Raw genomic sequence first — 54,252 nt, 5'->3', positions numbered from 1 at the left:
GTGGGTCTCCAGGCCGGTGACCTCGCAGCGCCAGAGGTTGCGGGCGCTGGCGCCGGTGGGGCGGTCCCGGAAGAGGGTGACGGCGCCGGGTGGGAAGGCCACGAAGACCGGGCCCGTGAGGTCCTCGGTGGTGGTGATGGCGGGGCCGGCATCCAGGTGGACGGTGTGGCCCGCTGCTGTGCCCTTGTAGAGGTTCAGGCCGACGAGTTGGGCCACGTAGTCCGTGCGGGGGCGGCGGGCGATGTCGGCGGGCGTGCCCTCCTGGACGATCCGGCCGTGCTCGACGACCACGAGCCGGTCGGCCAGGACCATGGCGTCCAGCGGATCGTGCGTGACCAGTACCGCCACGGCCTCGAAGTCGGCGAGATGGCGCCGTAGTTGGGCACGCACCTCCAGGCGGGTGCGGGCGTCCAGGGCGGCGAGGGGCTCGTCGAGGAGCAGCAGCCGGGGGTGCGTGGCCAGGGCACGGGCGAGAGCGACGCGCTGGCCCTGGCCGCCGGACAGGCGACGGGGTTTGGCGCCGGCGTGGTCGGCGAGGCCCATGCGGTCCAGCCACGCGGCGGCCTGCGCGCGGGCCTCCGCCTTCGTCGCGCCGTGGCAGCGCGGTCCGAAGGCCACATTGTCCAGGGCCGTCAGATGGGGGAAGAGCAGATAGTCCTGGAAGACGACGCCGACCGGGCGGGATTCGGGCGGCGTACGGTCCAACTCGGTGCCGTCCAGCCGGAGATGGCCGGCCGTGAGCGGGGCGAGGCCGGCCAGGGCGCGCAGGGCGGTCGTCTTTCCGGCGCCGTTGGGGCCGAGCAGGGCGACGACGTCGCCGGGCGCTGCGGTGAGCGCGATGTCGAGGCGGAAGGGGCCGCGGTCGACGACGAGATGGGCGTCGAGCCCCTCGCCGTGCACGGCACCCGAGGTGAGGGCGGTGGAGTCGTAGAGGTGGGTCATGAGGCGGTCATCCAGCGGTCGCGCAGGCCGGCGAGGACGGCGATGGACACGGCGAGCAGGACCAGGCTGAGGGCGATCGCCGCGGCCGGGTCGTTCTGCAGGGCCAGGTACACCGCGAGCGGCATGGTCTGCGTACGGCCCGGGAAGTTGCCCGCGAAGGTGATCGTCGCCCCGAACTCGCCGAGTGCCCGGGCCCAGGCCAGCACCGCGCCGGCGGCGATGCCCGGGGCGATCAGCGGCAGGGTGACGCGGCGGAAGGCGGTGAAACGGGAGGCGCCCAGGGTCGTGGCCGCCTCCTCGTAGCGGGGGTCGGCCGCCCGCAGAGTGCCCTCCACGCTGATGACGAGGAACGGCATCGCCACGAACGTCTCCGCGAGGACCACGCCCGCGGTGGTGAACGGCAGGGTGATCCCGAACCAGGAGTCGAGCCACTGCCCGACGACGCCGTTGCGGCCGAGCGCCAGCAGCAGTGCCACACCGCCCACCACCGGCGGCAGCACGAGCGGCAGCGTCACCAGGGCGCGGACCAGTCGGCGGCCGGGGAAGTCCGTGCGGGCCAGCAGCCAGGCCAGCGGGACTCCGATCACCAGGCTCAGGGCGGTCGCCGCCGTGGCACAGAACAGGGACAGCCGGAGGGCCTCCCACACCTCGGGGCTGGTGAGCTGATCCGGCAGGGTGCGCCAGGGAGTGCGTACGAGCAGGGCGATCAACGGCAGCACCAGGAACGCCAGGCCTGCCAGCGCCGGAACGAGCAGGGGCAGCGGCACCCCGCGGGTGCTTTTGCGGAGCCGGCCCCGCCGGGGGCCGCTCTTGAGGGTTTCCGTCACGGCGCGAGGAACCCGGCCCCGGTCAGCACCTTCTGCCCCTCGGCGGACTTCACCAGGCCGATGAAGGCCTTGGCCGCCTCGGCGTTGGGCGCGTCCCTGAGCAGGGCGATCGGGTAGTCGTTGATGGCATCGGCCGACTCGGGGAAGTCCACGCCTTCCACCTTGTCACCCGCCGCCTTCACGTCGGTCTTGTAGACGAGCGCCGCGTCGGCCTCCTTCAGCTCCACCTTCGTCAGGGCGCTCTTGACGTCCTGCTCGTAGGACACGGGGGTGAGCTTCAGCCTGCTCGCGTCCAGCGCCTTCTGCGCGGCGGTGCCGCACGGCACCGACTCGTCGCACAGCACGACCTTCAGGCCGGACGCGGTGAGGTCCTCGAGGGAGGAGATCCTGTCGGGGTTGCCCGGCAGGGTGGCGATCTCCAGCTGGTTGCGGACGAAGGTGGCCGGGGTGCCGGAGGCGTCGCCGGCGTCGGTGACGATCGCCATGGTCCTGGGGCTGGCGGCGGCGAAGACGTCCGCCGGGGCGCCGCCGGTGATGCTCGCCGCGAGGGAGTCGCTGCCGCCGAAGCTGAAGGTGACCTTCGTGCCCGGGTGCTGCTTCTCGAACTCCTTGCCCAGCGTCGTGAAGCTCTCCTCGAGCGAAGCGGCCGCGAAGACGGTCACCTCGCCGGTGAGCCGATCCGACGCGTCGGACCCGGCGGCCGAGGAGCCGGAATCGGGCGAGGAGGAGCAGGCGCTCAGCGCCAGCAGCGCGGCGGCTCCGGCACCGGCCGCCCGCAGGTACCGGCGTTGGGGACGGGTCATCACGGGTCCACTCCCTCTGTCCGCTGGGGAAGAGCCCGCCGGACTCTTCCGATGCGTCGATCATACTGGCGCAGATGCAATGCATAAGTCATCTGTCGCATCGCACAATCGAGGCTGATGCGCGATGAGTGATCGCATGTGCGGCTCGGAGTGCGTCAGGACCGGTCGATATGGACGTTCGTCGACTTCACGCGGGCTGTCGCCTCCATGCCGACCTCCAGGCCGAGTTCCTCGACGGCCTCGCGGGTGAGGAGGGAGACCAGCCGGTGGGGCCCGGCCTGGATCTCGACCTGGGCCGCGACATCGCCGAGCTTGATAGCGGTCACGATGCCGGGGAAGGCGTTGCGGGCCGAGGTGTACGGGGCCTCCTCCTCGCCGCTGCCGGACTTGGCGAGCTCGACCGAGAACGCGGCCAGGTCCCGCCCGTCGATGAGCCGGCGTCCGCTGTCGTCCCGATGGGTCGCCACCCGGCCGGCGTCGGCCCAGCGGCGTGCGGTGTCGGGGCTGACGCCGAGCAGGCGTGCGGCCTGGCCGATCGTGTAGGAGTGCATGCCGGTCACGATAGAGCGGCAGGCGCGCACGGTGGACGCGGGGTTGGCCACTGGGTATAACGCGATATAGCGTTAGCTCGTGATGGGTGATCGGGGTGAGGGTATGTCAGCCGAGCTCTTGGGTTCGGGTACGTCGTCCGAAGTGCGGGCCTCGCATGCCGACCGGGACCGCGTCGTGGAGGTGCTGACCGCTGCCGCGGGGGACGGCCGGCTGACCGCCGAGGAACTCGACGAACGGGTCGGGGCCGCGCTGTCTGCCCGGACCCTGGGGGAGTTGGCCGCGTTGACCGGCGATCTGCCCGTCGTGGCCGAGGCGAAGGATGTCGTCCGTATCGAGCAGGAGGGCAGCTCGGTCCGGCGGGACGGTGCCTGGGCGGTGCCGCGGCGGCTGGCGATCGAGTCGGCCTGGGGCGACGTGACGCTCGACTTCACCGAGGCCGTCATCACGTACGACACCCTGCGCATCGAACTCGACATGCAGGGCGGCACGCTGCGGCTGGTGACGCGGCCGGGCGTCGTGGTGGACACCGACGCCCTGGTCACGGACTACTCCACGATCAGGACGCGCGGGTCCAGAGGTGCGGACGGGCCCGTGGTGCTGCGCGTGGAGGTGTGCGGTCGCCTCAGCTACGGCCGGGTCGTGACACGCGCTCCTCGGCGAGGCTTCCGGCGCTGACCGCTCAGCCCGTGTGCACGCGTGGCCGGCGTGCGGGGTCCGGTTCCGCCTCGCGCAGCACCTCCCGGGTGACCGGGGCGATCTCGCCCTGACCGAAGAGGAAGAAGCGCAGGAGGTTGGCGAAGGGGTCGCCCTCGGTCCACTCGAAGTAGATGTGCGGGATGCGGCCGGTGGTGTCGCGGACGTGCAGAAGCAGCGCGGCCAGGGAGTTGGAGATGGAGGAGGACTCCAGCGTCAGGACCCGGTAGCGGTTGTGCAGGACCTCGCCGCGCACCGTCAGACCGGACTCGAACTCGGACGGGTCGGTGACCGTCACCTCGACGAAGACGAAGTCCTCCTGGCCGGGGACGTCGTTGTCCTGGCGGATCTGCTCGATCTTGCCGCGATACTCGGCGATGTCGCGCCGGTCGGGCTCGTTGGCGATGAACCGGATCTTGCGGCTGGCGATGTCCCGGACGAATCGTTCCGCCATGTCGTCGAGCGTCACGCTGGTCACGCGCAGCTCGAAGGCGCGGGCCAGCCGGGAGAGCAGCGAGAGGATCATGATCCCGGCGATGAAGCAGGCGCCGATCTTCACGCCGTCGGGGCGCTCGATGATGTTCAGGGCCGTCGTGTAGAGGAACACCGCCGAGATCACCGCGAAGGCGATCGTCCAGTTGCGCTGGCCGGCCTTGCGCGCGGCGATGGTCACCGCGATCGCGGCCGAGGTGATCAGCACCAGGACGCCGGTGGCGTACGCGCCGCCCTGGGCGTCCACGTCGGCGTCGAAGATCCAGGTGACCAGGAAGCCGATCAGGGTGAAGACGATGACCATCGGGCGCACGGCGCGGGCCCAGTGCGGAGCCATGCCGTAGCGGGGCAGATAGCGGGGCATCAGGTTGAGCAGTCCGGCCATCGCGGACGCGCCGGCGAACCACAGGATGGCGATCGTCGAGACGTCGTAGACCGTGCCGAACGCGTTGCCCAGGTAGTCGTGCGCCAGATAGGCGAGGGCGCGGCCGTTGGCCTTGCCGCCTTCCTCGAACTCCTGCTCCGGGATCAGGAGGGTGGTGATGAAACTGGTCGTGATCAGGAAGCCGCTCATGATCAGGGCGGCCGTGGTGAGCAGCTTCTTGGTGCCCCGGATCCGGCCCTCGGGGTTCTCTTCGGTGTCCCCCGCCTCGCCCTTGACGTGCGGCATCACGGCGACGCCGGTCTCGAAGCCGGACAGGCCCAGGGCGAGCTTCGGGAAGACGATCAGGGCCATGCCGATCATGACGAAGACGTTGCCGTGCTCGGCGGTCAGGGCGTTCGACCAGTCGGTGACGACATGCCCCTCGGTGATGACGTGCCACAGGCCGACGATCACGACGACGGCGTTCAGCGCCAGGTAGGCCCCCACCAGAGCCACCGCGACGCCGATCGCCTCCAGAAAGCCCTTGAGGAACACCGCGCCGAGCAGCGCGATGAGCACGAGGGTGATCAGCATCTGCTTGTCGTGCAGAGCATCGTGCAGCTGGGGGTTCTCCACCAGGTGGGTCGAGGCGTCCGCGGCCGAGAGGGTGATGGTGATCAGGAAGTCGGTGGCGGCGAAGCCGAGCAGGGTCAGGACGAACAGCTTGCCCTTCCAGAAGGTGAGCAGCCGCTCCAGCATCGCGATCGAGCCCTGTCCGTGCGGGCTCTCCTCGGCCACCCTCCGGTACACCGGCAACGCGCCCGCCAGGGTGACGATCACAAGCACGATGGTCGCGACGGGCGACAGCAGACCGGCCGCGAGCGCGGCAATACCGGGCTGATAGCCGAGGGTCGAGAAGTAGTCCACACCGGTCAGGCACATCACCCGGTACCAGGGCTGGCCCTCGTGCGGGGGCGCCGGCTGGGCGTGGGGTCCCTGGGGGCCGCCGCCCTTGCCGATGTCGGACAGCCCCTCCAGCATCCAGGCGCGCAGGCGACTGGGCGGCGGATGCTCGGTGGTGGCCATCGGCGTGCTCCTGCATGTACGTGCGCTTCCGGCCATCACGCGGACGGCGCCCTCAGCGTATGCGGAGAGTGACGCCTGGGCCCGCGCACGAGGGGTCCATCGGCGTCAAGCTTCCGCTAAGAACGGTCTGTGGGCGGGGTCATTCGAGCCCCGACACCTTGAAGACCCTCCGCGCCGTCTCGCGGTCGATCCGCCCCGATACGCGGTGCAGCGCGGTAGCGCCGCACCGCGGCGAACCACGCGCCTCCGACGTGTGGGCGTCCTCGTCGAGGCGGTACCAGAGGCCGGGGTTGGCGACGAGGACCTGCGAGTGGATCTCGATGCGCCTGCCGAACGCGTCGCGCAGCACCAGCCGCTGGGCGACGCCGTCCAGGCAGCGGACCGACACCAGCAGGTCCGTGCGGACGGTCCGGGTGCGCAGCAGCGCACGCGACCGCAGCCAGCCCGCGCCCGCCGAGACGCGGGGCGGACACAGCACCACGAAGAGCAGCGCCGTGAGGGTGCACCACAGCGCGGTGCGCCATGGGGTGAGGGTGCCGGCGCCCAGTCGATGAGGAGCAGCAGGGTCAGGAGTACGGCCGTGCTGTGCACGTCCCGGGTCCAGCCGTGGTCGAACGCCTCGGTGTCGATTCTTGACGCCGTCCCAGCGGGCGCAGAGCCGCCCGTGCGGTCACCGTCTGCCACCCCGGCCCCGAGGACCGGGCCCACCTGCACGCCCTCGAGCACGCCTGGTCCGAGTGGGACCCCGGCGTGCCGCTGGCCGGGCTGCGCCGGGAGGCCGACGCGGTGATCTGCCGCTTGCGGTTCCGGCTGACCTGACCGTGACAGGTGCCGTAAGAGACCCGTCAAAGCCGCGCAGTGCCCCGTAAGGGAGCCGTCAATGGCGGTCGAATCCGGCCACGGACGCGGTTTCCTCGAATCTGTCCTAGTCCAACCGAACGTCCAACCGCACGTTCCACCGAACCTCGACTCCAGGAGCTCACGATGGCCGATCTGGCCTTCGTCGTCACCACGGTCGCGCTCTTCGCGCTGGTGGCCCTCGTCGCCAAGGGGGTGACGAAGCTGTGACCGCCGAGAACATCGTCGGCCTGATCGTGGCCGTCGCCCTGCTGGGCTATCTCGTCCTCGCCCTGATCTTCCCGGAGAGGTTCTGAGCACCGACATGGGTCCCGTCCTTGCCGGCGTCCTCCAGCTGCTCGCTCTCATAGGCGCGCTGGCGATCATCCACGTCCCCCTCGGCAACTACATGGCCAAGGTCTACTCCTCCGACCGGCACTGGCGCGTCGAGAAGTGGATCTACAAGGGCATTGGCGCCAACCCCGACACCGAGATGCGCTGGACCGCGTACCTGCGCGGTGTCCTCGCCTTCTCGGCGGCTGGTGTCCTCTTCCTCTATCTGCTGCAGCGGCTCCAGGGCGTCCTGCCCGGCTCGCTCGGCTTCTCCTCGATCGACCCGGACCAGGCGTTCAACACCGCCGTGTCCTTCGTCACCAACACCAACTGGCAGCCGTACTACGGCGAACAGGCCATGGGCCATGTCGTGCAGACCGGCGGGCTGGCGGTGCAGAACTTCGTCTCCGCGGCCGTCGGCATGGCCGTCGCCGTGGCTCTCGTACGGGGCTTCGCGCGGTCGCGCTCCGGTGAACTCGGGAACTTCTGGGCGGACATGGTGCGCGGTGTCACGCGCATCCTGCTGCCGCTGGCGTTCGTCGCCGCGATCGTGCTGGTCGCCTGCGGCGTCATCCAGAACTTCTCCGGCATCCACGAGGTCGGTCAGTTCATGGGCGGCTCGCAGGAGTGGAACGGCGGCGCGGTCGCCTCGCAGGAGGCCATCAAGGAGCTGGGCACCAACGGCGGCGGCTACTTCAATGCCAACAGCGCCCACCCCTTCGAGAACCCGACCCCGTTCACGAACCTCTTCGAGATCTTCCTGCTGCTCGCCGTCCCGTTCTCGCTGCCACGCACCTTCGGCGTGCTGGTCGGCTCGGTCAAGCAGGGCTACGCGATCCTCGCGACCATGGCCACCATCTGGATCGCCTTCATCGGTCTGATGTGGTGGACCGAGTTCGCGCACCGCGCCCCGGCGTTCGAGATCGCCGGCGCCTCGATGGAGGGCAAGGAGGTCCGCTTCGGCATCGGCGCCTCGTCGATCTTCGCGGTGTCGACCACACTCACCTCCACCGGAGCCGTGGACTCCTTCCACTCCTCGTACACCGGCCTCGGCGGCGGCATCACCCTGCTCGGCATGATGCTGGGCGAGATCGCGCCCGGCGGTGTCGGCTCCGGCCTCTACGGCATTCTGGTCATGGCGATCATCGCGGTGTTCATCGCCGGTCTGATGGTCGGCCGGACGCCCGAGTACCTGGGCAAGAAGATCGGCACCCGCGAGATCAAACTGGCGGCCTGCTACATCCTGGTCACCCCGGCGCTGGTGCTCATCCTGACCGCCTTCGCGATGGCGCTGCCGACCCCGGCGCACTCCATGACCAACAGCGGGGCGCACGGATTCTCCGAGATCCTCTACGCCTATACGTCCGCCTCGAACAACAACGGCTCGGCCTTCGCCAGTCTGAACGCGGACACGCAGTGGTTCAACAGCACCCTCGGCATCGCCATGCTGCTCGGCCGGTTCGTGCCGATGGTGTTCGTGCTGGCGCTCGCCGGATCGCTCGGCGAGCAGCGGCCGGTGCCCGTCACCGCGGGCACCCTGCGCACCGAGAAGCCGCTGTTCACGGGCCTGTTGGTGGGCGCGATCCTGATCATCACCGGTCTGACGTACTTCCCGGCCCTCGCGCTCGGGCCGCTGGCCGAGGGGCTGGCGTGATGACCACTCGTACAGCGAATCAAGAGGACACCATGTCCACAGCGTCCCCCACCACTCCGACCCGGGCGCCGCACAGCGACGTACCCACCGGGCGCAAGTCCCCCGAGGGCCGTGTCGGCGCGGGCCTCTTCGACCCCCAGCAGCTCGTGAGGTCGCTGCCGGACGCCTTCCGCAAGCTCGACCCACGGGTGATGGTCAAGTCGCCCGTGATGTTCGTGGTGTGGATCGGCTCCGTCCTGACCACCGTCTTCTCCTTCACGGACCCGGGCGACTGGTTCGGCTGGACGATCAGCGTCTGGCTGTGGCTGACGGTGATCTTCGCCAACCTGGCCGAGGCGGTCGCCGAGGGCCGCGGCAAGGCACAGGCCGACACCCTGCGCAAGGCCAAGACGGACACCGTCGCCCGGCGGCTCGCCGAGGGCCGTGAGGAGCGGGTGCCGGGCACCGGGCTGAGGATCGGTGACCTGGTCGTCTGCGAGGCCGGCGACATCATCCCCGGCGACGGTGATGTCGTCGAGGGTGTGGCAAGCGTCGACGAGTCGGCGATCACCGGTGAGTCGGCGCCGGTCATCCGTGAGTCCGGCGGCGACCGCAGTGCGGTCACCGGCGGTACGAAGGTGCTCTCCGACCGGATCGTCATCAAGATCACGACGAAGCCGGGCGAGACCTTCATCGACCGGATGATCGGCCTGGTCGAGGGCGCCGCGCGGCAGAAGACACCCAACGAGATCGCGCTGAACATCCTGCTGGCGTCCCTCACGATCGTCTTCCTCCTCGCGGTGGCGACCCTGCCGCCGTTCGCCGACTACGCGGGCACCCATCTGACGATGGTCGTGCTGGTCGCCCTGCTGGTCTGCCTCATCCCGACGACGATCGGCGCGCTGTTGTCCGCGATCGGCATCGCCGGTATGGACCGCCTGGTGCAGCGCAACGTGCTGGCCATGTCGGGCCGTGCGGTCGAGGCCGCCGGTGATGTCTCCACGCTGCTGCTCGACAAGACCGGCACCATCACGCTCGGCAACCGCCGGGCGGCCGAGTTCGTGCCGGTGCGTGGCACGACCGAGGCCCAGGTCGCGGACGCCGCCCAGTTGTCGTCGCTGGCCGACGAGACGCCCGAGGGCCGCTCCGTCGTCGTACTGGCGAAGGAGAAGTACGGCCTGCGCGAGCGCCACCAGGGCGAACTGGCCGGTGCCGAGTGGATCGAGTTCACCGCCCAGACCCGGATGTCGGGTGTGGACGTCGACGGCCGGAGGATCCGCAAGGGTGCGGCCGGTTCGGTGATCACCTGGGTCGAGGAGCGCGGCGGCGCGGTCGCGAAGGACGCGGACACGCTCGCCGACACGATCTCCGAGGCGGGCGGTACGCCGCTCCTGGTGGCCGTCGAGGACAGCGCCGGGGCCCGGGTCCTGGGCGTCATCCACCTCAAGGACGTCGTCAAGGACGGCATGCGCGAGCGGTTCGAGGAACTGCGCCGCATGGGCATCAAAACCGTCATGATCACGGGTGACAACCCGCTGACCGCCAAGGCGATCGCCGAGGAGGCGGGCGTCGACGACTTCCTCGCGGAGGCCACTCCCGAGGACAAGATGGCGCTGATCAAGCGGGAGCAGGCCGGCGGCAAGCTGGTCGCGATGACCGGCGACGGCACCAACGACGCGCCCGCGCTGGCCCAGGCGGATGTCGGCGTGGCGATGAACACCGGTACGTCGGCCGCCAAGGAGGCCGGCAACATGGTCGACCTCGACTCCAACCCGACCAAGCTCATCGAGATCGTCGAGATCGGCAAGCAACTCCTCATCACCCGGGGCGCGTTGACGACGTTCTCCATCGCCAACGACGTCGCGAAGTACTTCGCGATCATCCCGGCGCTGTTCGCGGCCGTCTACCCGGGCCTGGACAAGCTCAACATCATGCAGCTGTCCTCGCCGGACTCCGCGATCCTGTCGGCCGTCGTCTTCAACGCGCTGATCATCATCGCGCTGGTGCCGCTCGCCCTGAAGGGCGTGCAGTACCGGCCGGTCAGCGCCGACCGGATGCTCCGCCGCAACCTCGCGATCTACGGTCTCGGCGGACTGATGGCGCCGTTCATCGGCATCAAGATCATCGACCTGCTCATCTCCCTCATTCCCGGAATCGGCTGACCGCCATGAACAACTCGGTTACCAACACCGCCCGGTTGAGCGGGGCGGGCCTGCGCGCCCTCCTCGTCCTGACCCTGGTGACGGGCGTCATCTATCCGTTGGCCGTCACCGGCATCGCCCAGGGTCTGTTCAACAACAAGGCGAACGGCTCGGAGATCAGGGCGGACGGCAGGGTCGTCGGCTCGTCCCTGATCGGGCAGGCGTACCACCTGCCGCTGAAGAAGGGCCAGGAGACCCCGGAGCCGGACCTGAAGTGGTTCCAGGGCCGCCCGCAGAACGGCCTCGGCACCAACAGCGTCAACACCCAGTACAAGCTCATCCTGTCCGGCGCGACCAACCGGTCCGGCGACAACCCGGAACTCGTCCAGTGGGTGAAGGACGCCAAGGCCGCGGTCATCAAGGACAACTCGGTCCCCGGCCACACGGTCAAGCCGTCCGAGGTGCCCGCCGACGCCGTGACGTCCTCCGGGTCCGGCCTGGACCCGAACATCTCCCCGCAGTACGCCGACCTCCAGGTGCACCGGGTCGCCGAGCAGAACGGTCTGCTCGTCGCCGAGGTCCAGAAGGTCGTCGACGAGCACACCGAGGGCCGCACCCTCGGCTTCATCGGCGAACCCCGGGTGAACGTCCTCGAACTCAACATCGCTCTCAAGGCACTTGTGGCGAAGAGCTGATGGCGTTACCCGAGTGGAAGCCGACGGCCCGGAGCACATCCCGGTTCCGTCGGCTCCTGCCGTCATGAAGTCCACGGCCCCCGGTACGACTGGAAAGGCGCACACCCATGACCCGTGTGCTGGTGGTGGAGGACGATCCGCAGCTCGTACGGGCCCTCATGATCAACATGCAGGCACGCCGGTACGGAGTGGATGCCGCGCCCGACGGCGCCACCGCCCTGCGACTGGCCGCCGCACGCCGACCCGATGTCGTGATGCTCGACCTCGGACTGCCCGACATGGACGGCGTCGACGTGATCGAGGCACTGCGGGGCTGGACCCGCGTGCCCATCCTGGTGCTGTCGGCGCGTCAGGCGTCGGACGAGAAGGTCGCGGCGCTGGACGCGGGGGCCGACGACTACGTCACCAAGCCGTTCAGCATGGACGAGCTCATGGCCCGGCTGCGGGCCGCCGTCCGCCGTACCGAGGACACCCCGCTCGCCCCGGAGACGACGGTGGTGGAGACGGACGGGTTCACCATCGACCTGCTCGCCAAGAAGGTGGTCCGGGACGGACACGACGTACGGCTCACCCCGACCGAGTGGCATCTGCTGGAGATCCTGGTCACCCACCCCGGCCGGCTCGTCACGCAGAAGCGCCTGCTCCAGGAGGTCTGGGGTGTCTGCCGGAGCAACAAGACCAACTACCTTCGGGTCTACATGGCCCAACTGCGCCGCAAGTTGGAAGCGGACCCCTCGCACCCCCGTCACCTTGTCACCGAACCCGGCATGGGGTACCGCTTCGAAGGATGAACATGGCACGCGGCAAGCTTCGGATCTACCTGAGTGCGGCACCGGGGTGGGCAAGACGGACGCGATGTCGTCCGAGGCGCACCGGCGGGTGGAGCGGGGCACGGAGTGCGTAGTGGTGAGGTGCCGTCGGCCCTGCCGGACTTCGCCCGCGGTGTGACCGGTCGGCTGGCTGCCGGTGTGCGCGATGGTGCGATCACGGGGAGTGACCGCCCCCGGACATGCGTCGGGGCCGGCGCGCGGAGCAGATCCGCGGTCGGCCCCGGTTGTGTCCGGGCGTGCTTGCGCTGTCGCCCGTCGGTGTCAGGCTGCCGTCATCACCGGGCTGCCGTGCAGCAGTCGGTGCGGGGCGATGGCCTGGCCGTCCGGCAGAAGCTCACCGGTGTCCTCGAAGAGCACAACTCCGTTGCACAGCAGGCTCCAGCCCTGCTCCGGGTGGTGCGCCACGAGACGGGCGGATTCCCGGTCGGCGGATTCTGCGGTGGGGCACGGTGGCTGGTGCTGGCACATGGAAGGGATCTTTCGCTCTGTCGTGATGGGTGAGTGTGCTGTCGTGTCTGTCCCGCGGCGTGAAGCGTCGTTCATGGCCGCCCCCCGTTAAGTCGGTCCGAATCCAGTGTTCCCCTACGGGCGTGAATCCGCAGGGATTTCGCTGCACCGCTCCTTCATAGGTTGATGACGCATCACTCGGGCGGGCGGTTCATCTCAACTGCACTGTCCCTTCGGGTGGTTCGCAGTGGTCGGATGGGGCTAGCCCGGCCGGGGTGAAAGCCTTTCAATAGCTCGTACGAGTAATCAGCCGCTCGTACGAGCAATATTCCTGGCGGGATCAGGGCGGGGACCAGTGCGGTGAACGGCGCAGAACGGTGCAGAACGGCGCGTACCCCGCCGCCGGGAAATTCGGCGGCGGGGTACGGGTGCGGCTCTGTGGAACAGGTCAGGCCGGTGAGCCGAGCAGGGGCACGGGGGTCACCCGATGGGTCAGCACCGGCAGCAGCTCGGCGACCCGGTGCGGACGGTGGGCCGCGATACCGGGCGGCGCGGGGGCCAGTGGTACCAGCAGGTCCGTCGCGGCCGGGTGGCCGGCCGCGCCGTCGGCGGCGCAGTCGCCGTGCAGCCAGAGCGTGAGCATGTAGAGGCCCGGCACGGACAGCAGGCGCGGTTGGTACGACTGGGCGAGTGTCTCGGTCTGGCGCAGTGCACGCTCGGTGGAGGCGATGTACGGCCCCTCGAAGAAGTGCGAGAACGCCCAGCCGTCGGGCGTGAGCATGGTCTCCGCCGCGGCTACCGCCTGGTCGCCGCACCGGATCAGGAAGCGCCAGCCGGCCAGCCGGGTGACGGGTGTGCCCTTGGCGGTGATCCGGTCCAGAACATGGACGGGCAACGGGAGTTCGGGTGTGGCGGGCCCCTGGGCGCCGCGCAGGGAGGGGGTTCGGGCCTCACGGACGGCGGTGGGGGAACCGAGTGCTGTGAGGACGGAACGAAGCGCGGGCGCGGGAGCCGGGGGGACATACAGCGGCATGGTGGGTCGCCTCTCATTCGACAGGCAAGTAGGCGCGAGGTGGCGGGGGCGGACGGCGCTGTCAGCTCACGGGGACAGAGAGGCGAGGGCCGGGGTCTGTGCGAGAAGGGCGTGGGTGTGAGGCCTGCCGTACGCCATCTCGACGGCAGGTTCCTCCGACCGCGGGCGCCAACCTTCTGTCTTCCGCGGAGTTTATACGACATTTGTTCAGCCAGTGTTTCGTCTAAACGCTTCCGGGCACTCGCACAAGGGTTCATTCGGTCGGCGATACGTGGAAAACATCCCGATTCCGAACCGGTCGCACGGCGATGACCTCGGGAAATGCTCCCCGGGCGGTCGGCCAATTCGCGTCGGCGTTTTTCACGAGTTCCCCGCACCGGAAAGTGTGCGGTGCACCTGCCCGGTGAATGTGCCGCCGGTCATCTCTGGCCCGAGTGACCAGAGTAGCGGGTGCGGGCATGCGCCGCGGGCGTTACGGATCGCCCGGGCTGGGCATCATCCCCCCTGACCCGGACACCGGCGGCCGGATCTCAGGCCTGCCCACCGAGGAGGGACGCTTCGATGGGGGAGAAGGTCGTGGCGGGCGCGTTCGACCTGTCCGATCGCCAGCGCTACCGCACCAAGCTCCGGCAGTGTCTGCGGGGCCTGGAGCGGCTGCTGGAAGAGAAGCGGTTCGATCGCCCGAAGAACCTCATGGGGCTGGAGATCGAACTGAATCTGGCCGGGGCCGACGGCATGCCGAGAATGCTCAATGCGCAGGTTCTGGAAAAGATCGCAAGCCGAGATTTCCAAACAGAACTCGCCATGTTCAACCTGGAAGTCAACATAGCCCCACACAGGTTGGGCGGCCGGGTATTCGATCGGCTCGCGGAAGAAGTCCGTACGTCCCTGGCATATGCCCACCGGAAAGCGGGTGAGGTCGACGCGGGAATCGTGATGATCGGCATTCTGCCCACACTCGACCGCGACGATCTGGTCTCCTCGAACCTCTCCGACGTCGACCGCTACACCCTCCTCAACGATCAGATCGTGGCCGCCCGCGGCGAGGACTTCACCCTCGACATCGACGGCGTCGAGCATCTGACCTGCACGTCGAAGTCGATCGCGCCCGAAGCCGCCTGCACCTCCGTGCAACTGCACCTCCAGGTCACCCCGGCCCGTTTCGCCGACGTGTGGAACGCCGCACAGGCGGCCTGCGCGGCACAGATCGCCGTCGGCGCCAACTCGCCCTTCCTGTTCGGCCGCGAGCTGTGGCGCGAGTCCCGGCCGCCGCTGTTCCAGCAGTCCACCGACACCCGCCCGCCCGAACTGCAGGCCCAGGGGGTCCGGCCGCGCACCTGGTTCGGGGAGCGGTGGATCAGCTCGGCGTACGACCTGTTCGAGGAGAACCTGCGCTACTACCCCGCGCTGCTGCCGATCTGCGACGAGGAGGACCCGCTGGCGGTGCTCGACGCCGGGGGCGTTCCGAAACTCGCCGAGCTCGTCCTGCACAACGGCACGGTGTACCGCTGGAACCGTCCCGTGTACGGGATCGCCGACGGCGTCCCGCATCTGCGCGTCGAGAACCGCGTCCTGCCCGCCGGGCCCACCGTCACCGACGTCATCGCCAACGCGGCCTTCTACTACGGCATCGTCCGCGCGCTCGCCGAGGACTCCCGGCCGGTGTGGACCCGCCTGCCCTTCGAGGCGGCCGCGGCCAACTTCGACGCCGCGTGCCGGTACGGCATCGACGCACGCTTCACCTGGCCGCGGCGCGGGCGGTACGGCGGGACGACCCAGGTCGAAGCGGTCAGTCTCGTACGGGACGAACTGCTGCCGCTCGCCGAGGCAGGGCTGGATGCGTGGGGCGTCGAACCGGCCGACCGGGACCTCTACCTGGGCGTGATCGAAGAGCGCTGCAGGCGCCGGGTCAACGGGGCGTCCTGGCAGGTCGCGACCTTCCACCGGGCGCTGGAGGGCGGGCTGCCGCGCGCGGCGGCGCTGGCTGCCACGACGCGGCGCTACGCCGAGCTGAGCCACCTCGGGGAACCGGTGCACACCTGGCCGGTGGGGTTGCCGGAGCCGGCGCGGACGGGGTGACGGCTTCCTCGGGCGGGGGAGCCGCGGGCGGGGGAAAGTGCGTCTGCAAGGCTGTCGTGTGGTCGGAGTGTGCGATCTTCGTAATCTCGTCGGGATGCCGACGGGCGAAGATGAGCGCGGAGCAGGACTACTCGACGGGAGGCAGGCGTGCAGGCGGAGACGGGCCGGGTGGCCGAATCCGAGCCGCAGGAGCGGCCGCCGCGACGGATTCTCCGTGATGAGACGCTGCTCGTGCTCGGGCTGTCGCTCGGTGCCAGCGGTGTGTCCGCACTGATCAGCTTCATCGGATCCGTCACCAGGCCCGGTGGCCTGAAGGACCAGGCCGCCACCCTCAACGCCTCGGCCGCTCCCGGCCGCCCCTGGCTCGACCTGGCGTGGCAGCTCTTCGGCATCGCCACCGCACTCGTTCCCGTCGCCCTCGTCGCGCACTTCCTGCTGCGCGAGGGGCGCAGCCTGAAGACCCTCGGCTTCGACCGCACCCGGCCCTGGCCGGACCTGGGCCGCGGCGCCGCGATCGCCGCGGTGATCGGCAGCAGCGGCATCGCCTTCTACCTGGCCGCGCGCGGCCTCGGCTTCAACCTCACCGTCGTCCCCGAGGCCCTGCCCGACGTGTGGTGGAAGTACCCGGTACTGATCCTCTCCGCCCTGCAGAACTCCATCCTCGAAGAAGTGATCGTCGTCGGCTACCTGCTGCGCCGGCTCGACCAGTTGGGCTGGTCGCCGGGCTCCGCGCTGGTGGCCAGCTCCGTACTGCGTGGCTCGTACCACCTGTACCAGGGCATCGGCGGCTTCATCGGCAACATGGTGATGGGCGTGGTCTTCGTCTACCTGTACCGGCGCTGGGGCCGCGTCGGTCCGCTGGTGGTCGCGCACTCGCTGCTCGACATCGGCGCGTTCGTGGGCTACGCGCTGCTCGCGGGCAGGGTGGGCTGGCTGCCGACCGCGTGACTACGCCAGCAGCTCCCCCTCGATGACGGTGACCGCGCGGCCGCTCAGCAGGGTGCGGTCGCCGCGCAGTTCCGTGCGGACGCGGCCGGGGCGGGGTGAGGCCTGCAGGCCGGTGAGGCCGGGGCGGCCCAGGCGCTCCGACCAGTAGGGGGCGAGAGCCGTGTGGGCGCTGCCCGTGACCGGGTCCTCGTCGATGCCGACGTTCGGGAAGAAACAGCGCGAGACGTAGTCGTAGCCCCTGGACGGGTCCTCGGCCCGGGCGGTGGCGATGATGCCGCGTGCCGAGTGGGCGCCGAGGGCCTTGTGGTCGGGGCGCAGGGCACGGACCGTCTCCTCGTCGGCGAGTTCCAGGAGCAGGTCGCCGACGTCCGGACCGGTGTCGAAGGCCGCGCCCGGCTCTGCGCCCAGGGCGTCGGCGATGCCCTCGGTGATGTCGGCCGGCGTGAGCGGGGCGGTGGGGAAGTCCAGGGTGATCGAGCCGTCCTCGTGGGGCTCCGCGACGAGCACACCGCTGCGGGTGGCGAACCGTACCCGGCCCTCGTGGGTGCCCGTGCTGTGCAGGACATGGGCCGTGGCGAGGGTGGCGTGACCGCACATCGCGACCTCGGCCGCGGGGGTGAACCAGCGCAGCGCCCAGTCGGCCTCGCCGCCTTCGGGGAGCGGGTGGGCGAACGCGGTCTCCGCGTGGTTGACCTCCATGGCCACGTTCTGCAGCCGGTCGTCGTCCGGGAAGGCGTCGAGGAGCAGGACCCCGGCCGGGTTGCCGGCGAAGGGGCGGTCGGTGAAGGCGTCGACGATTCGAATCCGCATGGCCATGACGCTAAGGGCTCCACAAAGCCGCAGGCCAAGGCCAATTCGCGAGTGCCGGCCCGGTTGCCGGGGCCCTCGTTCTCGGTTCGAGGTTGTCGAGCGAGCTATTCCGATATATCGTTGAAGCATCGCGACAGATCAACGATGGAATGGAGTGATGGCGATGCGCAGCCATGGATACGAGCGTGGACACGGTGACCCCCGGCGTGGCCGAGGTGACTTCGACGGCCGGCGTGAGGCCTTCGGGCCGTTCGGCCCCGGCGGGCACCACGGATTCGGGCCCGGCTTCGGTCCCGGACCCTGGGGTGGTGGCGGACGAGGGCGAGGAGGTCCGAGGGGGAGGGCACGGCGCGGTGACGTACGGGCCTCGATCCTGGCCCTGCTGAAGGACCGGCCGATGCACGGCTACGAGATGATCCAGGAGATCGCCGAGCGCAGCGACGGGGTGTGGAAGCCCAGCCCCGGCTCGGTCTACCCCACCCTCCAGCTGCTGGAGGACGAGGGCCTGATCGTCAGCGCGACCGAGGGCGGCAAGAAGCTGTTCTCGCTCACGGAGTCGGGCCGCGCGGCGGCCGAGGAAGGTCCCGAGGCGCCCTGGGAGGCGGCCTCGCGCGGGATCGACTGGGAGGCTCTCGGTGAGATCCGCCAGGCCGGCTTCGGACTGATGGAGGCCTTCGGTCAGGTCTGGAAGACCGGCAGTGCGGAGCAGCGGGAGAAGGCGGTCGGCGTCATCAACGAGGCCCGTAAGAAGCTGTACCTGATCCTCGCCGACGAGGACTGACAGCCTCCCCGCCGTGCGGCCGCAAGAAGCCGTACGGCCTTGAGGAGAGGCGCCCCGCGGAACGACGATCCGCGGGGCGCCTCCGCATGCCTGATACCTGCCGAAAGCTCGGACCGTGGGAAGTTCAGGCCACCAGCCCGCCCAGTTTCCGCAGCGACTCGCCCAGCGCGGCGGTCGCCGAGTCCTTGAGCTTGCCCGCCATCAGTGAGACCGCCGCGCCGGTGAACTCCCCGTCGATACGGACCGTCGTGGCGTCGCCGTCGGGTGTGAGGGTGTAGCGCGTGGCGACGGTGACGGCCATCGGGCCCTTGCCGCGAATGGCCAGCACCCGGGCCGGTTCCAGTTCCTCCACGGCCCACTCGACCTCGGCCGGGAAGCCCATGAGCTTCATGTTCTCCTGGAACGTCGCGCCGACTTCCAGGGTCGAGGGGCCGCCCTTGGGGAAACTCGTGTGGGTCGCGTTCCACTCCCCGTACGCGGACCAGTCCGTGAGTCGCGCCCAGACCTTCTCGGCCGGTGCCTCGATGCGTGCCTCCGCGCTGACTTCGGCCATGCGACCACCTCTTCGTGTCGGGCTTGGGTGTCGCGGAACGTAGCCGCAGGGGCCGGAACATTCAATACTGATGAACCGTCAGGAAATGTGGAGGCCGCTGGAGTGCGGTGGTGTGCGCACCCGGCGCACGGCAAGACGGCGCGCGCCCCCGCAGTCGATTCGGCGTGATCTCATCCGTAAGGAGGAGATTCCGGCCGGGGACATCCGCTCTGTGTGGGACGCAAAAATGCTTCTGTCCGGGGATGACCGGAGCCGCAGGGACTGATGGGGTGAGAGTGTGCAACCCCATACCCCCCAGCAGCCGGCCCACGACCAGGGCACCCACGGCGCGGACCACGATGCCGGGCTCAGCGCGGAGCTGGCAGCGGTGGTCGCCGGTGCCCGCAGGCGGGCCCTGAGGGACGGGGACCGGCAGATCGACACCGCCCATCTGCTGCACTCACTGCTGGAGTACGACCCCGACGTGCGCGCCGTCTTCGACGGTGGACCCCAGCTCGCCCGGCTGCTCGGCTATCTCGTGCAGCGCAGCATCGGTTACGGCCTGCGCTGGCAGAGCACCGTGGAGGACTCCGGCGCGATTCCCGTCGTACCCGAGGCCGAGGGGTACTCGCCGCTGGCCGCGGGAGCGATGTCGTACGCCGGTGAGCGGGCCGGGCGGCGCGGTGACGACCTGGCCCGCGGGGTCGATCTGCTCGCCGCGATCGTCGTGGACCCGCAGGCGCGAGCCGTCGAGGTGCTCGACCGCGCCGGTGTCGACGCGGGGGAGCTGTTCACCCGGATCGAGCAACGCTTCGAGGAATACGTCGGGGGCGGCGAGACCGGCTGCTGACGCGACGCTCGGCGTCCAGTCGATGAGACAGGTGTCATAGGGGGTGACGCTCATGTCATCGCCTGTCATCATGTGCCGGTGCGTACGTCAGTCAGCAGTCAGGGCAGCCGCGGCAAGGGCGTCGGGCTCTCGCTCGCGCTCGGGTCGGCGGTCGCCTTCGGAGGTTCCGGAGTCGCGGCCAAACCACTGATCGAGGCGGGCCTCGACCCGCTGCACGTGGTGTGGCTGCGGGTGGCGGGCGCGGCCCTGGTGATGCTGCCGCTCGCCGTGCGCCACCGGGCGCTGCTGCGCCGCCGCCCCGCGCTGCTCGCCGGGTTCGGACTGCTCGCCGTCGCCGGTGTGCAGGCCTGCTACTTCGCTGCCATCTCCCGTATCCCGGTCGGGGTCGCGCTGCTCGTCGAGTACCTCGCGCCCGCTCTCGTCCTCGGCTGGGTGCGGTTCGTGCAGCGGCGGCCGGTGACGCGTGCCGCGGCGCTGGGCGTGGTCCTTGCGGTCGGCGGCCTCGCCTGTGTCGTCGAGGTGTGGTCCGGGCTCGGCTTCGACGCCCTCGGGCTGCTCCTCGCGCTCGGCGCAGCCTGCTGCCAGGTCGGCTACTTCGTCCTGTCCGACCAGGGCAGCGACTCCGGCGCCGACGCCCCGGACCCGCTCGGCGTCATCGCCTACGGCCTGCTGATCGGCGCCGGTGTGCTCACCGTCGTCGCCCGCCCCTGGTCCATGGACTGGTCGGTGCTCGGGAACGCCGCCCACATGGACGGCACCGCGGTCCCGGCTGTGCTGCTGCTGGCCTGGATCGTGCTCGTCGCGACCGTCGTCGCGTACGTCACCGGCGTGCTCTCCGTGCGCCGGCTCTCGCCGCAGGTGGCCGGCGTGGTGGCCTGCCTGGAGGCGGTCATCGCGACCGTGCTGGCCTGGGTCCTGCTCGGCGAGCACCTGTCGGCGCCGCAGATCGTCGGCGGCGCGGTGGTCCTGGTGGGGGCGTTCATCGCGCAGTCGTCGACGCCCGCGAAGGGCTCCGCCGAGCCGGTCGCCGGCGGCGGGCCCGAACGCGAGTTGTCGGCCCGCGGAACAGCGGCATAAGGTGCTGACCATGCATTCGGACGCACTCGTTCTTCCGCCTCCGGCCGCCTGAGGCGGGCCTCCGACCCACACGCCCCGCGGCATCTCGCCGGGCGGAACGGTGCTGCCCGCGGAAGACGTCCGCGACCCCGCTGAGCGGCGGTCCCCGAACTTCCGCGCAATTCTGCGCATTTGCGGAGAGAACACGTGTTCACTGCGTCCCCTGCTGTCTCCGGCCTGCCCGTCGGGCGAGGCCTTTTGTATCTGATCGTCGCCGGTGCCGCCTGGGGCACCGCGGGCGCGGCCGCCTCGCTGGTCTACCGGACCAGCGACATGGGCTCCGTCGCCCTGTCCTTCTGGCGCTGTGCGGCCGGACTGGTCCTGCTGCTCGCCGCCCGCCCGCTGCACCCGCGTACCCGGACGACCCCCGTCCCTGAGCCCCTCGCCCGCAAGGCGCTGCGGATCGGTGCCACCGGCCTCGGTCTCGCGGTGTTCCAGACGGCCTACTTCGCCGCCGTGTCCGCCACCGGTCTCGCCGTCGCGACCGTGGTCACCCTCGGTGCCGGTCCCGTGCTCATCGCGCTCGGCGCACGGCTGACCATGGGGGAGCGGCTCGGCCGCGCCGGCCTCATGGCCGTGGCCGGGGCGCTCACCGGGCTCGGGGTGCTCGTGCTCGGCGGTGGTGACACGGCCGTACGGCCCTGGGGCGTCGCGCTCGCGCTGCTGTCCGCCGCCGGCTACTCGGCGATGACCCTGCTCACCCGCTACTGGGGCCGTGACGGCGGGGCGGACGCCTCCCGTACGACCGTGTGGGCGTTCGCGGTCACCACCCTGTGCCTGCTGCCGTTCGCGCTCGCCGAGGGGCTCGTGCCGCACACTGCCGAACCGGTCCGGCTGCTCTGGCTCGTGGCGTACATCGCTGCGGTTCCCACGGCGCTCGCGTACGCCCTGTACTTCGCGGGCGCGGCCGTCGTACGGTCGGCCACCGTGTCCGTGATCATGCTGCTGGAGCCGGTCAGTGCAGCGGTCCTCGCCGTCGTCCTGCTCGGCGAACACCTGACGGTACCGACCCTCGCCGGCACCCTGCTGATGCTCGGGTCGGTCGCGGGTCTCGCGGTGGCCGAGGCGCGCGGGGCGAGGCGGGAGCGGGAACCGCTGCCGGCGTGACGCCGGGGCCCTGCACCCGTGGGTGCAGAACCCACGGGTGCAGGGCCCCTCGCTCAGGTCCGCCGTCGGCGCAGCAGGTGCTCGCGCGCCGCCGTGTCACGCGGACCGGCCCGCCCCGCCAGCTTCTCCGCGATCCGGTCCTGGACCTCGTCCGGCCGCTTGCCCGCGAACTTGAACTTCGCGCGTACGCCGGTCACTTCGAGCCGCACCCCGCGGATCCCGGACAGCATGCGCCCGTACGGGGCCTCGCCCGCCGCAACCCGCGCCGAACCGCCCTCCGGCTGGAAGTGGCCGACCTGACGGTTGAGCAGCTCGGCCTTCTCGGCCGGGTCGTCCACGACATGGGCCCGGCACCGGAGTTGGACCGCCGCGTAGAAGCTGGTCGGTACGCCGTGCTCGGGCGGGTCCTCCGGTGCCGCCTGCCAGGGGCCGGGCACGTACACGTAGTCGTCGACCACGCTCAGGACGACGTCGGGGTTCGCCAGCAGGGCCGGCCACATCGGATGGGGGCGGGCCAGATGCGTGACTGCCTCACCGCGCTCGGCGTCGTACGCGAAGTGCAGTGGCTGGACATGCGGCGGTTCGCCCTCCAGGCCGTTGACGGCGAGCTGCCCGAAGTCATGGGCCACCAGCCAGCTCTGCCACTCGGTGTCGTCGCGGGGAGTGTCCCAGGGGTGGATCAGCATCAGAGCACCGCCAGATAGTCGGGAAGTCCGGTGCCGGGGGCCAGGTCCGGGTCGCCGACGGGGGTTTCGTAGCCCTTGCGCAGCGGGACGACGCCGGCCCAGTGCGGGAGGGCGAGGTCCTCGGGCTCGTCGTTGACTCCGCCCGTGCGGATCTTGGCGGAGACCTCGTCGAGGTCGAGGCGGAGCACGGCGGTGGCGGCGAACTCCTTGGCGTTGGCGGGCCGCGAGTCCTGCGACCGGCCCGGCACCACGTGGTCGACGAGCGCGTCCAGGGCCTGGCGCTTCTCGTCGGGGTCGGTGACGTCGTGGGCGATGCCGTGCACCACCACGGAGCGGTAGTTGACCGAGTGGTGGAAGGCCGAGCGGGCCAGGATCAGCGCGTCGACATGCGTGACCGTCAGGCACACCGCAAGGCCCGGACCGGCCTGACCCGCCATCCGCAGCGGGCGCGAGCCGGTCGAGCCGTGCACATAGAGCCGCTCGCCGACCCTGCCGTACAGGGTGGGCAGCACGACCGGAGCCCCGTCCCGGACGAAGCCGAGGTGGCAGACGTAGCCCTCGTCGAGTATCGCGTGCACCACGTCCTTGTCGTACGAGGCCTTGTGCGCGGCGCGGGTGGGAACCGTGCGGTCGGTGGCGGTGTACGAGGCCTGCGACGGCGTGTCCTGGGTTCCCCGCATGACATTCTCCATTGCACTAGTGCATACTTGGTTTTGTGCTAGGAGACTATCCGATCGAGGGTCGGGGTGCAGCAGAGATTTCCGCGAGCGTCGAGCGCGCGGTGGGTGCCGGCGCCCTGGTCCCGGGGCAACTGCTTCCGCCCATGCGGGAGTTGGCGTCCCGGCTCGGCGTGAACCCCAACACCGTCGCCGCCGCCTACCGGATCCTGCGCGAGCGCGGGGTCATCGAGACCGCCGGGCGCCGGGGCAGCCGGGTGCGGCCCAAGCCGGCCACCACCGGGCGCGACGACATCCGCGTGGACGTACCGGAGGGCGTGCGCGACCTGTCCGCCGGCAATCCGGACCCGGCGCTGCTGCCCTCGCTGGCGGCGGCGTTCGCCGCGGCGGCCGCTCAGGCGGACCGGGAGCCGGTGCTCTACGGCGACGCACCGGTGGAACCCGAGCTGGCCCGCATCGCCCGGGCCGACCTGGACGCCGCGGGAGTGCCGGACGGGCCCGTCGTCGTCACCTCCGGCTCGCTGGACGCCATCGAGCGGGTCGTCGCCGTGCACCTCAAGCCCGGGGACACCGTCGCCGTCGAGGACCCCGGCTGGGGCAGCCTGCTCGACCTCGTCCCCGCGCTCGGCCTGCGCACGGTGCCGGTCCGCCTCGACGACGACGGACCGCTCCCCGAAGACGTGGAGCGCGCCCTGTCGGCGGGAGCGCGGGCCCTGATCGTCACGGACCGCGCCCAGAACCCCACCGGAGCCGTCGTGAGCCCTGCACGCGCGCGTGCCCTGCGCTCCGTACTCCGCCGGCACCCGGCGATCCTGCTGATCGAAGACGACCACGGGCACGGGATCGTCGACCTGCCACTGCACCCCCTGGCAGGCGTCACCGCCCACTGGGCCTTCGTCCGCTCGGCGGCCAAGGCGTACGGCCCCGACCTGAGGCTCGCCGTGCTCACCGGGGACGAGATGACGCTGGACCGGGTCCGCGGGCGGCAGCGGCTGGGGCCCGGCTGGGTCAGCCGGATCACCCAGCGGGCGGTGGCACGGCTGTGGGCCGACGGCGCGGTGGACGCGCCGGCGGTCGCGGCGGCGTACGGGCGGCGCAGGGACGCCCTGATCGGCGAGCTCGCACGGCGTGGCATCGCGGCGTACGGGCGCAGCGGCCTGAACGTGTGGATTCCGGTGCCCGACGAGACGGGAGCCGTCGCCCGGCTGCTGCACGCCGGCTGGGCGGTCGCCCCCGGCGCCCGCTTCCGGATGAGCGCCCCGCCCGGCATCCGGGTCACCGTCGCCACACTGACCGCGGACGAGGCCGGTCCACTGGCCGACGCGATCGGCTCAGCGGTGGGACCGGCGCCGGTGCGCAGGTACGTCTGACGCATCTCGGCGTTGTCAGTGGCGTCTGGAACCATGGCGCCATGAACGAGGAAGTCATCCCGATCCTGCGTGTGGCCGACGCCGCAGCAGCGGTCCGCTGGTACGAGCGCCTGGGCTTCGGCCAGCAGTGGGAGCACCGCTTCGAGCCGGGACTGCCGGCGTTCGTCGAGGTCGCGCGCGGCCCGATGCGGCTGTTCCTGTCCGAGCACACCGGGGACGCCCGGCCGGACACGCTGGTGTACCTGAGAGTCGCTGATGTCGACGCGGTCGCCGCCGAGTTCGGGGTGCAGGCGGCCGACGCTCCCTGGGCGCGCGAGATCGAGCTGCGCGATCCGGACGGCAACCGCCTGCGGATCGGCACGCCGGCCGAGTGACCGTCGGGGAGCGGTTCAGGCCCGCCGGACCTGGGTCAGCGCAGCTCCCGCCAGCACGATCGCCGCGCCGACCGGGGTCGACCAGGTCAGCGACTCGCCGAGGATCGCGACGCCCGCGGCCGTGGCGACGACGGGGATGAAGTAGGTGACCATCTGCGCCGTGGTCGGGCCGACCTCGGCGACGAGGCTGAACTGGACGAGCATGGCGAGACCGGTGCCGAGCGCGCCCAGGGCGGCGACGGCGAGCAGCGGCACGACGGGGAACCGGGTCGGCAGGCTGGTGAACAGGGGGGTGACGACCGCCAGTTGGAGTGTGGCGAGCAGCAACTGGGCCCCGGTGAGGGACAGATGCGACTCGCGCGACCCCGCCAGAGTGCGGCGGACGTAGATCCAGCCGATCGGATAGCTCAGTGAGGCCAGCAGGGCCAGCGCCGTGCCGGTGGCGTCCACGCCGGTGAAGCCCTGCCAGGCGCCGAGCACCGTCAGCACTCCGAGGAAACCGAGGCCCAGGCCGGCGACCCGGATCCGGGTCGGCCGGTCCTCGGAGAGGGCGACCAGGGACAGGGCCATGCCCCACAGCGGTGACGTGGCGTTGCAGATGCCGGCGAGCGTGGACGGAATCGTCAGCTCGGCGTAGGCGAAGAGGGAGAAGGGCAGCGCGTTGAGCAGGAAGGCGGCCACCGTGAGATGCCCCCAGGTGCGCGCCGCGCGCGGGAGCCGCTCCCGCTGCACGATCATCGCCGCCGCGAGCACCGCCGTGCCGAACACCAGCCGGCCGAGCGTGACCTGGAAGGGGGCGTAGCCCTCGGTGCCCACCTTGATGAGCAGGAAGCTGAAGCCCCAGATCAGCGAGAGGGCGGCGAAGCGGAGCCGCCAGTCGAGGGTGCGGCGGGGGCGGACGGTGGCGCGGCCGGCCGTGCGGGTGGTGGTGGCGGTGGTCATGGAACCAACGATGGGCGAGCGAACCTCGTAGCACAATCGAGATTTCGCACGCTGTATCTCGTAGCATTGCTTACATGTTGAGTCTGGACCGCCTGCGCACCCTCGACGCCCTCGCCCGGCACGGATCGGTGAGCGGAGCGGCCGAGGGCCTGCACGTCACCACCTCGGCCGTCTCGCAGCAACTGGCCAAGCTGGAGCGGGAAGTGGGCCAGCGGCTGCTCACCAAGCACGGGCGGGGCGTGCGGCTCACGGACGCGGGGCGGCTGCTCGCCGAGCACGCGGCGCGCATCCTGTCGCAGGTCGAACTGGCCCAGTCCGACCTGGAGGCGCAGCGCGGACAGGTCGCGGGCGAACTGCGGCTGTCGGCGTTCCCGACCGCCGCGCGCGGACTGTTCCCCACGGCGCTCGCCGCGCTGCGCGCCGCGCACCCCGCGCTGCGGCTGCGCTCCTGCGAGCTGGAACCGGAGTACGGGATCAGGGGCGTGGTGCGCGGCGACCTCGACCTGGCGGTCGTCCTCGACTGGTACAACAAGCCGATGCCGCTGCCCGACGGTCTCGTCAAGGCGCCGATCCTGGACGATCCCGCCGATGTGGCGATGCCGGCCGGCCATCCGCTCGCGGGCCGTGACGAGGTGGACCTCGGGGAGTTCGCCGAGGACGAGTGGATCACCTGGGGCGAGGGCGAGTTCTGCCACGAGTGGCTGATGTTCACCCTGCGGTCGCGGGGCATCGAGCCGATCGTCGGCCACCGCGCGGCCGAGACGCACACCCAGCTCGGGCTGGTCGCCGCCGGTCTCGGCGTGTGCATCGCCCCGCTGCTGGGCCGCCATCCCATGCCGGCCGGGGTCGTCACCGTGCCGCTGAGGCAGCGGGTGCGCCGGCATGTGTACGTCGTCTGGCGGGCGGACGCCGACCGCCGCCCGTCGATCCGGGCGGCGGTGCAGGCACTGCGGGCCGCGGGGGAGAGCGTCGGTGCGAGCTGAGCGGGTGCCCTATGACGACCCCAGTTTGCGGAAGTCCCAGGAGACGATCTTCTCCGGTGTCAGCCGCACCCACGCGTGCCGCCCGTCGTGCGGCATCTCCTCCAGGCCGAAGTTCTTGCGGGCGAACAGCGTCTCCGGAACGTCGAGTTCGGCGCGCAGCTCGCCGGTGCGCGGAATCTCGCCCACGAACTCGACGGTCCCGGACAGCTCGACACCGCGCAGTTCGTCGTACTCCTCGCCCGTGTCGACCACGACGGCCACCCGCGGATCACGCCGCAGATCGGCCCACCGCTTGCTGCGCACCACGGAGTACAGCCACATCGAGGTGCCGTCCCAGGCGAACCACAACGTGCTCACATGGGGGGCGCCGTCGGCCGACACCGTGGCGACCCGGCACGTGCGCTGGCTGGTCAGGAACTCGTCCAGCTCACCGGGCGTCATCATGATCTTGCGGCCCCGGCGCTGAGTGACTGTCATGCGATTCCCCTCGGCAGAACAACACCTGACGGTATGTCAGAAAAGAATGGAACTTCTTCCGTCGCCGTGCAATGGTGGCTGACCTCACCGGCTCCCACACCGAGGGGGAACCATGCCGTCGTACGAGCACCTCAGCGAACTTCTCGACCCCGCCGTCACCGTGCTCCTCACCGTCGAGTGCCAGCAGGGCGTCGTCGGCCCGGACAGCGCGCTGCCGGAACTCGCCCGTCAGGCCCGCTCCTCGGGCGTCCTCGCCAACATCGCACGGCTGGTGGCCGCCGCCCACGAGAGCGGCATCCAGGTGATCCACGCCCTCGCCGAACGCCGCCCCGACGGCCGGGGCGCCAGCCGCAACGCCCGGCTGTTCCACGCCGCCGAACGGCTCCCCGTCCAGCAGCTGTCCGGCACCACGGCGGTGCGCGTCGCACCCCCGATCGAGGTCGCCGAGGAGGACTTCGTCGTACGCCGGCTGCACGGACTGTCGCCCATCCAGGGCACCGACGTCGACGCGCTGCTGCGCAACCTCGGCTGCCGCACCCTGATCGTCAGCGGCGTCTCCGCCAACGTCGCGATCCCCAACGCCGTCTTCGACGCCGTGAACCGCGGTTACACGGCCGTCGTGCCGACCGACGCCATCGCGGGGGTGCCCGCCGACTACACCCCCGCGATGATCCGGCACACCCTCGCCCTGGTCGCCACCCTCGCGACCACCGACGAGGTGCTGGGCTGCTGCAAAGGACTCCGCCGGCGCTGACCGTCACGCCATCCTGATCTCGTCCCCCTCCACGGTGATCTCCTCTGCGGGCAGCGGCTGGGTCGCCGGACCTTTCTGCACACTGCCGTCGGTCGCGGAGAACCGGCTGTCGTGACAGGGGCAGATGATGGCCCCGTCCTTGACGTCCTTCACCGCACAGCCCTGATGGGTGCACTTGGAGGAGAACGCCTTGAATTCGCCCGCCGTCGGCTGGGTGACCACCACGCCGCCGAAGACCTTCCCGCCGCCCTCGGGGATGTCGGAGGTCTTGCCGAGGACGGTGCCGGAACCGGACGAGTCGTCGCCCGACCCGCACGCGGTCAGCGCGACGGCGAGCCCCGCCGCGCCGGCCGCCGCGATCACGGTACGGCGGGCCGGTCCCGACACGGGGTGAAGCGATTCGCTGGCCATGCTGGGGTCCCTTCTGCGGTCGTCATGTGATGTCCAGCAGTACGGGCCGCGACCGGCGCCGGTTCAGCCGCCACGCGGTTCGTCACCCGATCGTGGCCCCGAGCCGACGGGCGGCGCCCCAACCGTCCCGAACGCCCCAGTAACCTGGGGCGATGCTCAAGGAAGTCATCGCGACCCGCTACATCACGCCCCTGCGTGAGGGCGGCTCGCTGCCGGGGCTCGTCGAGGCCGACGATCTCGGGATGTACGTCATGAAGTTCACCGGTGCCGGCCAGGGCCGCAAGACGCTCGTGGCGGAGGTCGTCTGCGGCGAACTCGCCCGCCGGCTGGGCTTCAGGGTGCCGGGCCTGGTGACGGTCGAGCTCGACCCGCTGCTGGGGCTGGGCGAACCCGACCAGGAGGTGCAGGAGCTGCTGAAGTCCAGCGGCGGCACCAACCTCGGCATGGACTTCCTGTCCGGCGCGCTCGGCTTCGACCCCCTCGCCTTCGCGGTGAGCCCCGAGGAAGCGGGGCGGATCGTCTGGTTCGACGCGCTGGTGAACAACGTCGACCGCTCCTGGCGCAACCCCAACCTGCTGATGTGGCACGGCGAACCGTGGCTCATCGACCACGGCGCGACCATGATCTGGCACCACAACTGGCCCGGCGCCGAAGCTTCCGCGCTGCGGCCCTACGACGCCTCCGACCACGCCCTGCGCTCCTTCGCCCCGGACATCACCGCGGCCGCCGCCGCTCTAGCGCCCCTGGTCACCGAGGACCTGCTGGCCGAGGTCACCGCCGAGATTCCCGACGCGTGGCTGACCGGCGAGCCCGGCTTCGACACGCCCGACGACCTGCGCCGAGCCTATGCGCGACCACTGCTCGCGCGCGCCGCCGTCATCCACGAACGCGTTCAGGGGGTCAAGTGAGCGAGCGCCACATCACCAGGGCCGGCCAGGGCGGCGGCCGGGACGTCTTCGAGTACGCCCTCCTGCGGGTCGTGCCGCGCGTCGAGCGCGGCGAGTGCATCAACGCCGGGGTGCTCGTGTACTGCCGTGCCAAGGGGTACGTCGGCGCCCGCACGCACCTCGACGAGGCGCGGCTGCTGGCCCTCGACCCGGCGGCCGACGTGGCCGGCGTACGCGCCGCGCTGCGTGCCGTCGAGAGTGTGTGCGGCGGCGGGGAGGCGGCCGGGCAGGCGGCCGGCGACGACGCGGGCCGGCGTTTCCGCTGGCTGATCGCGCCCCGCTCGACGGTCGTGCAGCCCGGCCCGGTGCACACCGGGCTGACCGCCGATCCGGCGGCCGAGACGGAGCGTTTGCTCGACCTGCTGGTGAGGTGATGGATCACATGCACCCGATGGGCCGTTGACACCGGGTGCCAGGGCTTCTAGCGTCACGTCTGCTGAAGGTACTAAGCGGTCGCTCACCGAAGAGCGTGCCGCTGAGCCGCATCCAAGGGCGAGGAGTAGCAGCAATGTCCACTACTGAGCAGCGGGTCGCAGTCGTCACCGGTGCCGCGCGCGGCATCGGCGCCGCCGCCGCCGTACGACTGGCGGCCGAGGGCCGCGCGGTCGCCGTGCTCGACCTCGACGAGGCCGCCTGCAAGGACACCGTGGAAAAGATCACCGCGGCGGGCGGCCGGGCCATTGCGGTCGGCTGCGACGTTTCCGACGAGGCGCAGGTCGAGGCGGCCGTCGCGCGCATCGCCGAGGAGCTCGGCGCGCCGTCGATCCTTGTCAACAACGCGGGTGTGCTCCGCGACAACCTGCTGTTCAAGATGAGCGTCGCCGAGTGGGACACCGTCATGAACGTGCACCTGCGCGGCGCCTTCCTGATGTCCCGGGCCTGCCAGAAGCACATGGTCGACGCCGGCTTCGGCCGGATCGTCAACCTCTCCTCGTCCTCCGCTCTCGGCAACCGCGGCCAGGTCAACTACTCCGCCGCCAAGGCCGGTCTGCAGGGCTTCACCAAGACCCTCGCCAAGGAGCTCGGCAAGTTCGGCATCACCGCCAACGCCGTCGCTCCCGGCTTCATCGCCACCGACATGACCGCCGCCACCGCAGAACGTGTCGGCATGGGCTTCGAGGACTTCAAGGCCGCGGCCGCCTCCATGATCCCGGTACAGCGTGTCGGTGAGCCGGAGGACATCGCCAACGCCATCGCCTTCTTCACGGGCGACGCGGCCGGCTTCGTTTCCGGCCAGGTGCTGTACGTGGCCGGCGGACCGCTCGACTGAAGGGGATCACTTCCATGGAACTCCCGGAGCTTTCGGGCAAGGTCGCGCTCGTCACGGGCGCCAGCCGCGGCATCGGCTACGGCGTCGCCGAGGCGCTCGTGGCACGCGGTGACCGGGTGTGCATCACCGGCCGCAACGAGGACGCCCTCAAGGAGGCCGTCGAGCAGCTCGGCGCCGACCGGGTCATCGGCGTGGCCGGCAAGGCCCACGACGTCGACCACCAGGCCGCCGCCGTCGAGCGCACGATGGACGCCTTCGGCCGGGTCGACTACCTGGTCAACAACGCCGGCACGAACCCGGTGTTCGGGCCGATCGCCGACCTCGACCTCGATGTCGCGCGCAAGGTGTTCGAGACCAATGTCGTCTCGGCGCTCGGGTTCGCCCAGCGCACCTGGCACGCCTGGCAGAAGGACAACGGCGGCGCGATCGTCAACATCGCGTCCGTGGCCGGTGTCTCCGCCTCGCCCTTCATCGGCGCGTACGGCATCAGCAAGGCCGCGATGATCAACCTGACCCTTCAGCTGGCGCACGAGTTCGCGCCCAAGGTGCGGGTCAACGCGATCGCCCCGGCCGTCGTGAAGACCAAGTTCGCGCAGGCCCTCTACGAGGGCCGCGAGGCGGAGGCCGCCGCGGCCTACCCGCTGGGCCGGCTCGGCGTGCCCTCCGACATCGGTGGCGCCGCCGCGTTCCTCACCTCGGCGCAGGCCGACTGGATCACCGGCCAGACGCTCGTCGTGGACGGCGGCATCTTCCTCAACGCCGGCGTGAGCTGACCGGGCCGGGGACATACAGGGGCGTCGGCTCCGTCGGCGTGACGCGGATCCGTTGACGGAAACGGCGCCCCTGTCCACGTACAGGTACTGCGCAGGGCGATGACAACGTCGTCATCGAGATGCTGATCAAGTACCTCGCGCAACTGCGGTTCAGCCGGGCCGAGCACTGCGATAAGGTCTGCCGACCCTTGGTATGGCAGATCGAGGAGCGTGCGCGTGTTCAACCGGAACCGAGGCCTGCGGCAGTTGGCCGCGATCGCATCCATATCCCTGGTGGCCGGATGCAGCCTGTTCTCGGACGGCGAGACCGGTGACGACGGGCCGATCGTGGTGGGGACCACCAGCGCTCCCAGCACACTGGACCCGGCCGCTTCCTGGGACGGCTCCTGGGAGCTGTTCCGCAACGTCTACCAGACGCTGCTGAGCTACCCCAACGGCACCACCACGCCCCAGCCCGACGCCGCCGAGAGCTGTGCGTTCACCGACAGCACCAACCGGGCGTACCGCTGCAAGCTGCGGGAGGGCCTGACCTTCTCCGACGGCAGTGTGATCGACGCGCAGGCCGTCAAGCACTCGATCGACCGGATCACCGCCATCAACGCGCCGGGCGGGCCCGCCGGGCTGCTGGGCAGCCTGGACCGGGTGCAGGCGCTGGGCGACCGCGAGGTGGTCTTCCACCTGAAGACCGCCGACGCCACCTTCCCGTTCGTGCTCGCCACCCCCGCCATGTCCCTCGTCGACCCCGAGGACTACCCGGCCGACTCCCTGCGCGAGGACGGCGGAGTAACCGGGTCCGGGCCGTACACGCTCGACGCGTACGACGAGGGCAGTCAGGCCGAACTCGTCCGGAACGAGAGCTACAAGGGCTTCGCCGAGCGCAGAAACGACGCGGTGACCATCCGCTACTTCCAGGACTCCGCCGCCATGGTCAAGGCCCTGCGGGAGCAGCGCATCGACGTGACCTACCGCGGCCTCGCCGCCGACGAGATCGTCGCCCTGGAGGGCGAGGACTCCGACACGCTGCAGCTGGTCGAGGGCGCGGGCACCGACATCAGCTACCTGGTGTTCAACCCGAAGAACGAGTGGGCCGGCAACGCTGCGGTACGCAAGGCCATCGCCCAGGTCGTCGACCGGCCGACCATCGCCCACACGATCTACAAGGACACCGTCGACCCCCTGTACTCGATGGTCCCCAAGGGCCTGACCGGCCACACCACGGGCTTCTTCGACAACTACGGCGACCCCGACCAGGACAAGGCCCGCACGATCCTCACCGAGGCCGGCATCACCGAGCCCGTCCCGCTCACCTTCTGGTACACCACCGACCGCTACGGCTCCGAGACCGCCGTTCTGTTCAAGGAGCTGAAGCGCCAGCTGGAGGCCTCGGGCCTGTTCGAGATCACCCTCAAGAGCCGGCCCTGGAAGACGTACGTCGAGGGCTACCAGAAGGGCGAGTACCCGGTGTTCGGCCGCGGCTGGTTCCCCGACTTCCCCGATGCCGACAACTACATCGCGCCCTTCGTCGGCGAGGAGAACGCCCTCGGAACGCCGTACCCCGCGCCCGAGATCACCAACGAGCTGCTGCCCCGCTCCCGTGAGGAGAGCGACCGCGCCCAGGTGGAGCGGGAATTCGAGGAGGCCCAGGAGATCCTCGTCGACGACGCGCGCCTGCTGCCGTTGTGGCAGGGTAAGCAGTATGTCGCCGCGAGCGAGGAGATCTCCGGCGGGGAGCGCGCGTTGGACCCGTCGACGATCATGATGGTGTGGGAGCTGTACCGCAAGACCAGCTGGTGAGGCCGTCCGCTGCGTCGATTGTCAGTGGTCGCCGGTAGGTTCTGTGCTCTGGAAGCGACCGCACACCGTAAGGAAGTTGACGTGACCGACATCGCCATGCTGCCCGAGTCCTGGCGCGGGGTCCTGGGCGACGAACTGCACAAGCCCTACTTCAAGGAGCTGACGGAGTTCGTCGAGGAGGAGCGGGCGAAGGGTCCCGTCTACCCTCCGCGCGAGGAGGTCTTCGCCGCGCTCGACGCCACGCCGTACGAGCAGGTGAAGGTCCTGATCCTCGGCCAGGATCCGTACCACGGCGAGGGCCAGGGCCACGGCCTGTGCTTCTCGGTGCGTCCCGGGGTGAAGACCCCGCCCTCGCTGCGCAACATCTACAAGGAGATGCACGAAGAGCTCGGCCTGCCGGTCCCGGACAACGGCTATCTGATGCCCTGGGCCCGGCAGGGTGTGCTGCTGCTCAACGCGGTGCTCACGGTCCGCGCCGGCGAGGCCAACTCGCACAAGGGCAAGGGCTGGGAGAAGTTCACCGACGCGGTGATCCGCGCGGTGGCCGAGCGGCCCGACCCGGCGGTCTTCGTGCTCTGGGGGAACTACGCGCAGAAGAAGCTCCCGCTGATCGACGAGAGCCGGCACGTGGTGGTGAAGGGTGCGCACCCCTCGCCGCTGTCGGCCAAGAAGTTCTTCGGCTCCCGCCCGTTCACGCAGATCAACGAGGCGATCGCCGCGCAGGGGCACGAGCCGGTCGACTGGCGTGTTCCGAATCTGGGCTGACCTGGGAGGTCCGGGTGGGGCCGATCCTGCGGGTCGGCCCTGCCTCGCCGTGATTGCCGGTGGCTGCCGTTAGCGTCGGGAGGAATCGGACGTCGGTGAGTGCTGGGAGAGTGCGGTGGCTGAGCGACAGGAGCAGGCGGCGCCGGATGCCGTGATGACGCGGATCGGGCAGGTCGTCATGCTGCATCACGCGGGCGACCGCGAGGAGGCCCGGCACCGCTTCCTGCACCTGTGGGCGGAGATCGGCGAGGACGGCGACCCGCTGCACCGGTGCACGCTGGCGCACTACATGGCCGACACCCAGGACGACCCCTCGGACGAACTGGCCTGGGACCTACGGGCGTTGACGGCCGCCGAGGAGCTCACGGACGAGCGGCTCGCCGCTCACGAGGGCGCCCTCGCCGTCCGTGCCCTCTACCCCTCCCTGCACCTCAATCTCGCCGCCGACTACGTCAAGCTCGGCCGCTCCGAGGCCGCCCGCACCCATCTGCACCGGGCCCGCGGCGCGGCCGACGCCCTCGGCGACGACAGCTACGGGGAGGGAGTGCGCGCGGCGATCGGGCGGTTGGCACTACGACTGGGCGAGGACGGGGCAGCCGGCGGGGCGACGTGGGGGCCGCCCAGGCAGCGGCCTTAGCGCCGGGCCGCCCAGGCAGTGGCCTTGCGCTTCTGCCGGTGCGGCAGCGGCCCTGTCGGCGCCCTGCCCGGCGGGGACGACCGCGCAGCTGCGGGGTGCCCTGTCAACGGCCGTACGTCCGCTCGCAGATCACCGCCTCGGCGCTGTCCGGCCGCCAGCCGCCGTAGTTCCTGCCGAGGGCGCACACATCCGTGGTGTCCCGGAGCGTGTCCGACACGTCCGGGAGCCGGATGACCGGAGACGGCGACTGCCAGGGCTCCGAACGCTCCGGCCGGGACCGTCGGCTGGATTGCGGGCGGGGCGTCGGCGGCTGGTGGACCGGCGGCGGGGCAGAGGCGGCCGTACGGCTCGGCGTCGCGGGTGCCGCGGGCTGCGGCCGGCGGGACGGGCCGATGAGCTCCAGTGCCTCACGGGCCGGCGCCTGCACGATCTGCGGCGCGGTCCGGCCGTCCGGGCCGGCCGGCGACGGCGCCGTCGCCGGCCCGGCCACAGGCGGGCCCTGGACCGTCGTACAGCCGGCCAGGGCCGAGACAGCCACGGTGACCAGGAGCGTTGCGGTGGTCGTCGTTCGATGCACCCGCGCAACTCTGCTGCTTTTGGGCACCTCGGGCCCAGCGGACGAGCGCAGGTTGCTCCGGACGGGTGATCCCCGCCTTCGTACGAAGGGCGCGGGCCCGGCGAGGGTGACGTCAGTCGCCGGTGGCGCCGTCGATGCGTTCGCGGATCAGATCGGCGTGGCCGTTGTGGCGCGCGTACTCCTCGATCATGTGCGTGTAGATCCAGCGCAGGCTGAAGGGTTCGTCGGTGAACCTGCTGCGGCCCTTGGACAGGTCGTCCAGGGCGAAGCCGGCCGCATTGCGCCGGGCGATCCCGATCTCGGCCTGCCAGGTGGCGTACGCCTCCTCCCAGGTGTCCGCCTCGGTGAGGTGGAACTCGCCGTCGCGGTCCTCCTCGGTGTAGTAGATCGGCCCCGGGTCGTCGCCCACCAGCACCTTGCGGAACCAGCCGCGCTCGCACTCCGCCAGGTGCCGCACCAGCCCCATCAGGGACAGCTCGGACGGCTCCACGGACGCGGTCCTGAGCTGGGCATCGCTCAGCCCCTCGCACTTCAGGGCGAGGGTCTGCCGGTGGTACTCCAGCCATCCCTCCAGCATGGTGCGTTCGTCGGCGTTCTGGGCAGGCTCACGGCGCTCGGTCGTCATATGCGCATCCTGTCCCAACTCCGCCGGTTCCTCGAGGAATTTCACGAGCAGCCCCGTACGCAATGCCGCTGTGGCCGCCCTGCCGAAGGCGGGACCGGTGCTCTTCCTGCGCAGCTCCGGCGACATCGCCGGCCGGCGGCCGCCGCAGCAGCCGTATGCTTCCGTCGGAACAGGCGCAGGCAGGCGGTGGAGGAGAACCAGTGAAGGTCGGCTGCATCGGACTCGGCGACATCGCGCAGAAGGCATATCTGCCGGTACTCGCCGTCCAGCCCGGAGTCGACCTGCACCTGCAGACCCGCACCCCGGCGACCCTCGCCCGAGTCGCCGACAGCCTCCACCTGCCGCAGGCCCGGCGGCACACCACCCTCGACGACCTCCTCGCCCAGGGCCTCGACGCCGCCTTCGTGCACGCGCCGACCGAGGCGCACCCCGAGATCGTCACCCAGCTGCTCCAGGCGGGCGTACCGACGTACGTCGACAAGCCGCTGGCGTACCAACTCGCCGACTCCCAACGGCTCGTGGCGCTCGCCGAGGAACGGAGTGCGAGCCTCGCCGTCGGCTTCAACCGGCGGCACGCGCCGGCGTACGCGCAGTGTGCCGAGCATCCGCGCGAGCTCATCCTGATGCAGAAGAACCGGATCGGGCTCCCGGAGGAGCCGCGCACGATGATCCTCGACGACTTCATCCACGTCGTCGACACACTGCGCTTCCTGGTGCCGGGCCAGATCGACGACGTGACGGTGCGGGCCCGGACCGAGCACGGGCTGGTCCACCACGTGGTGCTGCAACTGGCCGGCGACGGCTTCACCGCGCTGGGTGTCATGAACCGGCTCAGCGGCTCCGCCGAGGAGATCCTGGAGGTCTCCGGGCAGGACACCAAGCGGCAGGTGCTCAACCTCGCCGAGGTGATCGACCACAAGGGGCAGCCGACGGTGCGACGGCGCGGGGACTGGGTGCCGGTGGCCCGCCAGCGCGGGATCGAGCAGGCGGTGCTGGCCTTCCTGGACGCTGTGCGCGCGGGCCGGCTGCTCAGCGCCCGGGACGCGCTGGCGACTCACGAGCTGTGCGAGCAGGTGGTACACGCGATCCTGGAGCGCGCGGGCGCGGCCGCCGGGTCCGTCGCGCCCCCTCGGTGACACCGAGGGCGGCGAGCACCAGCACGGCCCCGTACACCGGCCAGTCGCCGAAGCGGACGTACGGCGTGACACCGTCCGCCAGCGGCACCTCGTAGACCTGCGTGGTGCTCGCGTCCGTACCGAGCCAAGGGCCGATCCGCTGCCCTTCCGGTCCGTGGACGGCGGAGACGCCGGTCAGCGTCGCATGCACCATCGGGCGGCCGGACTCCGCGGCGCGCAGGGCGGCGAGCGAGGCGTGCTGCGCGGGCGCCCAGCTCTGCTGGAACGTGGACGTCGCCGACTGGGCGACGAGTATGTCCGCGCCGTCCTCGGCGAGGTGACGGCTCATGTCGGGGAACGCCGACTCGAAGCAGACCATCGGGCCGATCCGCAGCCCGTCGCCCACGTCCATCACCACCTGCGCGGTGCCCCGCCTGCGGTCCTCGCGCGCCGCCTCGCCGACGGACGTCGCCCAGCCGAGCAGCGAGCGGGCCGGGACGTACTCGCCGAAGGGGACCAGCCGCATCTTGTCGTAGCGTTCGCCGGTCGGGCCGTCGGGGCCGATCAGGATCGAGCTCTTGTAGATGCCGGGCCGGTCCGAGCGCCGCGCGTCGACGTTGACCAGGATCGGCGCGGCGGTCTCGCGTGAGAGTGCCGCGATGCGTCGCGCAAGGTCGGGGCGGGTGCCGAGGTCGAAGCCGACACTGCTCTCGCCCCAGACGATCAGGTCGACGTCCTGCCCGGCGAGCTGTCGGGTCAGCTGCTCCTCGCGGTCGAACCGGCGGTCGGGGCCGACCACGACTCCCGGCTGCACGACCGCCACCCGGACATGGCCGTCGGTCCCGGGGCGCGGCGACCACATCCACGCCGCCGAGCCGACCGCCGCCGTGGCGACCAGACCGGCCACCGCCGGCACCCGGGACCTGCGCACCGCGACGAGGACGGCGACGGCGACGTTGACGACCACCAGCAGGAGGCTGAGCAGCCACACCCCGCCCACCGACGCGAGCCGCAGCGCCGGTTCCAGCTGCCACTGACTGGCGCCCAGCATGCCCCACGGGCCACCCAGTCCCTGCCAGGAACGGACCAGCTCCACCACCAGCCAGCCCGAGGGCAGGACGAGCAGGGCGGCCGCGATCCGGCCCGGCGACGGCGCTCCGGAGAGCAACCGCCGTACCAGCCACCCCCAGGGCGCCCAGAGCGCGCCGAGCAGCGCAGCGATGACGAACGTGAACACGTGCAGGTTCGGCAACAGCCAGTGATGCACGGCCAGCATGAAGCCGAAGCCGCCGCACCAGCCGTCGTACAGCGCCCGCCGGCCGGTCGGCGCGGTACGGGCGAGCAGGATCCACGGGACCAGGGCGACGAAGGCGAACCCCCACAGGGACGGGGCGGGAAAGGCGAGCATGGGCAGGGCACCCGCCGCCACGGCGACCGCGGAACGCCGCCACGGGGAGGCGAGCCAGCGGCCCAACGTCTTCATACGGCGCCTCCCTACCCGTGGATCCAGTGTGCGCGCTGCCGACGATCTCGGTACAGAGGGCGTCGGCTCAGTCGATCACGGGTGCTTCGGCCTTCTCGGGCAGTCGCCGCCACTTCTCCTGGACGATCACCTCGCGCAGCCGCCAGCCGTCGTCGGTCCGCAGCAGCCCGAAGGCGTACCGGCCGCCGCACACGAAGTCGGGCTCCGGGGGGCCCTCGCCGGCGAAACGCATCGGATTGACGTAGTCGGCCTGGACCCGTGCCGTGTCGCCGGTGTCCCGCTCCAGAACGTCGAACCGCATCCGGCGGTTGACGATCAGATGCTGCCGCATCGAGAACACCCGCAGGCTCTCGGCGAGCCACGCGGCCACCTGGCGGGCGTCGCCTTCGATACCGCCGGCCGAGCGGTAGTCCGCCCGTCCGTCCGGTGTGAACAGATTTCGGTACGCCTCCCAGTCGCCGTCGTCCACTGCCACGGCGTAGTCGGTGATCAGTCCGTCGACGGCGAGCCGGTCCATCACGGCCGCGAGCTCCACACGCTGCGTCATCGGCTCAGTGTTGGGCACGGGGCGGGCCGCGCCAAGAGGGCGTGCCGTGATATTCGGTGGTCGTGGACGCCTCCTGTGCGACGGAGGCGGTGATGCGGGGCGGGCGGCGGTGAGCGTCGTCAGCTGCCCGCGCGCAGGCGCTGGAAGGCGGTGGGGGTGGGTCTGGCGGGCAGGAAGTCCTTGATGCGGCGGGCGCATTCGAGGGGGTCGGAGATGCTGGTGTCGCACTCGATGTCGTAGACGCCGTGGGCGTGGACCTGCTTCAGCTGGCGGGCGGCGAGTCCGGCGGGCCGGTTCCCGCGCTCACGCTCTCGCCGCTCCAGCTCGTCCATGGGGCAGTGCACGCCGACGAGGACCACGTCCTGCGGTACGAACAGCGACAGGCAGTCCTGGAGCCGCCACTCGGCACTGAGGATGTGATCCATGACGACGTTGTTGCCGGCGGCGGCCATTGCGGCCACCGCGCGGTGGTAACCCTGCCAGGTCCGGTGCAGCATCGTGTCCAGCTGGTCCGGCGGGACGGGGGTGCGGGACCGCATCGCGTGAAAGGCGTCGACCGGCATGTGGAAGTACGGTTCGTCGAGGATCCGCAGCAGCTCGGCGGCGATGCTCGACTTGCCGGAACTGGACGTGCCGTTGAGGAAGACGACGAGACCGCGTCGCGGTGGTACGTCGGTGAGATGTTCCACGCCGTCGCCGTCAGGCCGCCTCGATGACCTCGCCGCGGACGGCCGCGGCCCACTCGACCACCAGCAGTTCGTACTCCGCCCGCTCCTGAGCCGACAGCGTGCCGCCCGCACGCAGCCACAGCTCACGGATCTGCTCGTTCACCTCGGCAGCAGACCGCACGGAACCAGGGGCCATGGAGTCAGGGGACATGCGGGCAAGCCTAGGGGCAAGCACTGACACTGCGCTACCGGGCGGCTACTCATCCCGTATGGGCTTGGTCACCACCCCGGCGTGTCAGCCCGCCGACTCCGCCGCGTGGGGGCTCAGGACGCCCATGGTCACCAGCGCGACGATCACGATGCCGAGCGCTATGCGGTACCAGACGAACGGCATGAAGCTCTTGGTCGAGATGAACTTCATGAACCAGGCGATGACCGCGTACCCGGTGCCGAAGGCGATCACCGTCGCGAAGATCGTCGGCCCCCACGACACATGGCCGGTCTCCATCGCGTCGTTCAGTTCGAACAGGCCCGAGGCGAGCACCGCGGGGATCGCGAGCAGGAACGAGTAGCGGGCCGCGGCCTCGCGCCGGTAGCCCATGAAGAGGCCGCCGCTGATGGTGGCACCGGAGCGGGAGACGCCCGGGACGAGGGCCATGGCCTGGCAGAGGCCGAAGATCAGGCCGTCCTTGACGCCCAGGTCCTTCAGTTCCTTGCGCTGGCTCGGTGCCCGGTGCCTGCCCCCGCTCTCGTCGCGGGCCGCCATCCGGTCGGCGATGCCGATGATCACGCCGACCACGATCAGCATCGTCGCGGTGATCCGCAGATCTCGGAACGGCCCCTCGATCTGATCCTTGAACGTGACACCGAGCAGCCCGATCGGGATCGAGCCGACGATCACCAGCCAGCCCATCTGCGCGTCGTGGTCACTGCGCCACGCCTTGTCGTAGAGGGAGCGGAACCAGGCGGAGACGATGCGTCCGATGTCCTGGCGGAAGTAGATCAGCACGGCGATCTCCGTGCCGATCTGCGTGATCGCCGTGAAGGCGGCGCCCGGGTCCTCCCAGCCGGAGAAGGCTGCGGTCAGGCGCAGGTGCGCGCTGGAGGACACGGGGAGGAATTCGGTCAGCCCCTGGACGAGTCCGAGGATGAGTGATTCGAACCAAGACATGAAGTTACGGAGTCCAAGTGCCGATCGTGGAACGGACGACGGACACACCGAGCCTCCACGCGCGGTGATCGGTTGTGTCGAGGGGAAGGGTAGCGTCCCGCGCGATCGGGCCCGGCACAGGGGCTTGCCGGGGTGATCGACGGTGATCGGTTCGGGGTGTTGACCGGTTGCGGCGGCGGGCCTACGTTGCAGTGGGGAAAGCGCTTGCTACATGCCCAGAACCCGGAGGAGTGCTGATCAGGTCCATGCCCACGCCTGCGACATCGGTGACACGTGTGACATCCGCGACACCCGCGGCGTCCGAGACATCCCCGACAGACGATCCCCAGGCCTCCCGATCCCCCTCCGCCCCGCTCTCCGGCCGCCCCGTCAGAACCGCCGTCATCGGCACGGGCGGCATCGCCCGCGGCTGTCATCTGCCCGCACTGGCCCGGCTCGCCGAGGAGGGTGAGACGGAGGTCGTCGCGGCGGTCGACATCGACGCCGCCGCGGTCCGGGAGTTCTGTGCGACTGGCGGGATCCCGCACGCGTACACCGACCTGGAACTGATGCTGCGGGAACAGCAGCCCGACCTGGTCACCATCTGCACGCCGCCGACGCTGCACCGTGAGCAGACCATCGCCGCCCTGCGCTCCGGTGCCTGGGTGTGGTGCGAGAAGCCGCCGGTGCCCACGCTCGCCGACTTCGACGCCGTCGAGGCGGCGGAGGGGCAGGCCGGCGGGCCGTACGCCTCGATCGTCTTCCAGCACCGGTTCGGCTCCGGCGCCCGGCATGTACGCCGGCTGCTCGCCGAGCAGGCCATGGGCCGGCCGCTGGTGGCGCACTGCCAGACCACCTGGTACCGCGACGCCGCCTACTACGCCGTCCCCTGGCGCGGACGCTGGCACACGGAGGGCGGCGGCCCCGCCATGGGACACGGGATCCACCAGATGGACCTGCTGCTCGATCTGCTCGGGCCGTGGAGCGAGGTGCGCGCGATGGCCGGCCGGCTGGTGCACGACGTGGAGACCGAGGACGTCTCGACGGCCCTGGTCCGCTTCGAGAACGGCACCATGGCGACCGTCGTGAACAGCGTCCTCAGCCCCGACGAGGTCAGCCGCATCCGCGTCGACTGCGAGCGCGCCACCGTCGAACTCACCCACCTCTACGGCCACGCCAACGCCGACTGGCGCATCACCCCGGCGCCGGACGTGCCGGAGGCGGACGCCATGGCCTGGCAGGACTTCGGCGCCGACGTGCCCAGCTCGCATCTGGCACAGCTGCGCGAGCTGGTCGCGAGCATGCGCGCGGGCGAGCGGCCACGCAGCAGCGGGCCGGACGGCCGCAAGAGCCTGGAGCTGATCACCGCGCTGTACAAGTCGGCGTTCACGGACACGACGGTCCGGCGAGGGGAGATCGGCCCCGGTGACCCGTACTACACGGCGCTGCACGGGGGCGCGCCCGGCTGGGCACCCGTCGTGTCCGAATCCGCCCCGAGCCAGGAGGTGCCCGCATGACCGGCCTGCAGATCGTCCACGCGCACGGCGACCGGATCACGGTCACCGAACCCACCGCCGGCGTCGAACTCCTCAGCTACGTCTACCGGCCCGAGTCGGCCTGGGAGGCCCCGAAGCCGTATCTGCACCCGATCCGGACCCTGGCGGGCGCCGTCGTCACGGACTACCGGCCCAACGACCACCGGTGGCACAAGGGCCTGCAGATGACGGCCTCCCATCTCTCCGGCCAGAACCTGTGGGGCGGCAACACATATGTTCACGGCGAGGGATATCTCGCGCTTCCGGAGCGCGTCGGCGCGATGGCGCACGTCGGCTTCGACGAGGTCACCTCGGACGGTTCCCGCGTGGTGATCGCCGAGCGGCTCACCTGGCACCCGTACACCGGGGAGCTGTGGGCCGACGAGGAGCGCCGGATCGAGGTGCACGACGTGGACCCGGCGGCCGGCTCGTGGGCGCTGACCTGGACGAGCGCCATCACCAACCGGCGGGACGAACCGCTGCTGTTCGGCAGCCCGACCACCGCGGGCCGCGAGATGGCCGGCTACACGGGCCTGTTCTGGCGGGGACCGAGGGCCTTCCGGGACGGACGCGTCCTCGGGCCCGACAGCGAGGGGCCGAAGTTGATGGGGGAGCAGGCCCCCTGGCTGGCGTACTCGGGGGAGCACGACGGCCTCGACGGGCACGCGACGCTCGTGTTCGCGCACGCCCCGGAGAACGACCACACCGGAGCCGGGGGCACCCACCCCGCGCACTGGTTCGTCCGCAACGAGCCGTTCGCCGCCGTCGCCCCCTCCTGGGCCTTCCACGAGGAACTGGAACTGGCACCCGGCGACACCCTCGCCCGCCGCTACCGGGTCGTCGTCGCCGACGGAGCCTGGGAACGGGAGGAGATCGCCAAGTACCTGGAGACGCATCCATGGTGAGCAGCACTGAGTCCGCCGGGCCGCCCGGAGCCTTCACCGGGCTCCCGGGCGGGGTCGCCGTCTCCCACCTGTCCGTCTACGACTGGCCGGCGGCGGACGGGGTGTGCGGCGGAACTCCCCATATGCATCTGACGTGTTCGGAGGCGTACGTCGTCACCGCCGGCCGGGGTGCCGTGCAGACGCTCACGACGTCGGGGTACGAGGTCACGCCCCTCGCGCCCGGCACGGTCGCGTGGTTCACGCCCGGCACGATCCACCGCCTCGTCAACGACACCGGTCTCCGCATCACCGTCCTGATGCAGAACAGCGGGCTGCCGGAGGCGGGGGACGCGGTGCTGACCCTGCCGCCGAAGTACCTCACGGATCCGGAGACGTACGCCGCCGCGACGGTGATCCCGGCCGACGCGCCCGTGGCGGAGCAGGAGCGCATCGCCCGCGCGCGGCGCGACCTCGCCCTCGAGGGCTACCGGGTGCTGCGGGCCGAGGGGCCCGAGGCCCTGGCCGAGTTCCACAGCTCCGCGGCCGCGCTGGTCCGGCCCCGGCTCGCCGAGTGGCGTGAGCGCTGGCGCCGCGGTGCCCGGGCGGCCGCCTCGGTGACGGGGGAGCAGCTCGACCGGCTCGAACAGGGGGATGTGTCCCACCTCGCGGAAGCCGTCGTACGAGCCGAACAGCCCTCGGCGCGCGGGAAGTTCGGGATGTGCGGGCGGCTCGAGGTGTATCCCGCCGGCTAGCCGCCGTTCACGCCGCCGCAGGCCCCGTCACCGTCCAGCCCGGGGCCTGCGGGTGGGGTGTCAGGTCCTCGTGGGACACCGGGTCGCCGCAGGCCCGGCAGGTGACCACGGGGACCAGTTCGTTGCCGCAGACGTGCTCCATCACCATGGGACGGTCGTCCTCGCTGCGCAGGTGGCGGTTGCCCCACTCCATGAGGGTCAGCAGGACCGGCTCCAGTTCGAGCCCTGCCTGGGTGGGCCGGTACTCGAAGCGCTGCGGGCGTTCGTTGTAGGCGCGCTTCGTGAGGATTCCGGCGTCCACCAGGCGGCGCAGCCGCGTCGCCAGGATGTCGCGCGGGGCGCCGATGTTGCGCACGAGCTGGTCGAAGCGGCCGTTGCCCAGGCACACCTCCCTCAGGACGAGCAGGGAGTACTTCTCGCCGACCAGTGCCAGGGCGTCGGCGATCGAGCAGGGGCGCGGGTCTTTGGTGGCGGCCATGGAGCCCAGCATATGGGAGGGTTTGATTTTCCAACCCGCTGGGCTATGGTGAGTTTGGATTTCCTACTCACCAGTAGCGAGCCGGTCGCCCGGCCGGTCGATCGAGTGTTCGGTCGGGCCGGTTGATCGCTGCGGTGATCGCCCCGGCGGCCAAGGAGGCCCGCACCATGCGTGACGCAGTCATCGTCGAAGCCGTACGCACCCCCGTGGGCAAGGGCAAGCCGAACGGCTCGCTCGCCCACGTCCACCCCGTCGAACTCCTCGCCCACACCCTGCGCACCCTCGTCGAGCGCTCCGGCGTCGACCCGGCGCTCATCGACGACGTCATCGGCGGCACCGTCGACCAGGTCGGCGAACAGGCCATGAACACCACCCGGTACGCCGTGCTCTCGGCCGGCTTCCCCGAGACGGTCCCGGCGACCACGGTGGACCGCCAGTGCGGTTCGTCCCAGCAGGCCGTGCACTTCGCGGCGCAGGGCGTCATGTCGGGCGCGTACGACCTCGTGGTCGCCTGTGGCGTCGAGTCGATGAGCCGTGTGCCGATGTGGTCGAACGTCCCGGCCGGCAAGGATCCTTTCGGACCCGGCGTCGCCGAGCGCTACCCGGAGGGCCTGGTTCCGCAGGGCATCAGCGCCGAGCTCATCGCCGCCAAGTGGTCCATCACGCGCGAGCAGATGGACGCCTTCGCCGTCTCCTCGCACCAGAAGGCCGCCGCGGCCTGGGCGGGCGGCCTCTTCGACGCCGAGGTCGCACCCCTGGAGGGCGTCGCGCGCGACGAGTGCGTGCGTCCGGGCAGCAGCCCGGAGATCCTGGCCGGCCTCAAGCCCGCCTACTACGACCCCGGGTTCGCCGAGCGCTTCCCGCAGATCGAGTGGAACGTCACCGCGGGCAACGCCAGCCCCATCAACGACGGCGCCTCCGCCGTCCTCATCACCTCGAGCGAGACCGCGGCCCGCCTCGGCCTGCGCCCCCTCGCCCGGCTGCACAGCTTCGCCGTCACCGGCTCCGACCCGCTGCTGATGCTCACCGGCGTCATCCCGGCGACGGAGAAGGTGCTGCGCAGGGCCTCCCTGACCCTGGACGACATCGATCTGTTCGAGGTCAACGAGGCCTTCTCCAGCGTCGTTCTGGCCTGGCAGCAGGAGACCGGCGCCGACCTCGCCAAGGTCAACGTGCACGGCGGTGCGATCGCCCTCGGTCACCCCCTCGGCGCGAGCGGCACCCGGCTGACCACCACCCTCGTGCACGCCATGCGCGAGCGTGGCGCCCGCTACGCCCTGCAGACGATGTGCGAGGCGGGCGGCCTCGCCAACGCGATGATCCTGCAAGCCGTGTGACCTGCGGTCAGCGCCCCCGCAGGTGGTGACGCTTGCGCCAGGCCACCACCGCGGCCGCCAGGCCCGGTACGGCGATGCAGGCCATCGCGATGAGAAAGGCGGGCGACGTCGGCGTGGAGGCACGGGCGCCGGCGACGACGTACGCGGCGGTGTTCGGGAGCGTCCCGAGCGCCGTCGCGAGCAGGAACGGCAGCCAGCCCATGCGGGACACGGCGGCGCAGTAGTTCGCCGCCCAGAAGGGCACGCCCGGGAACAGCCGCACCGCCAGCATCGAACGGAACCCGTGCCGGCTGAACTGCCCGTCGACGGTGGTCAGTACCCTGCCCCGCAGCAGCGGACGCAGCGCGTCCTGGCCCAGCACCCGGCCGAGCCCGAAGGCGATCCCCGCGCCGAGCACCGAACCCGCGACCGCCGTCGCGATGCCCAGCTGCGAGCCGAACAGCGCACCCGCCGCCAGGCTCAGCAGCGGCCGCGGCACGAACGCCACGGTGACCAGTCCGTACGCCACCGCGAACACGAGCGCCGCGGCCACACCGCCCAGCTGTGGCGGCCAGCCGTGCGCCAGCAGCCGCTGCGGTTCGAAGAGCAGCACCGCCGACGCGGCTCCCACGAGCAGCGCGACGAGCAGCGAGAACCGGGACCAGGGCGAGAGCAGGACTCTCGCGCAGCGCGCGGTGAGACCGAGCCGGACGGGGACGGTGCCGGCGCCGGGGACTGCGGCCGCGAGTTCCGGGACAGTTGTGGTGGCCTGGGGAGAGGCCTTGGTGGCGGCCTGGGAAGCGGCCGTGGCGGTGCCCCCCGAGCGGGTGGTGGCATCGAGCATCCGGTGACACTAACCGACAGATATGTGTGATCGCCGTATGGTTCGTCTCATGGGCGTCACAGGTACGGGAACGGTGGGTGTCCCGCGCAGCGTGCTCGCCGACACGCTGCTGGAACGGCTGACTGTGACGTACGCCGCAGCCGCCGACCCCGAGCGTGCCGGGCCCATGCGCGCGTACATGAAGGACGTGGCGCCGTTCCTCGGCCTGACCACGCCCGTGCGCCGCGCCCTGTCCCGCACTGTCGTGGCCGGCACGGCCCGCCCCGACGAGGCCGACTGCGCCGCCGTCGCCCTGCGCTGCTGGCAGCTCCCGGAGCGCGAGTACCACTACTTCGCCGTCGACTATCTGCGCCGCCACGTGGGGCGCTGCTCGTCCGCCTTCCTGCCGGTGGCCCGGCAGCTCGTCACCACCGTCTCCTGGTGGGACACCGTGGACCTGATCGCCGCCCATGTGGTGGGCGCCCTGGTGGCCGCCGACCCGGGGCTGACGCGTGACATGGACGCCTGGATCGTGGACGACGATCTGTGGGTCGCCCGCACGGCCCTGCTCCACCAGCTGCGCTACAAGGAACGCACCGACACCGAACGCCTCTTCACCTACTGCCTGCGCCAGTCCGGCCACCCCGACTTCTTCGTGCGCAAGGCCATCGGCTGGTGTCTGCGCGAGTACGCCAAGACCGACCCCGAGGCCGTCCGGGCCTTCCTCGCGCGCGAGCGCGGACGGTTCGCGCCGCTGTCGGTGCGGGAGGCGCTGAAGAACATCGGGGCGTGAACGCCGGGGCGAGAGGGCCCGGCTCCGCAGCAGTGGGAAAAAGCATTCGACGCGGGGCGAGGCGTCGGCAATGATCTGCGTCATGTTCCGGTACGCCTTCGTTCTCGCCGCATCCGCCGCAGCGGATGCCCCGAAGGCTGCCGTCCTGATCGTCACGGCAACCGTCGACGGCGCCCGAAGCTGACCCTCCCCGGATCGTCCGGCGGACCCCGCAGGGGGAGGGTCGGCAAGTCTCCTGGGGTCCCCGTCCCGGCCGCGCCCATGCGCTCCGCCGGGTCCATCACTCGGCATTCCGCAGAGACTTCGAGGTACCGCCATGCCCAAGACGGCGTACGTCCGCACCAAACCGCACCTCAACATCGGCACGATGGGCCACGTCGACCACGGCAAGACCACCCTGACCGCCGCCATCACCAAGGTCCTCGCCGAGCGCGGCACCGGCACCTTCGTGCCGTTCGACCGCATCGACCGGGCCCCGGAGGAGGCGGCGCGCGGCATCACCATCAACATCGCGCACGTCGAGTACGAGACGGACACCCGGCACTACGCGCACGTGGACATGCCGGGCCACGCCGACTACGTCAAGAACATGGTGACCGGAGCCGCGCAGCTCGACGGGGCGATCCTCGTCGTCTCCGCACTCGACGGCATCATGCCGCAGACGGCCGAACACGTGCTGCTCGCCCGGCAGGTGGGAGTCGACCACATCGTCGTCGCCCTCAACAAGGCCGACGCCGGTGACGAGGAGCTGACCGACCTGGTCGAGCTGGAGGTCCGCGACCTGCTCACCGAGCACGGCTACGGCGGCGACGCCGTCCCCGTCGTACGGGTTTCCGGGCTGAAGGCCCTCGAGGGGGACCCGCGCTGGACGGCGTCCATCGAGGCGCTGCTCGACGCGGTGGACACCTATGTGCCGATGCCCGAGCGGTACCTGGACGCGCCGTTCCTGCTGCCGGTGGAGAACGTGCTCACCATCACCGGCCGCGGCACGGTCGTCACGGGCGCCGTCGAGCGCGGCACGGTCCGGGTCGGCGACCGGGTCGAGGTGCTCGGCGCCGGGCTGGAGTCCGTCGTCACCGGCCTGGAGACCTTCGGCAAGCCGATGGAGGAGGCGCAGGCCGGGGACAACGTGGCGCTGCTGCTGCGCGGAGTGCCGCGGGACGCGGTGCGGCGCGGCCACATCGTGGCAGCGCCCGGCAGCGTGGCGCCCAGCCGTCGCTTCTCGGCCCAGGTGTACGTGCTGTCGGCGCGCGAGGGCGGCCGTGCGACGCCGGTGTCGACGGGCTACCGGCCGCAGTTCTACATCCGCACCGCCGATGTGGTCGGCGACATCGACCTCGGCGAGACGGCGGTCGCCCGCCCCGGCGACACCGTCACCATGACGGTCGAGCTGGGCCGCGAGGTGCCGCTGGAGCCCGGGCTCGGCTTCGCCATCCGCGAGGGCGGCCGCACGGTCGGCGCGGGGACGGTGACGGTCGTCGGCTGACACACCCGGGGCCCGCCTCTCGAACGGAGGCGGGCCCCGGCCACGTCGGTGCTCCGGCGTCGGGGCCCACCCCACGGCCGGGTGGCGGCCGAATCCCGCCGTCCCGTCACAATGGAGCCGTGAACGAGCCCATACCCGTGATCCGAGACGTCGATCACGGGACCGCCAAGCTGATGCCCGACATCGACCGGAAGCGGGCTTGGCTGCTCACGGTCGACGAGGCGCCGCAGTCGTACGTCGATCTGGACGAGCCGACGCATCTGGAGTTCGAGTACACGCGGCGGCTCGGGCATGTCCTGGACACGGTCGCGGAGCCGGGACAGCCGCTGGATGTACTGCACCTCGGTGGGGGTGCGCTCACGCTCCCCCGATACGTGGCCGCGACCCGGCCCGGCTCCCGGCAGGACGTCGTCGAGGCCGACCGGGGGCTGCTGGAGCTGGTCGCGGAGCACCTGCCGCTCCCCGCCGGCACCGGCATCACGCTGCACGCGGCGGACGCCCGCGCCTGGCTGGCCGGCGCCCCGACGGACAGTGCGGACGTCGTGGTCGCCGACGTCTTCGGCGGCTCACGGGTACCGGCCCACCTGACGTCCGTCGCCTACGCCCGCGAGGCCGAGCGGGTGCTGCGCCCCGGCGGCGTCTATCTGGCCAACCTCGCCGACGCCACGCCCTTCGCCTTCCTGCGCTCCCAACTGGCCACCTTCGCCTCGGTGTTCGGGGAGCTCGCGCTGATCGCCGAACCGGGCGTGCTGCGCGGCCGGCGCTTCGGCAACGCGGTGCTGCTCGCTGCGCACCGCCCGCTCGACACCACGGCCCTGGCCCGGCGTACCGCCGCCGACGCCTTCCCGGCCCGCGTCGAGTACGGGGCCGGGCTGCGGGAGTTCATCGGGGTGGCCCGGCCGGTCCGGGACGAGGACGCCGTACCGTCACCCGAGCCGCCCGGCGGAGCCTTCGGCATCGGGTGAAGGCGGATCCGGCCTCGGCCGGCACCACGAGGCCGGCGTCGGTCCGCTCGTCAGCCCCCGGTCGGTTCCCCGTGCAGCCGCACCGTGCTGAGGATCTTCATGATGGTCGCCTTGGGAACCTCGTCGTCGACGCCCTTGGCGCCGTAGAAGTTCCACGACACGAAGTCACCGGCCGAGTTCTTGAAGCCGAACGTGACCGCCTTGCCGTCGCTGGCGCACTTGCCCTTCTGGGGTGTGTTCGTCGACTGGGCCCAGGCGATGCTGCCCTCGATGCCCGACGTGGTGGTGTAGGGCTTGGCCTTCTCGTCGAACGTGATGCTCTTCTTGTCGGGCTGCGTGTAGCCGCCGTAGACCCACCAGGCCACCGTGTTCACGGCGACCTCGTCGGTGTTCTTGGCGCCGTCCGCGCCCTTGGAGCCCACCGCGGCCAGCGCCGTGTCCTCGGTCCGGCCGTCCTTGTTCTCGTCGGTCGTGCACCACTTCGACTTGTAGAACGCCGGCGCCGACATGATGGCGAGCGGCTTGGCGTCCTCCGACTTCTCGTCCTCGAAGCCGATGCTCAGGCCCGGCGACTCGACCTCCCAGTCGGCCGGCACGTCGAAGGCGACGCCCCGCTTGGGGTTGACGACCACCTTCCAGCCGTCGATCGTCGGCTTCTCGTCCTCGGTGCCGCGCGGGTTGTCGTCCGAGCCGGACGCGGAGCCGCTCGGGTCGGCGGGCGCCGACGGTGACGGGCTCGTCTTCTTCTTGGTGCCGCCGTCCGCCGTGTCGTCCTTGTCGCCGCCGAGCACCAGGAAGCCGGTGACGCCGGCGGCCACCACCACGGCGGTGGCCGCCACGATCGCGACCAGCTTCGTCCGGTTGCCGTCACCCCCGCCGCCCGGCTGCGGCTGCGGAGCTCCCGCCGGCGCCGGTGTGCCCCACTGCGGTTGCTGCGCATAGGGGTTGGGCTGCTGGAAGCCGGGCTGCTGATAGGGATTCGGCTGCTGGTATCCCGGCTGCTGGTACGGGTTGTTCTGCCCTTGCGGGTTCTGCTCGCCCCCGGGCGGCTGCTGTCCTGGCCACATGAGCGGTAACCCTAGTGCCGCTGTGGACACGATTCGGTCACTGCCCCTTGTCAGGGACGTAGCGAAACGGGAGTCGGAGCGGCTCCCTCCGGTCGGGCTGCCCGGCACACCTGCTCTCCTGCCACATGGGCCACCGTGATACGCCCGTCATCATCTGCATCTGGTCAGCCGAGGCTACCCGTGGGTAACATGCGGCCATGAGCGCAGATCAGATGTCGATCGGCGAGTTGCTCGCCGCCACGGTGCCGATGGTTCGGACCCTGAACCTCGAGTACCTGGAGACCACTCCGGAGAAGGCCGTGCTGGCCCTGCCGGACCAGAGCGAGTACCGCAACCACGTCGGCGGGCCGCACGCGGGCGCCATGTTCACCCTCGGTGAGTCGGCCAGCGGCGCGATCGTCCTGGCCGCGTTCGGGGACCAGCTCTCGCGTGCGGTACCGCTGCCGGTGCATGCCGAGATCGCGTTCAAGAAGATCGCGCTGGGTCCTGTCACGGCCACCGCGACCCTCGGCCGCCCCGCCGCCGAGGTGGTCGCCGAACTCGACGAGGGCAAGCGCCCCGAGTTCCCGGTGGCCGTCGCCATCCAGCGCGAGGACGGCGCCGTCACCACGGAGATGACCGTCGTCTGGACCCTTCGCCCCAACAGCTGAGTCCGAGCGATCGGATGGGCCCCGTCGCTGCGGCGGGGCCCTTTTCGTGCGCCCGCGCGCTCCGGCGGCGACCCGCCGGTTCGAGGTGTCGCCGCCCTCGAGCCCGCCGACGAACTCCTCGAGCCGGTACGTGAATTCGGGCCCTGGTGCACCGTGCCGCCCGGGCGTCGGTCAGTTGGATCTCGACGCCGGGCCCGGCAGGGAACCTGTTCCGGGGAGATTCTGTGGACCAACCGGCTTTGGATGCACACAACTTGACGCCCGGAGCACCGGCGATTTCGAATGCTGGTGCGGATACCAGGGGTAACTCGCGGCAATTCATGGCCGATTGAGCATCCGTCACCCGAACTCCTTGTTTCCCGTGAGACGCGTGTGCGAAAGTGTGGCACCCCGCGGGAAGGTGAAAGGCCAGACTCAAAAGGCCTGCGCCGGGCTCATGAGCACGCACCATTCAGGCACCTGCTTTCCGAAGGACGTGCATTGCGTCGCGTCCTGCGGCTTGGAAGGAAATGGTCCAGTGCAACCCCCTTACCCCCCACGTCCGCCCTACCCGCCCCGACCCGGTTCGCGCCCGGGGGAGTCCGACCACGATCTCGTTGCCCGGCTGGGCGGTCCCGCCCCGGACAGCCGGGCCGCAGCTCTGCTGCTGACCCGGCACTGGCGCCCGGTGTACGACTACGCGGTCGTCTGCCTGGCCTCCTCGGCGGTGTCGGCGCAGCTGGCGGCCACCGCCGCGTTCCAACAGGTGCTCGGCCGCCGAGCGGCCGTCGGTGCGCTGCGCCCGCACCTCCTTGCGACCGTGCGGGAGACCGTCCGGGAATGGGCCGCCGAGGACGATGTGGCGGCCCTGCTGCCGGAACTCCGCAAACCCACCGGCGGTCGCGGACTGCGTGCGGCGCGGTCCGCGACACCGGAAAAGCGGCTCCTCGCAGAGCGCGCTTTCCGCGCTCTTCCGGGAGCCTCTCAATGCCTGCTGTGGCACACCGAGGTCGAGGCCGAGCCGATAACCGTACCGGCCGGTCTGCTGGGCGTGGACCCGATGACCGCGTCGGCGGCTCTGGAACGGGCGCGGGAGCAATTCCGGGCCGGCTGCGTACGCGCCCACCGGGAACTCGCGCCGTCCAGGGAATGCCGTTTCTACAACCGTCTCCTCGACGTCCCGATGCGCCGCGGGGGAGCCCTGCTGCCGGATGTGCAACAGCATCTGACGGCGTGCCGGTACTGCCGGCACGCTGCCGAACAACTCGGCCGTCTCGACGGCGGCCTGGACGTGCTCCTCGCCGAAACCGTGCTCGGCTGGGGCGCCCGCCGCTACCTCGACTCACGCCCCGGCCGCAGCGCACCACCGACACCCCCGCGGGCCCGCCCCGGCACCGCCCGCCCGAGAACCGGCGGGCGCCATCGGCCCACCGGACCCCTGTCGCGCAGACCCTCCGCGGCCGTGGTCGTGAGCGTCGGCCTGACCTCCCTCGCACTGCTCGCGACGGTGCTCGCCGCCAGAAGCTGGTCCGGCGACAACGGTGTCGCCCACGGTCCGGACGCCACCTGGGGCGTGCCCAGCAGCCACACCCTGAGCCCGAGCCCGGCGTCCGAGGCCCCCTCCGCCGGAACACCGTCGGCCGCTTCCGCCGCCCACCCCGTCGAGGTCGCCCGGGGACGGCTGCGCAACCTCGCCCTCGACCTGTGCCTCGACGGCGGCAACGGCACGCCCGGGACCGCGGCGGTGTTGGCGGTGTGCTCGTCCGCCGCGTCGCAGCAGTGGTCGTACCAGGACGACGGTCTGCTGCGCAGCGTCGCCGACCCCACCCTCTGCCTCGGCGCGCACGTCCGCAGGGGAACGGTCGGGTCGGCCGACTGCGCGGTGCACTCCGGTCAGGTGCAGTACGACCTGACGGTGCGCGGCGAACTCCTGCTCCGCTGGCGCAAGGGCAGGCTCGTAGCGCCCGGTCCGGGCCGGGAGGTGGTCGTCGCCGACCGGGACGGCTCCGCGGAGCAGCGGTGGCGGCTGGAGGCGGCCCCCGACGAGGCGGAGGAGCCGGGGAAGAAGGGCGACGAGCGGAGCGAGGGCGAGGACCGCGCCGAGCGGGACGCGGAAGGCCGGGCTGAGCGCGGATCGCCGGGCGGGGATCGGCATCCCGGTGATCCCGGTGATCCGGGTAATCCCGGTGATCCCGAGGAGCACGGTGAACAGCGCCCGCCGGACGGCGAGGCCCCGCGCGAGCAGGGACCCGAGGATCCGCCGGAGCAGTACGAGACGCGAATGGCCCAGGCCGACTGCTGCGACAGCGCCGAGCCGTCGGCAGCCGAGCCCGACGCGCGCGAGCTCGTGGCCGGGGTACGGGGTGCGGTCACGTCCCGTGCCGTGTCCGTCGCCTCCGCCCTCGGGTGATCGCCACGGAGGTGTCGGTGGGACCCGGTAGGCTTCGCGGCGTGGGGCCCCGGCCGGGGGGCCCCCGCTGTGTTGGGGGTGGACCACACCCCCCCCCAAGGGGGGAACCCCCGGGGCCCCCCCCCGGGGGGGGGAGAACCGAACCCCCGGGGCCCCAA

General features: G+C 71.1%; 58 protein-coding genes and 1 pseudogene (1 of these 59 only partly in view). 34 read left to right on the top strand and 25 right to left on the bottom strand.

Going from position 1 to position 54,252, the window contains the following annotated elements:
- The 4 genes from ACFV7R_RS25465 to ACFV7R_RS25450 form a co-directional block, all read right to left on the bottom strand.
- On the bottom strand, nucleotides 1-942 hold the 5' portion of the coding sequence (locus ACFV7R_RS25465; protein ID WP_385267292.1) for an ABC transporter ATP-binding protein. It extends 147 nt beyond the left edge of the window; 942 of the gene's 1,089 nt are visible here — the first part of the coding sequence; it begins with the start codon at nucleotides 940-942; its stop codon lies beyond the left edge, outside the window.
- Nucleotides 939-1,769 (bottom strand): ABC transporter permease, encoded by an 831-nt coding sequence (locus ACFV7R_RS25460; protein ID WP_385267290.1) that lies wholly within the window; start codon nucleotides 1,767-1,769, stop codon nucleotides 939-941. Before ACFV7R_RS25460 ends, ACFV7R_RS25465 begins: the two co-directional genes overlap by 4 nt.
- On the bottom strand, nucleotides 1,766-2,572 hold the full coding sequence (gene modA / locus ACFV7R_RS25455; RefSeq protein ID WP_385267287.1) for a molybdate ABC transporter substrate-binding protein: 807 nt from the start codon (nucleotides 2,570-2,572) through the stop codon (nucleotides 1,766-1,768). The genes ACFV7R_RS25460 and modA overlap by 4 nt, the downstream gene beginning before the upstream one ends.
- A gap of 155 nt (nucleotides 2,573-2,727) precedes the next feature.
- Nucleotides 2,728-3,123, bottom strand: a complete 396-nt coding sequence (locus tag ACFV7R_RS25450) for a molybdopterin-binding protein (protein WP_385267284.1) — start codon at nucleotides 3,121-3,123, stop codon at nucleotides 2,728-2,730.
- 103 nt (nucleotides 3,124-3,226) lie between these two features.
- Between ACFV7R_RS25450 and ACFV7R_RS25445 the strand changes: the two genes are divergently transcribed.
- Nucleotides 3,227-3,799: a DUF1707 domain-containing protein gene (locus tag ACFV7R_RS25445; protein ID WP_385267282.1), complete on the top strand. Its 573-nt coding sequence runs from the start codon at nucleotides 3,227-3,229 to the stop codon at nucleotides 3,797-3,799.
- Between the two features lie 4 nt (nucleotides 3,800-3,803).
- On the opposite strand, the gene ACFV7R_RS25440 is transcribed toward ACFV7R_RS25445, so the two are convergent.
- Nucleotides 3,804-5,759, bottom strand: coding sequence for an amino acid transporter (locus ACFV7R_RS25440; RefSeq protein WP_385267279.1), 1,956 nt, complete (start codon nucleotides 5,757-5,759; stop codon nucleotides 3,804-3,806).
- 139 nt (nucleotides 5,760-5,898) lie between these two features.
- Entirely contained in the window at nucleotides 5,899-6,240 is a 342-nt protein-coding gene (locus ACFV7R_RS25435) for a hypothetical protein (RefSeq protein ID WP_385267276.1), read from the bottom strand.
- A gap of 583 nt (nucleotides 6,241-6,823) precedes the next feature.
- On the opposite strand from ACFV7R_RS25435, the gene kdpF reads away from it, so the two are divergent.
- The 6 genes and pseudogenes from kdpF to ACFV7R_RS25405 form a co-directional block, all read left to right on the top strand.
- Nucleotides 6,824-6,913, top strand: a complete 90-nt coding sequence (gene kdpF, locus ACFV7R_RS25430; protein ID WP_037659531.1) for a K(+)-transporting ATPase subunit F — start codon at nucleotides 6,824-6,826, stop codon at nucleotides 6,911-6,913.
- A gap of 8 nt (nucleotides 6,914-6,921) precedes the next feature.
- The gene (kdpA, locus tag ACFV7R_RS25425; RefSeq protein ID WP_385267273.1) at nucleotides 6,922-8,583 is read left to right on the top strand and encodes a potassium-transporting ATPase subunit KdpA; all 1,662 of its coding nucleotides are present in this window, start codon (nucleotides 6,922-6,924) and stop codon (nucleotides 8,581-8,583) included.
- The gene (kdpB, locus tag ACFV7R_RS25420; RefSeq protein ID WP_385267271.1) at nucleotides 8,583-10,724 is read left to right on the top strand and encodes a potassium-transporting ATPase subunit KdpB; all 2,142 of its coding nucleotides are present in this window, start codon (nucleotides 8,583-8,585) and stop codon (nucleotides 10,722-10,724) included. Before kdpA ends, kdpB begins: the two co-directional genes overlap by 1 nt.
- A gap of 5 nt (nucleotides 10,725-10,729) precedes the next feature.
- Nucleotides 10,730-11,398: a potassium-transporting ATPase subunit C gene (locus ACFV7R_RS25415; RefSeq protein ID WP_385267269.1), complete on the top strand. Its 669-nt coding sequence runs from the start codon at nucleotides 10,730-10,732 to the stop codon at nucleotides 11,396-11,398.
- Between the two features lie 107 nt (nucleotides 11,399-11,505).
- Entirely contained in the window at nucleotides 11,506-12,189 is a 684-nt protein-coding gene (locus ACFV7R_RS25410; protein ID WP_385267266.1) for a response regulator, read from the top strand.
- Nucleotides 12,190-12,191: 2 nt separating this feature from the next.
- Nucleotides 12,192-12,304: pseudogene (locus ACFV7R_RS25405) on the top strand (sensor histidine kinase KdpD); the annotation flags it as partial.
- Nucleotides 12,305-12,489: 185 nt separating this feature from the next.
- Here the strand turns inward: ACFV7R_RS25405 and ACFV7R_RS25400 are convergent.
- The gene (locus ACFV7R_RS25400) at nucleotides 12,490-12,696 is read right to left on the bottom strand and encodes a DUF5999 family protein (RefSeq protein ID WP_308040975.1); all 207 of its coding nucleotides are present in this window, start codon (nucleotides 12,694-12,696) and stop codon (nucleotides 12,490-12,492) included.
- Nucleotides 12,697-13,123: 427 nt separating this feature from the next.
- Entirely contained in the window at nucleotides 13,124-13,708 is a 585-nt protein-coding gene (locus ACFV7R_RS25395; protein WP_385267263.1) for a hypothetical protein, read from the bottom strand.
- 561 nt (nucleotides 13,709-14,269) lie between these two features.
- Here ACFV7R_RS25395 and ACFV7R_RS25390 point away from each other — a divergent pair.
- Nucleotides 14,270-15,787: a glutamate--cysteine ligase gene (locus ACFV7R_RS25390; protein WP_385267260.1), complete on the top strand. Its 1,518-nt coding sequence runs from the start codon at nucleotides 14,270-14,272 to the stop codon at nucleotides 15,785-15,787.
- 147 nt (nucleotides 15,788-15,934) lie between these two features.
- Nucleotides 15,935-16,735, top strand: a complete 801-nt coding sequence (locus ACFV7R_RS25385) for a CPBP family intramembrane glutamic endopeptidase (RefSeq protein WP_385267258.1) — start codon at nucleotides 15,935-15,937, stop codon at nucleotides 16,733-16,735.
- Here the strand turns inward: ACFV7R_RS25385 and ACFV7R_RS25380 are convergent, their stop codons facing one another.
- On the bottom strand, nucleotides 16,736-17,545 hold the full coding sequence (locus tag ACFV7R_RS25380) for a PhzF family phenazine biosynthesis protein (protein ID WP_385267255.1): 810 nt from the start codon (nucleotides 17,543-17,545) through the stop codon (nucleotides 16,736-16,738).
- Between the two features lie 163 nt (nucleotides 17,546-17,708).
- Between ACFV7R_RS25380 and ACFV7R_RS25375 the strand changes: the two genes are divergently transcribed.
- Complete coding sequence (locus ACFV7R_RS25375) at nucleotides 17,709-18,326, top strand: PadR family transcriptional regulator (protein ID WP_385267253.1); 618 nt, start codon at nucleotides 17,709-17,711, stop codon at nucleotides 18,324-18,326.
- A 124-nt stretch (nucleotides 18,327-18,450) separates the two neighbouring features.
- On the opposite strand, the gene ACFV7R_RS25370 is transcribed toward ACFV7R_RS25375, so the two are convergent.
- A complete protein-coding gene (locus ACFV7R_RS25370; protein ID WP_385267250.1) occupies nucleotides 18,451-18,879 on the bottom strand; it encodes an SRPBCC family protein in 429 nt (142 codons plus the stop codon).
- Nucleotides 18,880-19,156: 277 nt separating this feature from the next.
- Between ACFV7R_RS25370 and ACFV7R_RS25365 the strand changes: the two genes are divergently transcribed.
- The 3 genes from ACFV7R_RS25365 to ACFV7R_RS25355 all read left to right on the top strand — a co-directional run bounded on the left by ACFV7R_RS25365 (nucleotide 19,157) and on the right by ACFV7R_RS25355 (nucleotide 21,931).
- The gene (locus ACFV7R_RS25365) at nucleotides 19,157-19,708 is read left to right on the top strand and encodes a Clp protease N-terminal domain-containing protein (protein ID WP_385267247.1); all 552 of its coding nucleotides are present in this window, start codon (nucleotides 19,157-19,159) and stop codon (nucleotides 19,706-19,708) included.
- Between the two features lie 72 nt (nucleotides 19,709-19,780).
- Entirely contained in the window at nucleotides 19,781-20,785 is a 1,005-nt protein-coding gene (locus ACFV7R_RS25360; protein ID WP_385267245.1) for a DMT family transporter, read from the top strand.
- A 186-nt stretch (nucleotides 20,786-20,971) separates the two neighbouring features.
- On the top strand, nucleotides 20,972-21,931 hold the full coding sequence (locus ACFV7R_RS25355) for a DMT family transporter (protein ID WP_385267242.1): 960 nt from the start codon (nucleotides 20,972-20,974) through the stop codon (nucleotides 21,929-21,931).
- Nucleotides 21,932-21,984: 53 nt separating this feature from the next.
- On the opposite strand, the gene ACFV7R_RS25350 is transcribed toward ACFV7R_RS25355, so the two are convergent.
- Together ACFV7R_RS25350 and ACFV7R_RS25345 are read right to left on the bottom strand one after the other, a co-directional pair.
- The gene (locus tag ACFV7R_RS25350) at nucleotides 21,985-22,617 is read right to left on the bottom strand and encodes an FMN-binding negative transcriptional regulator (protein WP_385267239.1); all 633 of its coding nucleotides are present in this window, start codon (nucleotides 22,615-22,617) and stop codon (nucleotides 21,985-21,987) included.
- Entirely contained in the window at nucleotides 22,617-23,297 is a 681-nt protein-coding gene (locus ACFV7R_RS25345) for a pyridoxamine 5'-phosphate oxidase family protein (RefSeq protein ID WP_385267237.1), read from the bottom strand. The genes ACFV7R_RS25350 and ACFV7R_RS25345 overlap by 1 nt, the downstream gene beginning before the upstream one ends.
- A 35-nt stretch (nucleotides 23,298-23,332) precedes the next feature.
- Here ACFV7R_RS25345 and ACFV7R_RS25340 point away from each other — a divergent pair, with 35 nt between their 5' ends.
- Nucleotides 23,333-24,664 carry an aminotransferase class I/II-fold pyridoxal phosphate-dependent enzyme gene (locus ACFV7R_RS25340; protein WP_385267234.1) on the top strand — a complete coding sequence of 444 codons (1,332 nt, stop codon included), beginning with the start codon at nucleotides 23,333-23,335 and terminating at the stop codon, nucleotides 24,662-24,664.
- Between the two features lie 41 nt (nucleotides 24,665-24,705).
- A complete protein-coding gene (locus ACFV7R_RS25335; protein ID WP_385267232.1) occupies nucleotides 24,706-25,038 on the top strand; it encodes a glyoxalase superfamily protein in 333 nt (110 codons plus the stop codon).
- 15 nt (nucleotides 25,039-25,053) lie between these two features.
- Here ACFV7R_RS25335 and ACFV7R_RS25330 read toward each other — a convergent pair whose 3' ends face one another.
- Nucleotides 25,054-25,980: a DMT family transporter gene (locus ACFV7R_RS25330; protein WP_385267230.1), complete on the bottom strand. Its 927-nt coding sequence runs from the start codon at nucleotides 25,978-25,980 to the stop codon at nucleotides 25,054-25,056.
- Nucleotides 25,981-26,054: 74 nt separating this feature from the next.
- Between ACFV7R_RS25330 and ACFV7R_RS25325 the strand changes: the two genes are divergently transcribed.
- Complete coding sequence (locus ACFV7R_RS25325) at nucleotides 26,055-26,963, top strand: LysR family transcriptional regulator (protein WP_129796699.1); 909 nt, start codon at nucleotides 26,055-26,057, stop codon at nucleotides 26,961-26,963.
- A 9-nt stretch (nucleotides 26,964-26,972) separates the two neighbouring features.
- Here ACFV7R_RS25325 and ACFV7R_RS25320 read toward each other — a convergent pair whose 3' ends face one another.
- The gene (locus ACFV7R_RS25320; protein ID WP_385267226.1) at nucleotides 26,973-27,440 is read right to left on the bottom strand and encodes a pyridoxamine 5'-phosphate oxidase family protein; all 468 of its coding nucleotides are present in this window, start codon (nucleotides 27,438-27,440) and stop codon (nucleotides 26,973-26,975) included.
- A 112-nt stretch (nucleotides 27,441-27,552) separates the two neighbouring features.
- Between ACFV7R_RS25320 and ACFV7R_RS25315 the strand changes: the two genes are divergently transcribed.
- Nucleotides 27,553-28,194, top strand: a complete 642-nt coding sequence (locus ACFV7R_RS25315) for a cysteine hydrolase (RefSeq protein WP_385267224.1) — start codon at nucleotides 27,553-27,555, stop codon at nucleotides 28,192-28,194.
- 3 nt (nucleotides 28,195-28,197) lie between these two features.
- Here the strand turns inward: ACFV7R_RS25315 and ACFV7R_RS25310 are convergent, their stop codons facing one another.
- Nucleotides 28,198-28,605 (bottom strand): Rieske (2Fe-2S) protein, encoded by a 408-nt coding sequence (locus ACFV7R_RS25310; RefSeq protein WP_385267222.1) that lies wholly within the window; start codon nucleotides 28,603-28,605, stop codon nucleotides 28,198-28,200.
- A 152-nt stretch (nucleotides 28,606-28,757) separates the two neighbouring features.
- Between ACFV7R_RS25310 and ACFV7R_RS25305 the strand changes: the two genes are divergently transcribed.
- The 7 genes from ACFV7R_RS25305 to ACFV7R_RS25275 all read left to right on the top strand — a co-directional run bounded on the left by ACFV7R_RS25305 (nucleotide 28,758) and on the right by ACFV7R_RS25275 (nucleotide 34,791).
- Nucleotides 28,758-29,513 carry a HipA family kinase gene (locus ACFV7R_RS25305; protein ID WP_385267219.1) on the top strand — a complete coding sequence of 252 codons (756 nt, stop codon included), beginning with the start codon at nucleotides 28,758-28,760 and terminating at the stop codon, nucleotides 29,511-29,513.
- A complete protein-coding gene (locus tag ACFV7R_RS25300; protein ID WP_129796694.1) occupies nucleotides 29,510-29,926 on the top strand; it encodes a DUF3037 domain-containing protein in 417 nt (138 codons plus the stop codon). The genes ACFV7R_RS25305 and ACFV7R_RS25300 overlap by 4 nt, the downstream gene beginning before the upstream one ends.
- A gap of 134 nt (nucleotides 29,927-30,060) precedes the next feature.
- Complete coding sequence (gene fabG, locus ACFV7R_RS25295; protein WP_129796693.1) at nucleotides 30,061-30,822, top strand: 3-oxoacyl-ACP reductase FabG; 762 nt, start codon at nucleotides 30,061-30,063, stop codon at nucleotides 30,820-30,822.
- Between the two features lie 14 nt (nucleotides 30,823-30,836).
- Complete coding sequence (locus tag ACFV7R_RS25290; protein ID WP_385267216.1) at nucleotides 30,837-31,595, top strand: SDR family oxidoreductase; 759 nt, start codon at nucleotides 30,837-30,839, stop codon at nucleotides 31,593-31,595.
- Between the two features lie 210 nt (nucleotides 31,596-31,805).
- Nucleotides 31,806-33,389 (top strand): ABC transporter substrate-binding protein, encoded by a 1,584-nt coding sequence (locus ACFV7R_RS25285; protein WP_385267214.1) that lies wholly within the window; start codon nucleotides 31,806-31,808, stop codon nucleotides 33,387-33,389.
- Nucleotides 33,390-33,470: 81 nt separating this feature from the next.
- A complete protein-coding gene (locus ACFV7R_RS25280; RefSeq protein ID WP_385267211.1) occupies nucleotides 33,471-34,154 on the top strand; it encodes a uracil-DNA glycosylase in 684 nt (227 codons plus the stop codon).
- Between the two features lie 115 nt (nucleotides 34,155-34,269).
- On the top strand, nucleotides 34,270-34,791 hold the full coding sequence (locus ACFV7R_RS25275) for a hypothetical protein (RefSeq protein ID WP_129796689.1): 522 nt from the start codon (nucleotides 34,270-34,272) through the stop codon (nucleotides 34,789-34,791).
- Between the two features lie 103 nt (nucleotides 34,792-34,894).
- Here ACFV7R_RS25275 and ACFV7R_RS25270 read toward each other — a convergent pair whose 3' ends face one another.
- Together ACFV7R_RS25270 and ACFV7R_RS25265 are read right to left on the bottom strand one after the other, a co-directional pair.
- The gene (locus ACFV7R_RS25270; RefSeq protein ID WP_385267207.1) at nucleotides 34,895-35,368 is read right to left on the bottom strand and encodes a hypothetical protein; all 474 of its coding nucleotides are present in this window, start codon (nucleotides 35,366-35,368) and stop codon (nucleotides 34,895-34,897) included.
- Between the two features lie 112 nt (nucleotides 35,369-35,480).
- Nucleotides 35,481-35,993: a DinB family protein gene (locus tag ACFV7R_RS25265; protein WP_385267204.1), complete on the bottom strand. Its 513-nt coding sequence runs from the start codon at nucleotides 35,991-35,993 to the stop codon at nucleotides 35,481-35,483.
- A 200-nt stretch (nucleotides 35,994-36,193) separates the two neighbouring features.
- Here ACFV7R_RS25265 and ACFV7R_RS25260 point away from each other — a divergent pair, with 200 nt between their 5' ends.
- Entirely contained in the window at nucleotides 36,194-37,129 is a 936-nt protein-coding gene (locus ACFV7R_RS25260; protein ID WP_385267201.1) for a Gfo/Idh/MocA family protein, read from the top strand.
- Here the strand turns inward: ACFV7R_RS25260 and lnt are convergent.
- The 5 genes from lnt to ACFV7R_RS25235 form a co-directional block, all read right to left on the bottom strand.
- Nucleotides 37,023-38,591, bottom strand: a complete 1,569-nt coding sequence (gene lnt / locus ACFV7R_RS25255; protein WP_385267198.1) for an apolipoprotein N-acyltransferase — start codon at nucleotides 38,589-38,591, stop codon at nucleotides 37,023-37,025. The genes ACFV7R_RS25260 and lnt overlap by 107 nt on opposite strands.
- Nucleotides 38,592-38,658: 67 nt before the next feature.
- Entirely contained in the window at nucleotides 38,659-39,138 is a 480-nt protein-coding gene (locus ACFV7R_RS25250) for a nuclear transport factor 2 family protein (protein ID WP_385267195.1), read from the bottom strand.
- A 119-nt stretch (nucleotides 39,139-39,257) separates the two neighbouring features.
- On the bottom strand, nucleotides 39,258-39,827 hold the full coding sequence (locus ACFV7R_RS25245; RefSeq protein WP_385267193.1) for a chloramphenicol phosphotransferase CPT family protein: 570 nt from the start codon (nucleotides 39,825-39,827) through the stop codon (nucleotides 39,258-39,260).
- 10 nt (nucleotides 39,828-39,837) lie between these two features.
- A complete protein-coding gene (locus ACFV7R_RS25240) occupies nucleotides 39,838-40,017 on the bottom strand; it encodes a hypothetical protein (RefSeq protein WP_129796682.1) in 180 nt (59 codons plus the stop codon).
- A gap of 84 nt (nucleotides 40,018-40,101) precedes the next feature.
- Entirely contained in the window at nucleotides 40,102-40,977 is an 876-nt protein-coding gene (locus ACFV7R_RS25235; RefSeq protein ID WP_129796681.1) for an undecaprenyl-diphosphate phosphatase, read from the bottom strand.
- 275 nt (nucleotides 40,978-41,252) lie between these two features.
- On the opposite strand from ACFV7R_RS25235, the gene ACFV7R_RS25230 reads away from it, so the two are divergent.
- From ACFV7R_RS25230 to ACFV7R_RS25220, 3 genes are read left to right on the top strand one after another with little or no spacing between them, the layout of a single operon-like run.
- Nucleotides 41,253-42,473 carry a Gfo/Idh/MocA family protein gene (locus ACFV7R_RS25230; RefSeq protein WP_385267190.1) on the top strand — a complete coding sequence of 407 codons (1,221 nt, stop codon included), beginning with the start codon at nucleotides 41,253-41,255 and terminating at the stop codon, nucleotides 42,471-42,473.
- Entirely contained in the window at nucleotides 42,470-43,396 is a 927-nt protein-coding gene (locus tag ACFV7R_RS25225; protein ID WP_385267188.1) for a PmoA family protein, read from the top strand. Before ACFV7R_RS25230 ends, ACFV7R_RS25225 begins: the two co-directional genes overlap by 4 nt.
- A complete protein-coding gene (locus ACFV7R_RS25220) occupies nucleotides 43,390-44,127 on the top strand; it encodes a cupin domain-containing protein (protein WP_385267185.1) in 738 nt (245 codons plus the stop codon). Before ACFV7R_RS25225 ends, ACFV7R_RS25220 begins: the two co-directional genes overlap by 7 nt.
- A gap of 7 nt (nucleotides 44,128-44,134) precedes the next feature.
- Here ACFV7R_RS25220 and ACFV7R_RS25215 read toward each other — a convergent pair whose 3' ends face one another.
- A complete protein-coding gene (locus tag ACFV7R_RS25215) occupies nucleotides 44,135-44,605 on the bottom strand; it encodes a winged helix-turn-helix transcriptional regulator (RefSeq protein WP_385267183.1) in 471 nt (156 codons plus the stop codon).
- A gap of 167 nt (nucleotides 44,606-44,772) precedes the next feature.
- Here ACFV7R_RS25215 and ACFV7R_RS25210 point away from each other — a divergent pair, with 167 nt between their 5' ends.
- Nucleotides 44,773-45,942 (top strand): thiolase family protein, encoded by a 1,170-nt coding sequence (locus ACFV7R_RS25210; protein ID WP_129796677.1) that lies wholly within the window; start codon nucleotides 44,773-44,775, stop codon nucleotides 45,940-45,942.
- Between the two features lie 7 nt (nucleotides 45,943-45,949).
- Here the strand turns inward: ACFV7R_RS25210 and ACFV7R_RS25205 are convergent, their stop codons facing one another.
- Complete coding sequence (locus ACFV7R_RS25205) at nucleotides 45,950-46,765, bottom strand: TVP38/TMEM64 family protein (protein WP_385267181.1); 816 nt, start codon at nucleotides 46,763-46,765, stop codon at nucleotides 45,950-45,952.
- Nucleotides 46,766-46,814: 49 nt separating this feature from the next.
- Here ACFV7R_RS25205 and ACFV7R_RS25200 point away from each other — a divergent pair, with 49 nt between their 5' ends.
- The 3 genes from ACFV7R_RS25200 (at nucleotide 46,815) to ACFV7R_RS25190 (ending at nucleotide 49,988) form a co-directional block, all read left to right on the top strand.
- Entirely contained in the window at nucleotides 46,815-47,537 is a 723-nt protein-coding gene (locus ACFV7R_RS25200; RefSeq protein ID WP_385267179.1) for a DNA alkylation repair protein, read from the top strand.
- 316 nt (nucleotides 47,538-47,853) lie between these two features.
- Entirely contained in the window at nucleotides 47,854-49,023 is a 1,170-nt protein-coding gene (tuf, locus tag ACFV7R_RS25195) for an elongation factor Tu (RefSeq protein ID WP_385267176.1), read from the top strand.
- A 119-nt stretch (nucleotides 49,024-49,142) separates the two neighbouring features.
- A complete protein-coding gene (locus ACFV7R_RS25190; protein WP_385267174.1) occupies nucleotides 49,143-49,988 on the top strand; it encodes a spermidine synthase in 846 nt (281 codons plus the stop codon).
- 50 nt (nucleotides 49,989-50,038) lie between these two features.
- Here the strand turns inward: ACFV7R_RS25190 and ACFV7R_RS25185 are convergent, their stop codons facing one another.
- Nucleotides 50,039-51,055 carry a hypothetical protein gene (locus ACFV7R_RS25185; RefSeq protein WP_385267173.1) on the bottom strand — a complete coding sequence of 339 codons (1,017 nt, stop codon included), beginning with the start codon at nucleotides 51,053-51,055 and terminating at the stop codon, nucleotides 50,039-50,041.
- A 212-nt stretch (nucleotides 51,056-51,267) separates the two neighbouring features.
- Here ACFV7R_RS25185 and ACFV7R_RS25180 point away from each other — a divergent pair, with 212 nt between their 5' ends.
- The gene (locus ACFV7R_RS25180) at nucleotides 51,268-51,705 is read left to right on the top strand and encodes a DUF4442 domain-containing protein (protein ID WP_129797489.1); all 438 of its coding nucleotides are present in this window, start codon (nucleotides 51,268-51,270) and stop codon (nucleotides 51,703-51,705) included.
- A 517-nt stretch (nucleotides 51,706-52,222) separates the two neighbouring features.
- Complete coding sequence (locus ACFV7R_RS25175; RefSeq protein ID WP_385267171.1) at nucleotides 52,223-54,094, top strand: ricin-type beta-trefoil lectin domain protein; 1,872 nt, start codon at nucleotides 52,223-52,225, stop codon at nucleotides 54,092-54,094.
- Nucleotides 54,095-54,252: the final 158 nt, after the last annotated feature.

The sequence above is a fragment of the Streptomyces sp. NPDC059866 genome, from assembly GCF_042731325.1.
GTDB classification, from domain to species: domain Bacteria; phylum Actinomycetota; class Actinomycetes; order Streptomycetales; family Streptomycetaceae; genus Streptomyces; species Streptomyces flavusporus.
This window is presented reverse-complemented; position numbering and strand designations above follow the sequence as displayed.

Bases quoted from the DNA above. Each gene is read 5' to 3' on its own strand.
- modA (WP_385267287.1), bottom strand. From the start codon at position 2,572: ATGACCCGTCCCCAACGCCGGTACCTGCGGGCGGCCGGTGCCGGAGCC.
- ACFV7R_RS25450 (WP_385267284.1), bottom strand. From the start codon at position 3,123: ATGCACTCCTACACGATCGGCCAGGCCGCACGCCTGCTCGGCGTCAGC.
- ACFV7R_RS25445 (WP_385267282.1), top strand. From the start codon at position 3,227: ATGTCAGCCGAGCTCTTGGGTTCGGGTACGTCGTCCGAAGTGCGGGCC.
- ACFV7R_RS25440 (WP_385267279.1), bottom strand. From the start codon at position 5,759: ATGGCCACCACCGAGCATCCGCCGCCCAGTCGCCTGCGCGCCTGGATG.
- kdpA (WP_385267273.1), top strand. From the start codon at position 6,922: ATGGGTCCCGTCCTTGCCGGCGTCCTCCAGCTGCTCGCTCTCATAGGC.
- kdpB (WP_385267271.1), top strand. From the start codon at position 8,583: ATGACCACTCGTACAGCGAATCAAGAGGACACCATGTCCACAGCGTCC.
- ACFV7R_RS25415 (WP_385267269.1), top strand. From the start codon at position 10,730: ATGAACAACTCGGTTACCAACACCGCCCGGTTGAGCGGGGCGGGCCTG.
- ACFV7R_RS25410 (WP_385267266.1), top strand. From the start codon at position 11,506: ATGACCCGTGTGCTGGTGGTGGAGGACGATCCGCAGCTCGTACGGGCC.
- ACFV7R_RS25400 (WP_308040975.1), bottom strand. From the start codon at position 12,696: ATGTGCCAGCACCAGCCACCGTGCCCCACCGCAGAATCCGCCGACCGG.
- ACFV7R_RS25395 (WP_385267263.1), bottom strand. From the start codon at position 13,708: ATGCCGCTGTATGTCCCCCCGGCTCCCGCGCCCGCGCTTCGTTCCGTC.
- ACFV7R_RS25390 (WP_385267260.1), top strand. From the start codon at position 14,270: ATGGGGGAGAAGGTCGTGGCGGGCGCGTTCGACCTGTCCGATCGCCAG.
- ACFV7R_RS25380 (WP_385267255.1), bottom strand. From the start codon at position 17,545: ATGCGGATTCGAATCGTCGACGCCTTCACCGACCGCCCCTTCGCCGGC.
- ACFV7R_RS25375 (WP_385267253.1), top strand. From the start codon at position 17,709: ATGCGCAGCCATGGATACGAGCGTGGACACGGTGACCCCCGGCGTGGC.
- ACFV7R_RS25370 (WP_385267250.1), bottom strand. From the start codon at position 18,879: ATGGCCGAAGTCAGCGCGGAGGCACGCATCGAGGCACCGGCCGAGAAG.
- ACFV7R_RS25350 (WP_385267239.1), bottom strand. From the start codon at position 22,617: ATGCTGATCCACCCCTGGGACACTCCCCGCGACGACACCGAGTGGCAG.
- ACFV7R_RS25345 (WP_385267237.1), bottom strand. From the start codon at position 23,297: ATGCGGGGAACCCAGGACACGCCGTCGCAGGCCTCGTACACCGCCACC.
- ACFV7R_RS25335 (WP_385267232.1), top strand. From the start codon at position 24,706: ATGAACGAGGAAGTCATCCCGATCCTGCGTGTGGCCGACGCCGCAGCA.
- ACFV7R_RS25330 (WP_385267230.1), bottom strand. From the start codon at position 25,980: ATGACCACCGCCACCACCACCCGCACGGCCGGCCGCGCCACCGTCCGC.
- ACFV7R_RS25325 (WP_129796699.1), top strand. From the start codon at position 26,055: ATGTTGAGTCTGGACCGCCTGCGCACCCTCGACGCCCTCGCCCGGCAC.
- ACFV7R_RS25320 (WP_385267226.1), bottom strand. From the start codon at position 27,440: ATGACAGTCACTCAGCGCCGGGGCCGCAAGATCATGATGACGCCCGGT.
- ACFV7R_RS25315 (WP_385267224.1), top strand. From the start codon at position 27,553: ATGCCGTCGTACGAGCACCTCAGCGAACTTCTCGACCCCGCCGTCACC.
- ACFV7R_RS25310 (WP_385267222.1), bottom strand. From the start codon at position 28,605: ATGGCCAGCGAATCGCTTCACCCCGTGTCGGGACCGGCCCGCCGTACC.
- ACFV7R_RS25305 (WP_385267219.1), top strand. From the start codon at position 28,758: ATGCTCAAGGAAGTCATCGCGACCCGCTACATCACGCCCCTGCGTGAG.
- fabG (WP_129796693.1), top strand. From the start codon at position 30,061: ATGTCCACTACTGAGCAGCGGGTCGCAGTCGTCACCGGTGCCGCGCGC.
- ACFV7R_RS25290 (WP_385267216.1), top strand. From the start codon at position 30,837: ATGGAACTCCCGGAGCTTTCGGGCAAGGTCGCGCTCGTCACGGGCGCC.
- ACFV7R_RS25265 (WP_385267204.1), bottom strand. From the start codon at position 35,993: ATGACGACCGAGCGCCGTGAGCCTGCCCAGAACGCCGACGAACGCACC.
- lnt (WP_385267198.1), bottom strand. From the start codon at position 38,591: ATGAAGACGTTGGGCCGCTGGCTCGCCTCCCCGTGGCGGCGTTCCGCG.
- ACFV7R_RS25250 (WP_385267195.1), bottom strand. From the start codon at position 39,138: ATGACGCAGCGTGTGGAGCTCGCGGCCGTGATGGACCGGCTCGCCGTC.
- ACFV7R_RS25240 (WP_129796682.1), bottom strand. From the start codon at position 40,017: ATGTCCCCTGACTCCATGGCCCCTGGTTCCGTGCGGTCTGCTGCCGAG.
- ACFV7R_RS25235 (WP_129796681.1), bottom strand. From the start codon at position 40,977: ATGTCTTGGTTCGAATCACTCATCCTCGGACTCGTCCAGGGGCTGACC.
- ACFV7R_RS25225 (WP_385267188.1), top strand. From the start codon at position 42,470: ATGACCGGCCTGCAGATCGTCCACGCGCACGGCGACCGGATCACGGTC.
- ACFV7R_RS25220 (WP_385267185.1), top strand. From the start codon at position 43,390: ATGGTGAGCAGCACTGAGTCCGCCGGGCCGCCCGGAGCCTTCACCGGG.
- ACFV7R_RS25215 (WP_385267183.1), bottom strand. From the start codon at position 44,605: ATGGCCGCCACCAAAGACCCGCGCCCCTGCTCGATCGCCGACGCCCTG.
- ACFV7R_RS25210 (WP_129796677.1), top strand. From the start codon at position 44,773: ATGCGTGACGCAGTCATCGTCGAAGCCGTACGCACCCCCGTGGGCAAG.
- ACFV7R_RS25205 (WP_385267181.1), bottom strand. From the start codon at position 46,765: ATGCTCGATGCCACCACCCGCTCGGGGGGCACCGCCACGGCCGCTTCC.
- ACFV7R_RS25200 (WP_385267179.1), top strand. From the start codon at position 46,815: ATGGGCGTCACAGGTACGGGAACGGTGGGTGTCCCGCGCAGCGTGCTC.
- tuf (WP_385267176.1), top strand. From the start codon at position 47,854: ATGCCCAAGACGGCGTACGTCCGCACCAAACCGCACCTCAACATCGGC.
- ACFV7R_RS25185 (WP_385267173.1), bottom strand. From the start codon at position 51,055: ATGTGGCCAGGACAGCAGCCGCCCGGGGGCGAGCAGAACCCGCAAGGG.
- ACFV7R_RS25180 (WP_129797489.1), top strand. From the start codon at position 51,268: ATGTCGATCGGCGAGTTGCTCGCCGCCACGGTGCCGATGGTTCGGACC.